The sequence below is a fragment of the Pseudogulbenkiania subflava DSM 22618 genome (genome assembly GCF_900177275.1).
Classification (GTDB): domain Bacteria; phylum Pseudomonadota; class Gammaproteobacteria; order Burkholderiales; family Chromobacteriaceae; genus Pseudogulbenkiania; species Pseudogulbenkiania subflava.
The window spans coordinates 1-56,038 of the sequence record NZ_FXAG01000025.1 but is presented as its reverse complement, the minus strand read 5'-3'; the positions used below and the strand labels follow the sequence as shown (position 1 = coordinate 56,038).

General features: G+C 66.4%; 50 protein-coding genes and 1 tRNA gene (1 of these 51 cut by a window edge). 27 read left to right on the top strand and 24 right to left on the bottom strand.

Translation table 11 applies throughout. The features are described from left to right. The 6 genes from B9N72_RS18135 to B9N72_RS21500 form a co-directional block, all read left to right on the top strand. Nucleotides 1-171, top strand: the 3' end of a protein-coding gene (locus B9N72_RS18135; protein ID WP_085277613.1) for a formate dehydrogenase subunit gamma. It extends 468 nt beyond the left edge of the window; 171 of the gene's 639 nt are visible here — the last part of the coding sequence; its start codon lies off the left edge, out of view; its stop codon occupies nucleotides 169-171. Next, nucleotides 168-1,091, top strand: a complete 924-nt coding sequence (fdhE, locus tag B9N72_RS18130; protein ID WP_085277612.1) for a formate dehydrogenase accessory protein FdhE — start codon at nucleotides 168-170, stop codon at nucleotides 1,089-1,091. The genes B9N72_RS18135 and fdhE overlap by 4 nt, the downstream gene beginning before the upstream one ends. Nucleotides 1,092-1,186: 95 nt before the next feature. Beyond that, nucleotides 1,187-2,611, top strand: coding sequence for an L-seryl-tRNA(Sec) selenium transferase (gene selA / locus B9N72_RS18125; RefSeq protein ID WP_085277611.1), 1,425 nt, complete (start codon nucleotides 1,187-1,189; stop codon nucleotides 2,609-2,611). Beyond that, the gene (selB, locus tag B9N72_RS18120; RefSeq protein ID WP_085277610.1) at nucleotides 2,608-4,503 is read left to right on the top strand and encodes a selenocysteine-specific translation elongation factor; all 1,896 of its coding nucleotides are present in this window, start codon (nucleotides 2,608-2,610) and stop codon (nucleotides 4,501-4,503) included. The genes selA and selB overlap by 4 nt, the downstream gene beginning before the upstream one ends. A 95-nt stretch (nucleotides 4,504-4,598) precedes the next feature. Continuing rightward, nucleotides 4,599-4,693, top strand: a tRNA-Sec gene (locus tag B9N72_RS21130). 157 nt (nucleotides 4,694-4,850) lie between these two features. Next, nucleotides 4,851-5,000: a hypothetical protein gene (locus B9N72_RS21500; RefSeq protein WP_234986040.1), complete on the top strand. Its 150-nt coding sequence runs from the start codon at nucleotides 4,851-4,853 to the stop codon at nucleotides 4,998-5,000. Nucleotides 5,001-5,012: 12 nt separating this feature from the next. On the opposite strand, the gene B9N72_RS18110 is transcribed toward B9N72_RS21500, so the two are convergent. The 5 genes from B9N72_RS18110 to B9N72_RS18090 form a co-directional block, all read right to left on the bottom strand. Further along, nucleotides 5,013-6,443 carry an efflux transporter outer membrane subunit gene (locus B9N72_RS18110; RefSeq protein ID WP_085277609.1) on the bottom strand — a complete coding sequence of 477 codons (1,431 nt, stop codon included), beginning with the start codon at nucleotides 6,441-6,443 and terminating at the stop codon, nucleotides 5,013-5,015. Next, nucleotides 6,440-7,351, bottom strand: a complete 912-nt coding sequence (locus tag B9N72_RS18105) for an efflux RND transporter periplasmic adaptor subunit (protein ID WP_085277608.1) — start codon at nucleotides 7,349-7,351, stop codon at nucleotides 6,440-6,442. Before B9N72_RS18105 ends, B9N72_RS18110 begins: the two co-directional genes overlap by 4 nt. After that, nucleotides 7,348-7,557 carry a DUF1656 domain-containing protein gene (locus B9N72_RS18100; RefSeq protein ID WP_085277607.1) on the bottom strand — a complete coding sequence of 70 codons (210 nt, stop codon included), beginning with the start codon at nucleotides 7,555-7,557 and terminating at the stop codon, nucleotides 7,348-7,350. Before B9N72_RS18100 ends, B9N72_RS18105 begins: the two co-directional genes overlap by 4 nt. Continuing rightward, nucleotides 7,554-9,614 (bottom strand): FUSC family protein, encoded by a 2,061-nt coding sequence (locus tag B9N72_RS18095; protein ID WP_085277606.1) that lies wholly within the window; start codon nucleotides 9,612-9,614, stop codon nucleotides 7,554-7,556. The genes B9N72_RS18100 and B9N72_RS18095 overlap by 4 nt, the downstream gene beginning before the upstream one ends. A 296-nt stretch (nucleotides 9,615-9,910) precedes the next feature. Then, nucleotides 9,911-10,384: a hypothetical protein gene (locus B9N72_RS18090; RefSeq protein WP_085277605.1), complete on the bottom strand. Its 474-nt coding sequence runs from the start codon at nucleotides 10,382-10,384 to the stop codon at nucleotides 9,911-9,913. 166 nt (nucleotides 10,385-10,550) lie between these two features. Here B9N72_RS18090 and B9N72_RS18085 point away from each other — a divergent pair, with 166 nt between their 5' ends. Then, nucleotides 10,551-11,492, top strand: a complete 942-nt coding sequence (locus tag B9N72_RS18085) for a LysR family transcriptional regulator (RefSeq protein WP_085277604.1) — start codon at nucleotides 10,551-10,553, stop codon at nucleotides 11,490-11,492. Between the two features lie 163 nt (nucleotides 11,493-11,655). Here B9N72_RS18085 and B9N72_RS18080 read toward each other — a convergent pair whose 3' ends face one another. Continuing rightward, nucleotides 11,656-11,979, bottom strand: a complete 324-nt coding sequence (locus tag B9N72_RS18080; protein WP_085277603.1) for an antibiotic biosynthesis monooxygenase family protein — start codon at nucleotides 11,977-11,979, stop codon at nucleotides 11,656-11,658. A 138-nt stretch (nucleotides 11,980-12,117) separates the two neighbouring features. On the opposite strand from B9N72_RS18080, the gene B9N72_RS18075 reads away from it, so the two are divergent. From B9N72_RS18075 to B9N72_RS18025, 11 genes are all read left to right on the top strand, one after another. Then, complete coding sequence (locus B9N72_RS18075) at nucleotides 12,118-12,585, top strand: SUF system Fe-S cluster assembly regulator (protein WP_085277602.1); 468 nt, start codon at nucleotides 12,118-12,120, stop codon at nucleotides 12,583-12,585. Nucleotides 12,586-12,607: 22 nt separating this feature from the next. Next, nucleotides 12,608-14,056, top strand: a complete 1,449-nt coding sequence (sufB, locus tag B9N72_RS18070) for a Fe-S cluster assembly protein SufB (protein WP_085277601.1) — start codon at nucleotides 12,608-12,610, stop codon at nucleotides 14,054-14,056. A gap of 190 nt (nucleotides 14,057-14,246) precedes the next feature. Then, nucleotides 14,247-15,014, top strand: a complete 768-nt coding sequence (gene sufC, locus B9N72_RS18065; protein WP_085277600.1) for a Fe-S cluster assembly ATPase SufC — start codon at nucleotides 14,247-14,249, stop codon at nucleotides 15,012-15,014. Continuing rightward, nucleotides 15,011-16,327 carry a Fe-S cluster assembly protein SufD gene (gene sufD / locus B9N72_RS18060; protein WP_085277599.1) on the top strand — a complete coding sequence of 439 codons (1,317 nt, stop codon included), beginning with the start codon at nucleotides 15,011-15,013 and terminating at the stop codon, nucleotides 16,325-16,327. The genes sufC and sufD overlap by 4 nt, the downstream gene beginning before the upstream one ends. Further along, complete coding sequence (locus tag B9N72_RS18055; protein WP_085277598.1) at nucleotides 16,324-17,586, top strand: cysteine desulfurase; 1,263 nt, start codon at nucleotides 16,324-16,326, stop codon at nucleotides 17,584-17,586. The genes sufD and B9N72_RS18055 overlap by 4 nt, the downstream gene beginning before the upstream one ends. After that, the gene (gene sufU / locus B9N72_RS18050) at nucleotides 17,586-18,035 is read left to right on the top strand and encodes a Fe-S cluster assembly sulfur transfer protein SufU (RefSeq protein ID WP_085277597.1); all 450 of its coding nucleotides are present in this window, start codon (nucleotides 17,586-17,588) and stop codon (nucleotides 18,033-18,035) included. Before B9N72_RS18055 ends, sufU begins: the two co-directional genes overlap by 1 nt. 5 nt (nucleotides 18,036-18,040) lie before the next feature. Then, complete coding sequence (locus tag B9N72_RS18045; RefSeq protein WP_085277596.1) at nucleotides 18,041-18,400, top strand: SUF system Fe-S cluster assembly protein; 360 nt, start codon at nucleotides 18,041-18,043, stop codon at nucleotides 18,398-18,400. Then, a complete protein-coding gene (locus B9N72_RS18040) occupies nucleotides 18,400-18,720 on the top strand; it encodes a non-heme iron oxygenase ferredoxin subunit (protein ID WP_085277595.1) in 321 nt (106 codons plus the stop codon). Before B9N72_RS18045 ends, B9N72_RS18040 begins: the two co-directional genes overlap by 1 nt. 294 nt (nucleotides 18,721-19,014) lie before the next feature. Then, nucleotides 19,015-20,082, top strand: coding sequence for an efflux RND transporter periplasmic adaptor subunit (locus B9N72_RS18035; protein WP_085277594.1), 1,068 nt, complete (start codon nucleotides 19,015-19,017; stop codon nucleotides 20,080-20,082). After that, nucleotides 20,079-21,323, top strand: coding sequence for an ABC transporter permease (locus B9N72_RS18030; protein ID WP_085277593.1), 1,245 nt, complete (start codon nucleotides 20,079-20,081; stop codon nucleotides 21,321-21,323). The genes B9N72_RS18035 and B9N72_RS18030 overlap by 4 nt, the downstream gene beginning before the upstream one ends. Beyond that, the gene (locus B9N72_RS18025) at nucleotides 21,320-22,036 is read left to right on the top strand and encodes an ABC transporter ATP-binding protein (RefSeq protein WP_085277592.1); all 717 of its coding nucleotides are present in this window, start codon (nucleotides 21,320-21,322) and stop codon (nucleotides 22,034-22,036) included. Before B9N72_RS18030 ends, B9N72_RS18025 begins: the two co-directional genes overlap by 4 nt. Before the next feature lie 146 nt (nucleotides 22,037-22,182). Here the strand turns inward: B9N72_RS18025 and B9N72_RS18020 are convergent, their stop codons facing one another. The 8 genes from B9N72_RS18020 to B9N72_RS17985 form a co-directional block, all read right to left on the bottom strand. Beyond that, a complete protein-coding gene (locus B9N72_RS18020; protein WP_085277591.1) occupies nucleotides 22,183-22,815 on the bottom strand; it encodes an acetate uptake transporter in 633 nt (210 codons plus the stop codon). Nucleotides 22,816-22,927: 112 nt separating this feature from the next. Beyond that, complete coding sequence (locus B9N72_RS18015; RefSeq protein ID WP_085277590.1) at nucleotides 22,928-23,716, bottom strand: enoyl-CoA hydratase-related protein; 789 nt, start codon at nucleotides 23,714-23,716, stop codon at nucleotides 22,928-22,930. Between the two features lie 78 nt (nucleotides 23,717-23,794). Next, nucleotides 23,795-24,655, bottom strand: coding sequence for a 3-hydroxybutyryl-CoA dehydrogenase (locus B9N72_RS18010; RefSeq protein ID WP_085277589.1), 861 nt, complete (start codon nucleotides 24,653-24,655; stop codon nucleotides 23,795-23,797). Between the two features lie 101 nt (nucleotides 24,656-24,756). Continuing rightward, the gene (locus B9N72_RS18005) at nucleotides 24,757-26,394 is read right to left on the bottom strand and encodes an electron transfer flavoprotein-ubiquinone oxidoreductase (RefSeq protein ID WP_234986039.1); all 1,638 of its coding nucleotides are present in this window, start codon (nucleotides 26,392-26,394) and stop codon (nucleotides 24,757-24,759) included. Between the two features lie 10 nt (nucleotides 26,395-26,404). Next, nucleotides 26,405-28,189, bottom strand: a complete 1,785-nt coding sequence (locus B9N72_RS18000; protein WP_085277588.1) for an acyl-CoA dehydrogenase — start codon at nucleotides 28,187-28,189, stop codon at nucleotides 26,405-26,407. 100 nt (nucleotides 28,190-28,289) lie between these two features. Beyond that, nucleotides 28,290-29,222, bottom strand: a complete 933-nt coding sequence (locus tag B9N72_RS17995) for an electron transfer flavoprotein subunit alpha/FixB family protein (RefSeq protein ID WP_085277587.1) — start codon at nucleotides 29,220-29,222, stop codon at nucleotides 28,290-28,292. Further along, the gene (locus B9N72_RS17990; RefSeq protein ID WP_085277586.1) at nucleotides 29,223-29,972 is read right to left on the bottom strand and encodes an electron transfer flavoprotein subunit beta/FixA family protein; all 750 of its coding nucleotides are present in this window, start codon (nucleotides 29,970-29,972) and stop codon (nucleotides 29,223-29,225) included. 24 nt (nucleotides 29,973-29,996) lie between these two features. Further along, complete coding sequence (locus B9N72_RS17985) at nucleotides 29,997-31,637, bottom strand: acyl-CoA synthetase (RefSeq protein ID WP_085277585.1); 1,641 nt, start codon at nucleotides 31,635-31,637, stop codon at nucleotides 29,997-29,999. 234 nt (nucleotides 31,638-31,871) lie between these two features. Here B9N72_RS17985 and B9N72_RS17980 point away from each other — a divergent pair, with 234 nt between their 5' ends. The 5 genes from B9N72_RS17980 to B9N72_RS17960 all read left to right on the top strand — a co-directional run bounded on the left by B9N72_RS17980 (nucleotide 31,872) and on the right by B9N72_RS17960 (nucleotide 39,628). Then, a complete protein-coding gene (locus tag B9N72_RS17980) occupies nucleotides 31,872-33,920 on the top strand; it encodes a PAS-domain containing protein (protein WP_085277584.1) in 2,049 nt (682 codons plus the stop codon). Further along, entirely contained in the window at nucleotides 33,917-34,666 is a 750-nt protein-coding gene (locus B9N72_RS17975; RefSeq protein ID WP_085277583.1) for a response regulator transcription factor, read from the top strand. The genes B9N72_RS17980 and B9N72_RS17975 overlap by 4 nt, the downstream gene beginning before the upstream one ends. A gap of 139 nt (nucleotides 34,667-34,805) precedes the next feature. After that, a complete protein-coding gene (locus tag B9N72_RS17970; RefSeq protein WP_234986038.1) occupies nucleotides 34,806-35,117 on the top strand; it encodes an ArsR/SmtB family transcription factor in 312 nt (103 codons plus the stop codon). Next, entirely contained in the window at nucleotides 35,117-36,997 is a 1,881-nt protein-coding gene (locus B9N72_RS17965; protein ID WP_085277581.1) for an MFS transporter, read from the top strand. The genes B9N72_RS17970 and B9N72_RS17965 overlap by 1 nt, the downstream gene beginning before the upstream one ends. A gap of 9 nt (nucleotides 36,998-37,006) precedes the next feature. Further along, nucleotides 37,007-39,628, top strand: a complete 2,622-nt coding sequence (locus B9N72_RS17960) for a DUF2339 domain-containing protein (RefSeq protein WP_085277580.1) — start codon at nucleotides 37,007-37,009, stop codon at nucleotides 39,626-39,628. Nucleotides 39,629-39,635: 7 nt separating this feature from the next. Here B9N72_RS17960 and nhaR read toward each other — a convergent pair whose 3' ends face one another. Next, complete coding sequence (nhaR, locus tag B9N72_RS17955; protein ID WP_085277579.1) at nucleotides 39,636-40,583, bottom strand: transcriptional activator NhaR; 948 nt, start codon at nucleotides 40,581-40,583, stop codon at nucleotides 39,636-39,638. Between the two features lie 105 nt (nucleotides 40,584-40,688). Here nhaR and htpX point away from each other — a divergent pair, with 105 nt between their 5' ends. The 3 genes from htpX (at nucleotide 40,689) to B9N72_RS17940 (ending at nucleotide 43,153) form a co-directional block, all read left to right on the top strand. Continuing rightward, nucleotides 40,689-41,576: a protease HtpX gene (gene htpX / locus B9N72_RS17950; protein ID WP_085277578.1), complete on the top strand. Its 888-nt coding sequence runs from the start codon at nucleotides 40,689-40,691 to the stop codon at nucleotides 41,574-41,576. A gap of 131 nt (nucleotides 41,577-41,707) precedes the next feature. Beyond that, nucleotides 41,708-42,697 (top strand): TerC family protein, encoded by a 990-nt coding sequence (locus B9N72_RS17945; RefSeq protein ID WP_085277577.1) that lies wholly within the window; start codon nucleotides 41,708-41,710, stop codon nucleotides 42,695-42,697. A gap of 135 nt (nucleotides 42,698-42,832) precedes the next feature. Then, entirely contained in the window at nucleotides 42,833-43,153 is a 321-nt protein-coding gene (locus B9N72_RS17940; RefSeq protein WP_085277576.1) for a hypothetical protein, read from the top strand. Between the two features lie 85 nt (nucleotides 43,154-43,238). Here the strand turns inward: B9N72_RS17940 and ydiJ are convergent, their stop codons facing one another. Together ydiJ and B9N72_RS17930 are read right to left on the bottom strand one after the other, a co-directional pair. Continuing rightward, nucleotides 43,239-46,280 carry a D-2-hydroxyglutarate dehydrogenase YdiJ gene (gene ydiJ, locus B9N72_RS17935; protein WP_085277575.1) on the bottom strand — a complete coding sequence of 1,014 codons (3,042 nt, stop codon included), beginning with the start codon at nucleotides 46,278-46,280 and terminating at the stop codon, nucleotides 43,239-43,241. 248 nt (nucleotides 46,281-46,528) lie between these two features. After that, nucleotides 46,529-47,581: a DUF1338 domain-containing protein gene (locus B9N72_RS17930; RefSeq protein WP_085277574.1), complete on the bottom strand. Its 1,053-nt coding sequence runs from the start codon at nucleotides 47,579-47,581 to the stop codon at nucleotides 46,529-46,531. Nucleotides 47,582-47,732: 151 nt separating this feature from the next. On the opposite strand from B9N72_RS17930, the gene gcvA reads away from it, so the two are divergent. Further along, on the top strand, nucleotides 47,733-48,662 hold the full coding sequence (gene gcvA, locus B9N72_RS17925; RefSeq protein WP_085277573.1) for a transcriptional regulator GcvA: 930 nt from the start codon (nucleotides 47,733-47,735) through the stop codon (nucleotides 48,660-48,662). Nucleotides 48,663-48,709: 47 nt separating this feature from the next. Here gcvA and B9N72_RS17920 read toward each other — a convergent pair whose 3' ends face one another. The 7 genes from B9N72_RS17920 to B9N72_RS17890 form a co-directional block, all read right to left on the bottom strand. After that, nucleotides 48,710-49,057 (bottom strand): hypothetical protein, encoded by a 348-nt coding sequence (locus B9N72_RS17920; protein WP_085277572.1) that lies wholly within the window; start codon nucleotides 49,055-49,057, stop codon nucleotides 48,710-48,712. Between the two features lie 375 nt (nucleotides 49,058-49,432). Continuing rightward, entirely contained in the window at nucleotides 49,433-50,896 is a 1,464-nt protein-coding gene (gene astD / locus B9N72_RS17915; protein WP_085277571.1) for a succinylglutamate-semialdehyde dehydrogenase, read from the bottom strand. Nucleotides 50,897-50,953: 57 nt separating this feature from the next. Further along, complete coding sequence (astA, locus tag B9N72_RS17910) at nucleotides 50,954-51,994, bottom strand: arginine N-succinyltransferase (protein ID WP_085277570.1); 1,041 nt, start codon at nucleotides 51,992-51,994, stop codon at nucleotides 50,954-50,956. Next, the gene (locus tag B9N72_RS17905; protein WP_085277569.1) at nucleotides 51,991-53,034 is read right to left on the bottom strand and encodes an arginine N-succinyltransferase; all 1,044 of its coding nucleotides are present in this window, start codon (nucleotides 53,032-53,034) and stop codon (nucleotides 51,991-51,993) included. The genes astA and B9N72_RS17905 overlap by 4 nt, the downstream gene beginning before the upstream one ends. Nucleotides 53,035-53,156: 122 nt before the next feature. Then, nucleotides 53,157-54,398 carry an aspartate aminotransferase family protein gene (locus B9N72_RS17900; protein ID WP_085277568.1) on the bottom strand — a complete coding sequence of 414 codons (1,242 nt, stop codon included), beginning with the start codon at nucleotides 54,396-54,398 and terminating at the stop codon, nucleotides 53,157-53,159. A gap of 123 nt (nucleotides 54,399-54,521) precedes the next feature. Beyond that, a complete protein-coding gene (locus B9N72_RS17895; protein WP_085277567.1) occupies nucleotides 54,522-55,493 on the bottom strand; it encodes a GlxA family transcriptional regulator in 972 nt (323 codons plus the stop codon). 31 nt (nucleotides 55,494-55,524) lie between these two features. Continuing rightward, nucleotides 55,525-56,038 (bottom strand): ATP-binding cassette domain-containing protein (locus B9N72_RS17890; RefSeq protein WP_143477861.1); only part of this gene is annotated, 514 nt, incomplete at its 5' end.

Genomic DNA, 56,038 nt, shown 5'->3' with positions numbered 1-56,038 from the left:
GCGGTGCTGCTTATCTCCGGCATCATCATCCACATCTACGCGGCGATCTGGGTGAAGGGCACGATCCGGGCCATGGTCGAGGGGGTGGTGACCTACGGCTGGGCGAAGAAGCATCATCCGCGCTGGTTCCGCGAAATGACCGGCCAATCGGGTGCAAAGGAGCCTAGGTGAATATTCGTATCGTACCGATCGACAGGCTGGAAGCCGGTGTCGAGCCCAGCCCGGCGCCGAACTGGCTACAGCCCCACCCGGCCACGCTGTACGCGGCCAGGGCGGCAAGGCTCCGGGCGTTGTCGGCTCATCACCCGATGGCCGACTACCTGGGCTTTGCGGCCGACCTGGTGACGGCCCAGGCGCGGCGGCTGGCCGCGCGGCCGCTGACGCCGCCCGAGGAGCTGGCCGGATTGGTAAGCCGCTGCGCCGAGCACGGCATGCCGCCACTGGCCCCGGCCGGGTGGCGGGGCCGCCTGCCGTGGCAGGACGACCTTGACGCGCTGCTGTCCACCATCGCCTGCAAACCCTTGCCGGAGGCCTTGCAGGCGGCCGTGAACCGGCTCGCCCAGGCCAGTCGCAGCGAGCGCGAGGCCTGGGCGAGTGCGCTGCTGGCCGGCGACAGTGCGGCGGGCGGCGTGGCCGTTGCGCCCTTCCTGTGGGCGGCGCTGTCGCTCAACTGGAGCCAGCTTGCCGCGGCAATCGATGGCCGGCTGCAGGCCGACCCCGGCGCCGACCGCAGTGTGTGCCCGGTCTGCGCCGCGCCGCCGGTGGCGAGCGTCGTCCGTCTTGGCGCCGAACCCGGCCACCGCTATTTGCATTGCAGCTTGTGCGAGAGTGAATGGCACGTGGTGCGGGCGCAGTGCAGCTGCTGCTCGTCCAGCCGTGATCTCGGCTACTGGTCGCTCGACAGCGTGGAGGCGGCGGTGAAGGCGGAAAGCTGCGGCGACTGTCACAGCTACCTGAAGGTGCTGTATCAGGATAAGGATGTCGCCGTCGAGCCGGTGGCCGATGACCTGGCCAGCCTGGCGCTGGACTGGCATGTCGAAGAGCAGGGTTTCGCCAGCTCCGGGCAGAACCCCTTCCTGTTCGTGCAGTAACCGTCTCGAGGGGGCGGCGGGCTTGCGCCCGGCCCCCTTTTTTATGTCATCATCAATTATTCCTCTCCCTGGTCGGAAACCCTGCGAAGGCCATCATGGACAGCCAGACCCTGTACAGCCGACTCCCTTCCATCGACAAGCTGCTCCTGCAGCCCGGCCTGGCCGACGCGCTGCAGCGCCACGGCCGTGAAGCCGTGTTGCGCGCACTGCGCCAGCGACTGGACATGGCGCGCCGTCACATCCGTGAGCATGGCAGCCTGCCCGTCTGGGCAAGCGACGAGGCCCCGCTACTCAACGTGGTACGCCACGAGTTGGCCGAACGGCAGCAACTGCAGATGCGCCCCGTCTTCAACCTCACGGGCACCGTGTTGCATACCAACCTGGGGCGCGCGCAGCTGCCCGAGGCCGCCGTGGCGGCGGTCATGCAGGCGATGCGCGCGCCGGTGGCGCTCGAATACGATCTGGACGGGGCCGGCCGTGGGCATCGCGACCAGGCCGTCAGCGAACTCTTGCGCGAGCTGACCGGCGCCGAGGCGGCCTGCGTGGTCAACAACAACGCGGCGGCGGTGCTGATCATGCTGAGCACCATGGCGGCCGGGCGCGAGGTGATCGTGTCGCGGGGCGAGCTGGTGGAAATCGGCGGCGCGTTTCGCATGCCGGACGTGATGCGCCAGGCGGGATGCCGCCTGGTGGAAGTCGGCGCCACCAACCGCACCCACCTGCGCGACTACGCCGAGGCCATCGGCCCCGATACCGCGCTGCTGATGAAGGTCCATACCAGCAACTACGCCATCGAGGGCTTCACTCACAGCGTGAGCGAGGCGGAACTGGCCCGGCTCGCTGCCGCGCGCGGCGTGCCTTTGGTCACCGATCTTGGCAGCGGTGCGCTGGCCGACATGACGCGGCTGGGGTTGCCGGCCGAGCCGATGCCGCAGCAGATGATCGCCGCCGGCGTGAATCTGGTCAGTTTTTCCGGCGACAAGCTGCTCGGCGGCCCGCAGGCCGGGCTGATCATCGGCGATGCGGCGTGGATCGCCCGTATCCAGAAGCACCCGCTGAAACGGGCGCTGCGCTGTGACAAAATGACGCTGGCCGCGCTCGAGGCCACCTTGCGGCTCTATCTCGAGCCGGAAAACCTGCCCCAGGCGCTGCCGACGCTGCGCCTGTTGACGCGACCGCAGCAGGCGATGCAACAGCAGGCCGAACGCCTCTGCCCCGCGTTGCGCCCGCTTCTCGACGAGGCATTCGTGGTGGGCAGCGAGCCCTGCCTGTCGCAGATCGGCAGCGGTTCCTTGCCGGTGGACAGGCTGCCGAGCTGGGCGATCACGCTGAGCCCGCGCGATGGCCGTGGCAGCACCCTCGACAGTCTGTCCCGTGCCTTGCGCGCGCTGCCGAGGCCCGTGATCGGCCGGGTGCAGGATGGCCGGCTGTGGCTTGATCTGCGCTGCCTGGAGGATGAGGCCGGCCTGATGGCCAACCTCGCCCAGTTGCCGTTTGCCGGGCCGGAGACGCACTCATGATCATCGGCACCGCCGGCCATGTCGACCACGGCAAAACCTCCCTGATCGCCCGCCTGACCGGCACCGACGCCGACCGGCTGCCGGAAGAAAAGCGGCGTGGCATGACCATCGATCTCGGTTACGCCTACCTGGCCTTGCCGGACGGGCGGAGGCTCGGCTTCATCGACGTTCCCGGTCACGAACATTTTCTCGCCAACATGCTGGCCGGTGTGGGCGGCATCGATCACGCGCTGCTGGTGATCGCCGCCGACGACGGCATCATGCCGCAAACCGTCGAGCATCTGGCCATCCTCCACCTGCTGGACATTCCGGCGGCCAGCATCGCGCTGACCAAGTGCGACCTGGTGGCGCCGGAACGTGTCGCGTCCGTGGCCGGCGCTGTTGCCGCCCTGCTGGCGCCGACCCGGTTTGCCGGCAGCTCCGTGTGGGCGGTCTCCAGCAAGAGCGGGGCCGGGCTGGATGCGCTCGCCAGCCACTTGCAGCAACTGCCCGCCCCGCCGACCGAGGCGCGTGCCCGGCGCTTCCGTCTCGCCATCGACCGCCGTTTCACGGTGCGGGGTGCGGGTCTGGTGGTGACCGGCACGGCATTGGCCGGCCAAGTCCGGGTGGGCGACACGCTCTGGCTGACCGGGGTCAGCAAGCCCGTGCGTGTGCGCGGCATCCACGCCCAGAACCAGGCGGCCGAGCAAGGCGAGGCGCATCAGCGCCTGGCGCTCAATCTGAGCGGCGACCTCGCTTGCGATGACGTCGCGCGCGGCGACTGGCTGCTGGCGCTCGAACCACCCGAACCGAGTTCACGCGTCACGGTGCACTTGCAGGCCGACCTGGCGCTGAAGCGCCCCCTCGCGCACTGGCAAGCGGTGCATCTGCACCATGCCGCCAGCCACATCACCGGCCGCCTGGCGCTGCTCGATCCGCCGCGGCTGGACGCCGGCCAATGCGGCCTTGCCGAACTGGTATTCGATGGTGCCTTGCACCTGGCCGACAACGACCGGCTGATCGTGCGCGACGCCTCGGCGCAATCGACACTCGCCTCGGCGCGCGTGCTGGAGATCACCCCACCGGCACGTGGCAAACGTGCGCCGGCACGGCTCGCTTATCTCGCCGAGCTGGCCCGTTTTATCGCTGACGATCGGGCGGTGCTCGACCTTGCCAGCCGTTGGCAGCCGGTCTCGCGGCCCGCCTTCGCCTGGGCGCGCCAACTGGGTGATGGCCAACTGGGCGGACTGCTCGACGCGCATCCCCTGAAGCGGGTCGGCGGCAACGAAGGTTGGCTCTATACCCCCGCGCGCTGGGAAAGCCTGCAGACCACCCTGCTGGCCACGTTGGCCGAACGCCACGCCAGCCATCCCGACGAGATCGGCGTGGCGCGCAGTGCCCTGCGCCGCATTTCGCTACCGAAAGAGCCGACCGATGCCGCCGACCAGGCTATTGGCGAACTGATCGGCAGCGGCGGCATTCTCAATGCGCGTGGCTGGCTGCACCTGCCGGAGCACCGCGTCAGCTTCAACGCCGAGGAGGAAGAACTGTGGACGCGCGCGGTCGTGCTGCTGCAGCGGGACGAGGGTGGCTGGGTGCGCGACGTGGCCCAGGAACTGGGCGAGGACGAGAGCGTGGTGCGTGCCCTGCTGAAAAAAGCCGCGCGCCAAGGGCTGACGGTCGCTGTTGTCAGCGACCGCTATTTCGCCCAGGAACGCATGCGCCAGATCGCCGCCACGGTGCGCCGGCTGGCCGGGGAGCATGGCTTCGTCGAGGCGTCCGGCCTGCGCGACGCGCTGGGACTGGGGCGCAAGCTCGCCATCCAGATTCTCGAGTTTTTCGACCGCTGCGGCTTCACCCGGCGGTTAGGCAACCGCCACTGGCTGCGCGACGCGACCCTGTTCGAGTCATGAGCCGAGCCATCGCGCACTTTATCGACCGCTAGCGGGTGCATATAATGACGCACGGTTGCAGTGGGCTGCCCGCGCCACCTGTTTGTCACCATATTGGAAGAGTCTCGCTCCCGGTGGGGCGGCTGGACTTCAAATCCGGATGGGGCCGCCAGCGGTCCCGGGAGGGTTCGACTCCCTTACTCTTCCGCCAAGCGCCCTGCCGCCGAGAGCACCGGCTGACGGCGTGGTGCAACCTTTTCCCCGATCCTCCGTCGATAACGTCGAGGCGCAGGCCATCCTGATCCTGTCCGGCGCCTACGTGGGTTTTTCCGGTCCATTACGTCGCCCGCCGGGTCGAGAGCGGCGAGATGCGCCAGATCGATCCCGCCCGCTTCAGCTCGCAGTGGCCATCTGCCGCCATCGCGTGGCGCGGCGCAGCACTGCCGGCCGTGCTGCGGGTGTTCATCGACGAACTGCTGGCCAGTTCCCCGACGGCCGTCGTCGGCAAGGAGAAATAGCCACGGCCAGTGTCATTGCTTCGCCTCGCTCTCCCAGCCGCCGCCCAGTGCCAGGAACAGGTTGACCTGGTCGACGGCAAGCTGGCTCTCCGCGCTGGCCAGCGAGGCTTCGGTGTTGGCGAGGGTGCGCTCGGCGTCGAGGCTCGACAGGTAGGGCACGCGCCCGGCTTGGTAGAGGCGGCGGTTCTGCTCGGCGGCTTCGCGGGCTTCGTCGCGTGCCGCCTGCAGGTCGGCATGGCGCTGCAGGTTGCGCGAGTAGAAGCTCAGCGCGGTTTCGGTCTCGCGCAGGGCGTTGAGCACGACACCATCGAAGCGCGCCAGAGCGGCTTCGGCGTCGGTCTTGGCGATCTTGACCCGGGCGCGCGCGCCGCTGTCGGGTATCGTCCAGCTGATCAGCGGGCCGAGGCCGAAGCGTTCGGTGCGCCCTTCCCCGAGGTGCTCAAGAATGCCGCTATACCCTGCCGAGGCGCCGATGATGATGCTGGGGTAGAGCGCGGCGGTGGCCACCCCGATGCGGGCGGTGGCGGCGGCGAGCTGGCGCTCGGCCTCGCGTACGTCGGGGCGGCGCTTGAGCAGCGCGGCGCCGTCGCCGACCGGGATGCTCTGCTGGATGCGCGGTTCGGTCTGGCAGTCGATCCGGGTGTCCTGCAGCTGTTGCGGGGGTTTGCCGACCATCACCGCCAGCCGGTAACGAGCGGCGTCTTTTTCGGCCTGGAAACGGGGCAGCGTGGCGCGCAGCGTATCGGCCTGGGAGCGCGCGCGCAGCACGTCGGTGATGCGCCCGCGCCCGGCGTCGGCGAGGCGGCGGGCGACGTCGACGCTGCGGTTCTGCAGGTCCAGCACATGCTGCGCGGCCGCCAGTTCGTGCCCCGCCGAGCACATCTGCACATAGGAACGCACGGTTTCCGCCGCCACCGAGACGCGCGCCAGGTCGAACGCCGCTTCGCTGGCCTCGGCGCTGGCGTGGGCGGACTCTTCGGCGCGCGCCAGCTTGCCGAACAGGTCGATCTGGTAGGCGATCTGGATGCCCGCATCGCCCTCGTTCAACACCGGTAGCTTTTCTTCCAGCAGGAAGGTTTCACCCGACTCGCGCGCACGTTTGGCGGCCAGCGTCACACCGGCGTGCGGGCCACGCTCGGCGTCGACCTCGGTCACCACCGCCATGGCCCGGCGCAGGTTGGCCGAAGCGATACGGATGCTGGTGTTGGCTTCGAGCGCCTGGCTCACCAACTGGTCCAGCACCGGATCGCGGTAGAGCCGCCACCAGCCGGCGGGGACCGGGTCGAGTGACACCCCAGCACCGTTGCCGCCGATGAAGGCGCCGTTGGCCGAAGGCGCGCGCACCAGGGCGTTATCCGGCACGCGATAATCCGGGCCGACCGTGGTGCAGGCCGTTAGCCCGCCCAGCAGGGCGAGAGACACGAGAGCGGAAAGGCGTTTCACGAGCGGGCCTCCCCCTGTTTCGCGGCGGGCTTGGCCAGCGCCGTGACCGTCTGTACCGATACCGTGGCGGTGCGCCCGGCGATCAGGCGGAAGTCGTCGGGCACCTCATCCAGCGCGATGCGCACCGGCACCCGCTGCGCCAGGCGCACCCAGTTGAAGGTAGGGTTCACGTTGGGCAGCAAGGTGGCGCCATTGCTGCGGTCGCGGTCCTCGATGCCGGCGGCGATGCTTTGCACGTGGCCGCGCAGGGTATGCGAATCGCCCATGATCTGGATGTCGACCGGCTGGCCGATGTGCACGTTGTTGAGCTTGGTTTCTTCGAAGTAACCGTCGACGTGGAAGGAGCGGGCATCGACGATGGAGAGCACCGGGCGCCCGGTGGTGACGTAATCACCCAGGCGCGGTGTGCGATCGTTCAGGTAGCCGTCCACAGGGCTTTTCACCTCGGTGCGTTCCAGGTTGATGCGGGCGACGTCGAGCGCGGCTTCGGCGGCGGCCAGGGTGGCTTCGCCCTGCTGCACCTTGGCCTCGCTTTCCTCCAGATTTTCCTTGGCCACCAGGTCGGCCAGAGCGCGGCTGCGGACGGTCTCGCGACGGGCTTGGGCCAGCGTGGCGCGCTGCGCCGCCACCGCCGCCATAGCCTGCTTCAGCGCCAGCTCGTAGCGGGCGCGGTCGATCACGAACAGCACCTGGCCGCGCTTCACGAGCTGGTTGTCGCGCACCGATACGGTGGTGATCAGCCCGGAGACGTCCGGGGCGATCTGGACCACGTCGGCACGGATATGGCCATCCCGGGTCCACGGCGCGTTGCTGTAGTAGTCCCACAGGTGCCAGCCGACCACGGCGGCGATGACGACGACAGTCAGTGTCAGGATCACCGATCCTGCGTTTCGAATGATTTTTTTCATGGGTGCAATCCGCGAGTCAAGGCGACCGTGCCGCCGAGCACGATCACGTAAAGGGCAAAATTGAACAGCGAGCGGTGCCAGACGAGCTTGTAGACGCCCAGTCGCAGAAGGACAAAGCGCAGGCAGCCGGTGACGGCCAGGGCGATGAGCATCAGCACCAGCAGGCTGGGGATGAACACGCCGTAGAGATCGACTTCGCCAATCATGGGGTTTCTCCTGCAGTGGGGGCAGCGACGACGGCCCCGGTCAACGCGACAAAGCGGGCGGCATCGGGAAACAGCGTGATGCGCAATTCCACCAGGGCGTTCTGGGCTTCCCGCGCCGCCCTGCCCAGCTCCGCCTTGGTGAGGCTCAGGGCTCGGTCGATTTCCTCGCGCAGCGAAGCGGGAGGCTGGCGCTGTCCATGGTGGTCGACGCACTCCCGGTAGTGCCCGGCGACCGACTGGAGCACGCGGTCGATCGCCACGTGCGCTGTCTCCGGCAGGCGGTGTTCATCCCGCTGCAGGTCCAGGGTGCTGAACCCTACCCGCAGCTCGCCGAAGCCGGCATCGCCGTGGTCGTCGTCGCTGGCGGCCAGGCGCGGCACCAGCAGGCCCAGGCGGTCCAGCATGTGCGACGTGAGGTGGGCGTAATCGCCGCGGTGGCTGCCCGCCGCGGTCTCAGCCAGGTCTTTCCAGCTCGCGCGCAATAGGCGGCGCATCGCCAGCTCGGCGCCAAACGGCCGCGTGAGCAGGGTCCAGCACAAGGCGAACAGCACCCCGCACACCCCGGCCACGCTGCTGTTGAAGAAGGCGGTGAAGTCGGCGTCGTAAGCCCCCTGCAGGCCGAGGAACGAAGCGGTGTTGACCGTCAGCAGCATGGCGGCCATGGTGAAACGGGGGTGCGACGCCAGGGTGCCGATGGCGAGAAACGGGATGGCCAGCATCAGCGCCAGGGTTTCGAACTCGTGCGCGGCCGGGATGATCAGGAACAGCAGCACGGCGGTGAGCGGGATGCTGACCGCGGCCCAGGTGAAGAAGGTGCGGATCAGCGGCGCCGGCTCGTCCTGTGCGGCAAAGAAGCAGCTCGCGACGGCGCCCAGGATCACCGCGCTGGCGCCGTCGTTCCAGCCCATGCCGATCCACAGCAGGCAGGCGAGGAAGATCGCCAGCGAGGCCGATGCCGCCGCGAACAGAATCATGCCATGGTCGTAATGCCGCGCCTTGCCGCCGAGCTCCCAGCGCCGGTACGCCGGTTTCCACGCGGTATCGGCTTCGCCCCGCGCAATCATGTCGCGCAGGTCGAGGCAGTCTTGCCACAGCCGAATCAGCGATTGCAGGCGCGCGACGGCGTGCGCGATCAGCAGATCGTTCCATTCCGCGTCCGGGCCGCTGCGGCGCGCATCGGCCAGTTGGCGCTGAAAACGCGCTGCCTCGTCGCGCCCCTTGCTGCCCTGCGAGGCGATGATCCAGCGGGCGATGGCCTCCATCAGCCCGGTCAACGGGGCGGGCACGCCCTGCTCCAGCTTGCGCGCGGCGTCGAGCGTCGCCGTGAGCGAGGACAGGATGGGCAGCAGCATGCTCATGCGGCTTTGCAATTCGCGCGTGGTGTGCACCATGTCCGCATTGGCGGCATCGTAGGCCAGGTGGGAGATGTACTGGTCCAGGGACAGGATGTCGGCGGCCAGGCGATGGCGGGTTGCCGGATGGCTGCGGGCGAACGCGGGCGACAGGGCTTCCGCGGCCCAGTTGCCGGCATCCTTGAACCAGGCGCCGATGCGGGCTTCGAGCACCGGCGCCACCTTGCTGGGAAAGACGATGGCGGCAACCACGCTGGCACAGACGATGCCGAGCACGATTTCCTCGCTGCGGGACAGGGCAATGTCGAACACCGCCTCGGGCTGGGACACGGCGGGCAGCGCGATCATCGGCAAGGTGTACGCCGAGAGCATGAAGAGGTAGTTGCGAGGCGTGCGGTCGCGCATCGACAGGCACAGCAGCGTGCCGGTCCAGAGTGAAATGACCAGGCTCAGCAGGATCGGCTCGTTGACGAACCGGGGCACGAAGAGCACGGCAGCGGCGCCGCCAATCAGGGTGCCGATGACCCGGTAAAGCCCTTTCGAGCGGGTGGCGCCAATCAGCGGGTGCGACACGATGTACACCGTGGACATGGCCCAGTAAGGGCGTGGCAGTCCAAGGGCCATGCCGATGTACAGGGCCAGTATCGCGGCGAAAAAGGTCTTGGCCGAAAACAGCCAATCGCGCCAGCTGGGGAGAGTCATCATGTGGTGTCGTTGTTAGCAGCCCCATCCGACGCAGGCGATGGGTTGTGGGAGGAAGAAATGACGCGTACCCCTCGCCACGCAGGGGGCTTCAAACCTGCGGGGCTCCCGGCCATGCCTGGGTCTTGGCTTTGGTTATAGCAAAGCGACAGGGCCGGAAGTCCAAGAGCCTGCTCAAGGTTTTTTCCGGCTGCGCTGGCCGTTTGCTGGGCCAGGACACTGCCGGCGCAAATAGGCCTTGAACAGGCTCTAAAAAGCCCCGGGGTTCCGGGGCTTGGGCGGACGGGTCTGGGGGGCGGTCAGTTGGTGCTGCGCGGGTTGAGCACATACAGTTTCACGGCGGACTGGCCGACCTTGAGCGCGCGCGGCACGGCTTTGAAGCTGTCGAAGCGCCAGGCGAAGTTGGCTTCCTTGTGCGCGCCGACCTGACCGATGGTCACCGGGGCCGCCCCTTCGCCTTCGATCACCACGTTCACCGGTTGGGCGCTGGTATTGGAAACGTGAAACGCCATGCTGTCGTCACGCGGCACGCCGACCGAGCCGGGCTGTACACTGCCGTCTTGCGCCACCGTCAGGCGGAGATGGGTGTCGGCATCGATCACCGCGGTGCGGGTGCCGAAGGACGCTTGCGGTGCCGTGGCGGCGGTTTTCACCATGGCGCCGCCCAGGTTGTCGGCGTAATAGTTGTCGTTGCCGGCGTAAGCCGAACCGGCAAACGCGAGGGCGATCAAGGCGGTACAGGGCAAGGCGGCGGCGAAGCTGATTTTTTTCATGCTGCAGATCTCCATGTTGGGTCGGTGTCCGAGGGTCCGAAACGATCCCGGTTACCGGAAAAGCGGCGCCGCGTTGTCGTGCGGGGCGTCATGGAGGTATTTCAACAGTTGCTTGGTTGGGAATAAACCAGTGAAAATGAAATGGGTAATTAACTAAAAAGAAACTATGGATACCTTGACCGCCATGCGCGTCTTCCAGGCCGTGACCGAAGCCGGCAGTTTTGCCGCCGCCGCCGAGCGCATGGACCTGTCCCGCGCCATGGTCACCAAATACGTGGCGGCACTCGAACAACAGCTGGGCGTGCGCTTGTTGCATCGCTCGACCCGGCGCCTGTCCCTGACGGAAGTCGGGGCCGATTACCTCCAGCGCGTGGGGTCCATCCTGGCGCAGGTGGATGAGGCCGCGGCGCTGGCCAGCCGCCAGAGCCAGACCCCGGCGGGCACGCTGCGCATCACCGCCAGCGTCGCCTTCGGCCAACGTCGGTTGGGCACGCTGCTGACCGAATTCCACCGCCGCTATCCGGAGATCAGCGTCGATCTGATGCTCACCAACCGCCACATCGACCTGGTCGAGGAAGGTTACGACCTCGCGCTGCGCACCTCGCTGCACGCCAGCGAGGAAAACCTCATCGCCCGGCTGCTGCTGGGTCCGATCTACAGCACCTTGCTGGCGGCGCCGAGCTACCTGGAAAAGCACGGCACGCCGCAGACGCCGGCTGACCTCGTTCATCACAACTGCCTGCGCTACAGCCGCCCGCTGGAGTCGAACGCCTGGAGCTTCGGCCCGCCCGACTCTCCCGTGACCGTGCGCGTATCCGGCTCGCTCAGCACCAACGACGGCGCGGTGCTGATCGACGCGGCCCGCGCCGGGCTCGGCATCGCGCTGCAGCCCAGTGTGCTGGTCAGCGAAGACCTGGCCTCGGGGCGGCTGGTGGAACTGCTGCCGGACTGGGAGAAACCGAGCACGGCGCTGTATGCGCTCTACCCGGCGCGCCGCTTCCTGCCGCAAAAGGTGCGCACGCTGATCGACTTCCTGTCCGAGCAATTGGGGCAGTTGTCCCGCTCGCCCGAATACGCCGCCAACCGGACTCCATCGGGCGGCAAATAAATCCCCTCCCCGGCGCGTTTGGCGCTGGGCCATGCCCAGTCAAGGCACGACCGTGGCGGGCGCCATCGCCATCACCGGCGCCCTCGCCTCGCCCGACCGCTTCTGCGGCAGCAAGGCAGAGAAGAACCAACGGCTGACACGCCCTCCTCCCGTATCCGGCGGATCATTTAGCGTCCTGCGCAGGCGGCAGCACGGACCATTCCGGTTCGTCGAATTCGCCGATGACGGTGATGTCGCAATTGGCCGCATGTTTTTCGAGAATGGCGCGGACCGTTTCGTCGCGCCGGTCGTCCTTGGCATCGCGGTGCGCCTTCGACTCCCAGGTGGCGATGGCCAGCAAGGTATTGGGCTCGCCGATCTTGCGATGCAGATAGGTGCCACGGGCGCCGGGCGTGCGCTGGATGATCTCGCTGGCGCGAATCCAGGCCTCGGCGTATTCCTCGACCGTGTAACCGGGTCTCATGCGAACTTCGAAAATGAATTTCATGCCGTTGCCTCCTGCCCTGGTGGAGTGAGTCGGGCCGGGCGTCCAATAGCCGTTTTCCCTTTACTCGACGCCGGTAGACCTGGCCCTTCGGAACATATAGGACTAAATTGATTCTATATAAACAACAAGGGCTTGAAGATGTTTCGGCTGAGCAGACTGACCGACTACGGCACCGTGATCATGGCCCACATGGCGCGTGAGCCTGGCCGTGTCTACAGCGCCGCCGAGCTTGCTGGCGCGGTGGGGGTAGCCGCACCTACCGCGAGCAAAATCCTCAAGACCCTGGCACGCAAGGCCTTGCTGCATTCGTTGCGGGGCGCCCACGGCGGCTACCTGCTGGCGCGACCGCCCCGGGAGATTTCCATCGCCCAGGTCATCGACGCGCTGGAGGGCCCGCTCGGCGTCACGGAATGCAGCGTCGCGGCCGGCCTGTGTCCGCAGGAGAACGCGTGCGCCGTGCGCAGCCACTGGCAGCGCATCGACTGGGCCCTGCGTCAGACCCTCGCTGGCCTGACGCTGGAAGACATGATGCAGCCGGGATCAGCGGGGATGCCGGACCGGCGGCGGCCGGGGCATGACCGGCCCCGTTCGGACGGTCCTGGTTGAGCGAAACCGACAGGAGAGGCAGATGGCCAGTTCGACAGTCAAACTCGACGAGCTGATCAGCCAGGAATACAAGCACGGCTTTTTCACCAGCGTCGAGACCGACACCGTGCCGCGTGGCTTGTCCGAAGACGTGATCCGGCTGATTTCGGCCAAGAAGGGCGAGCCGGACTTTCTGCTGGAATGGCGCCTGAAGGCGTACCGGCACTGGCTCACCATGGCCGAGCCCCACTGGGCCACGGTGCACCACCCTGCCATCGACTACCAGGACATCACCTATTACTCCGCGCCGAAGTCGCGCCAGGACGGGCCGAAGAGCCTGGACGAGGTCGACCCGGAGCTGCTGCGCACCTACGAGAAACTGGGCGTGCCGCTGGAGGAACGCGCCCTGCTTGCCGGCGTGGCGGTGGACGCGGTGTTCGACAGCGTGTCGGTGGCGACCACCTTCAAGGACAAGCTGGCCGGGCTCGGCATCATCTTCTGCTCGTTCTCCGAGGCGGTGCGCGAGCACCCCGAGCTGGTGCGGCAGTACCTGGGTTCGGTGGTGCCCTATACCGACAACTTCTTCGCCTCGCTCAACTCGGCGGTGTTCAGCGACGGCTCGTTCTGCTACATCCCGCCCGGCGTGCGCTGCCCGATGGAGCTGTCGACCTACTTCCGCATCAACGCCCGCAACACCGGCCAGTTCGAACGCACGCTGATCATTGCCGACAAGGGCGCCTACGTCAGCTACCTGGAAGGCTGTACCGCGCCGATGCGCGACGAGAACCAGCTGCACGCCGCCGTGGTCGAGCTGATCGCGCTGGAAGACGCCCAGATCAAGTACGCGACGGTGCAGAACTGGTACCCCGGCGACAAGGAGGGGCACGGCGGCATCTACAACTTCGTCACCAAACGTGGCGATTGCCGTGGCGCCAACTCGAAGATTTCCTGGACCCAGGTGGAAACCGGGTCCGCCATCACCTGGAAGTACCCCAGCGTGATCCTGCAGGGCGACAACGCCGTCGGCGAGTTTTATTCGGTGGCGCTGACCAACCATTACCAGCAGGCCGACACCGGCACCAAGATGATCCACCTGGGCAAGAACACCCGCAGCACCATCCTCTCCAAGGGCATTTCGGCCGGACACGGCAGCAACGCCTATCGCGGCCTGGTGAAGGTGGCCAAGAGTGCTGTCGGGGCGCGCAATTACACGCAATGCGACTCGCTGCTGCTGGGCGACCGCTGCGCCGCCCACACCTTCCCCTACATCGAGGTGAAGAACCCCACTGCCCGCGTCGAGCATGAGGCCTCGACCTCGCGCATCGGCGAAGACCAGCTGTTCTACTGCCAGAGCCGAGGCATCGCGCCGGAAGACGCGGTGTCGATGATCGTCAGCGGCTTTTGCAAGGAAGTGTTCAAGGAGCTGCCGATGGAGTTCGCGGTGGAGGCCCAGAAGCTGTTGGGGGTTAGCCTGGAGGGCAGCATCGGCTGAAAATCTGTTTACGATCTTGCTGCGCGATCCCTGATCGGGGCTCATGTGCACTGCGTGCGAATCTATTGATTCGCTCAGCGATCAGGAATCCTCATGGACTTCATGTCCATTCCGGTTCCTGCGCTGCTTTTCACCCCGCTGAGGGCCGCTCACGACAGATCGTAAAGCAGATTCTAGCGAGGACCAAACCATGCTCGACATCCGCAACCTGCACGTCTCGATCAACGACAAGCCCATCCTGCGCGGCATCGATCTGACCGTGCGCGCCGGTGAGGTGCACGCCATCATGGGACCTAACGGCTCGGGCAAGAGCACGCTGGCGCATGTGCTGGCCGGGCACGAGGGCTATACGGTGACGGCCGGCGAAGTGCGCTACCTGGGGCGCAACCTGCTCGAACTATCCCCCGAGCTGCGGGCTCGCGAGGGGATTTTCCTGGCGTTTCAGTACCCGGTGGAAATTCCCGGCGTCGCCAACATCTATCTCTTGAAGGCGGCGGTGAACGCGCTGCGCCAGCACCGTGGCGAGCCAGAGCTGGACGCGGTGGACTTCCTCGCGCTGGTGAAGGACAAGCTCAAGCTGATGGGCATGGACACCGACCTGCTGTACCGCTCGGTGAACGAAGGCTTTTCCGGCGGCGAGAAGAAGCGCAACGAGATTTTGCAGATGGCGGTGCTCGAGCCCCGGCTCGCACTGCTCGACGAGACCGACTCGGGCCTGGACATCGACGCGCTCAAGGTCGTCGCCGGCGGGGTCAACGCCATGCGCAGCCCGGAACGCGCCATGGTGCTGGTGACGCACTACCAGCGCCTGCTCAATTACATCGTGCCGGACCAGGTGCACGTGCTGGCACAGGGCCGCATCGCCTTGTCCGGCGGACGTGAGCTGGCGCTGGAGCTGGAAAACCGCGGCTACGGCTGGGTCGAGGCAGCGGCGGGACCGGCGGGAGGCGGCGCATGAATTCTGCCGCCGACTTCTACCGCGACGAATTCGCCCGCATCGCCACGACCTTGCCGGGTAGCGCGCTGCCATGGCTGCGGCACGGGCGCGAGGCGGGCCTGGCGTGCTTCGCCGAGACAGGTTTCCCGACTCTGCGCCAGGAAGACTGGAAGTACACCAGTGTCGCCGCCATCGAGAAAAGCCGCTTTCTGTCGCCCCCTCCGACGGCGAACGGCGTCGCGCCCGGGCAGATCGACGCCTGGGGGCTGGCGGGAACGCAGCGCCTGGTGTTCGTGAATGGCCGTTACCAGCCGCGCTGCTCGAACATCGGGGCACTGCCGGCCGGGGTCACGCTGGCGAGCCTCGCCGAAGTGCTGGGGCGCGAATCGGAACGGCTGGAGGGCGTGCTAGGGCCGCGGTCGGACCCCTACCCGTCCGGCTTCGCCGCGCTCAACCAGGCCTTCTTCAGCGACGGTGTCTATCTCCATCTGGCCGCCGGGGTGGCGCTCGAGACGCCGGTCCACCTGCTGTTCGTCACCACCGAACCGGGGCTGGCGCTGCATACGCGCAACGTGGTCCGGGCCGAGGCCGGCAGCCGCGCCTGCCTGATCGAGCACCATGTGGCGCTGGGCGACGGCGCCTACCTGAGCAACACCGCCACCGACCTGGTGGTCGGGCGCGATGCCGAGGTTGAACACCTCAAGCTGCAACAGGAGTCCCTCAAGGCCTTCCACGTGGCCGCGCTGGACGTCGACCAACAGCAAGGCAGCCGCTTCGTTTCGCGCTCGTTCGCGTTGGGCGGCGGCCTGGGGCGCGTCGACATCCGCGTCGGACTCAACGCCGAGCACGCCAGCTGCACGCTCGACGGGCTCTACATGACCGACGGCCGGCAGCACATCGACCACCACACCCGCATCGACCATGCCCAGCCCTACGGCACCAGCCGCGAGTTCTACAAGGGCGTGCTGGCCGGCGCGTCGCGGGCGGTGTTCAACGGCCGGGTCATCGTGCATGCCGACGCCCAGCACAGCGACGCCTATCAGGCCAACCGCAACTTGCTGCTGTCGGACAACGCCGAGATCGACACCAAGCCGCAGCTGGAAATCTACGCCGACGACGTGAAGTGCCGCCACGGTGCCACCGTCGGCCAGCTCGACCCGGAGCAGGTGTTTTACCTACGCTCGCGCGGGGTGGACGAGGCCGACGCGCGCGCCCTGCTCACCTTCGCCTTCGCGGCGGAGATGACCGGCCGGATCGACATGGCGCCGTTGCGCGCGCGGCTGGAGAAACTGCTGCTGGGGCGTTTGCCCGAGCGGGTGAAGGAGCTGGTATGAACGCCGTGGTGAAGCAAGAAGCCGTCCGCCCGGACACGCTGTCCGCGCCGGAGGTGGCGCGCTGGCGGCAGGATTTCCCCATCCTGCAGCAGACCGTGCACGGCAAGCCGTTGGTCTACCTGGACAACGCCGCCACCACGCAAAAACCGCTCGCCGTGATCGAGGCCGAGGCCCGTTATTACCGTGAGTACAACGCTAACGTCCACCGTGGCGTGCACACCCTGAGCCAGCGTGCCACCGACGCCTTCGAGGCGGCGCGCGACACGGTGCGACGCTTTATCAACGCGGCGCGGCGCGAGGAAATCGTGTTCGTGCGCGGCACCACCGAGGCGATCAACCTGGTGGCGACGAGCTTCGGCCAACGTTTGCGGCGCGGCGACGAAATCCTGATCACCGAAATGGAGCACCACTCCAACATCGTGCCGTGGCAACTGCTGTGCGAGCGCAGCGGTGCCACTCTGCGCGTCGCTCCGATCGATGATGCGGGCGAGCTGCGGCTCGACGAATTTGCGCGCCTGCTGGGCCCGGCCACCCGCCTGGTCGCGGTGACACAGCTGTCCAACGCACTGGGCACCGTCAACCCGGTGCGCCAGCTGATCGAGCTAGCCCACGCCGCCGGGGCGGTGGTGCTGGTCGACGGCGCCCAGGCCGTCGCCCATCTGCCGGTCGACGTGCAGGCGCTCGGCAGCGATTTCTACGCCTTTTCCGGCCACAAGCTTTATGGCCCGACCGGCATCGGTGTGCTCTACGGCAAGGCGGCGCTGCTGGAGTCGATGCCGCCTTACCAGGGCGGCGGCGACATGATCCGCCAGGTCACTTTCACCAGGACCACTTACAACGACTTGCCCTACAAGTTCGAGGCCGGCACCCCGAATATCGCCGGCGTCATCGGCCTGGGAGCGGCCATCGACTATGTGAACACGGTGGGCTTGCCCGCCATCGCCGCCCACGAGCAGGCGCTGCTGGATTACGCCACCGCCGAAGCTGCGCAGATACCCGGCCTGCGCCTGATCGGCACGGCGCGCGACAAGGCGAGCATCCTGGCATTTACCCTGGAGGGTGTGCACCCGCACGACGTCGGAACGATCCTGGATTTGGAAGGGGTGGCGGTGCGCGCCGGGCACCATTGCGCGATGCCGGTGATGGCGCATTTCGGCGTGCCCGCCACGGCGCGCGCCTCGTTCGCCCTCTACAACACGGCCGAAGACGTGGCGACGCTGCTACGCGCCATCCGCAAGGCCCGGGAGGTGTTTGGCTGATGTCCGATTTACGCGATCTCTACCAGGAACTCATCGTCGACCACTATCGCCGGCCGCACAATTTCGGTCCGCTGGCGGGGGCTAACCGCCACGCCGAGGGGTTCAATCCGCTGTGCGGCGACCATCTTTCGTTGTCGCTCAAGGTGGTCGACGGCGTGATCGAGGAGGCCCGTTTCGAAGGCGCGGGCTGTGCCATTTCCACCGCCTCGGCTTCGCTGATGACCGATGCGCTCAAGGGCAGGACCGAGGCCGAGGCCGAAGCGCTGTTTGCCGTCTTCCACGCCTTGGTGACGTCCGAGGACGGCCTTCCCGCTGACGCGCCGCTCGGCAAGCTTGCCGTACTGGCCGGGGTGCGCGAGTTTCCGACCCGGGTGAAGTGCGCCACCCTGGCTTGGCATACCCTGTTGGCCGCGCTGCACCAGGACGGCCAGCCGGTATCGACGGAGTGAAGACGATGGACCTGTTTCACTGGCATCACCGAAACGACAAAACCGCCCCTCCCCCGGTTTCCGAATTGCAGCAGCGCGTGATCGAGGCGCTGCGCACCGTGTACGACCCGGAAATTCCGGTCAACATCTACGACCTGGGGCTCATCTACGCGCTCGACGTGGATGACGCCGAGGGCAAGGTCCATATCGACCTGACGCTGACCGCGCCGGGCTGCCCGGTGGCGCAGACCTTTCCCGCGCAGGTGGCCGAGGCGGTGGAACGCGTCGACGGCGTGCACGAGGCCGAGGTCGAACTGGTGTGGGAGCCGCCCTGGTCGCAGGACATGATGAGCGAGGCGGCACGCCTGGAACTGGGCCTGCTGTGATGAGCGACTGGTTCGACGTGGCCCCGGCCGACGGCTTCCCGCCCGGGACGTTCCACACCGTGGACGCCGACGGCGTGGCGATTGCCGTGTTCAACGTCGAGGGCCGCTATTACGCCATCGAGGACATGTGCAGCCACGAAGCCGAGACCCTGTCCGGTGGCGAGGTGCTGGGTGAGTGCATCGTCTGCCCACGCCACGGCGCGTCGTTCTCGCTGCGTACCGGCGAGGCACTCGGCCCGCCCGCCTACGAACCGGTCGCTACCTTCCCGGTGCGCGTCGAGCAGGGCATGGTGCAAGTGCGCGACGACCGCTTCGATTGAATCCGTCCCCACGAGGCACCGTGTTGTCGCATGTCCTTTGCCGGAACGGGTAGATCACCGTCTGTTCCGGCCCCGCCCCATCCGTTCTGGATAAATCTTGACCCCACGCATGGCACTCGCCGGCGGCGCGATCTATCGTCAACATAGTTCCTTGCAACGTTCTCGACGGCCTGGCGGGGCCGGTCGAACCATCGAGAGCAATGCAGATGAAGGGCTGGCGCCGCGCCACCTCACGCAGGTGAAATCGTATTCCGCTGGCCGTAGCGCCTGTTATGAAGCGACCAATGACACGATATGGCATCGAACGATAGCCGTTCCCACCGAAAATCCGCCCTCTATCGGGCCGGCAAAGGGGCCTTCTTCCTGCTGCTCGCCGCCGGGCTATCCGTCCTGCTCTGGCACTGGCTGGCACCCCCCATGGTCAAAGTGGGCCACCCCACACGCGGGCCGGCCATCCAGGCGGTGTACGCCACCGGCAACGTCGAGGCAAGCGTGACAGTCACCATCGCTCCGCAGGTCGGCGGGCGGCTGGTCGAGCTGCGCGCCGATGAAGGTGCCGAGGTGACGCCGGGGCAAATCCTGGGCCGGCTCGACGACAGCGATCTGCGCGCCAGCCTGGGCGACGAACAGGCCCGGCTGCGTTACGCCGAGCAGCGCTGGCAACGCGTGCAGGCGCTGTTCAGCTCCGGCTTCGCCACCATCGATCAGCTCGATCAGGCCCGCTCCACATTCGATTCCGCCCGCGCCACCACGCGCCGCATCGAAGAGCAGATCAAATTCATGACGCTGCGCGCGCCCGGCGCCGGGCACATCATCCGCCGCGACGGCGAGGTGGGGGACTTCATACCGCTCAACCAGCCGGTGTTCTATCTGGCCCAGTCCGGCGCACCGCCGCGCATCACCACCGTGGTCGATGAGGAAGACATCGCCGGTGTCAAAGTGGGACAGCCTGCCCAGATCACCGCCGACGGTTTCCCCGGGCGGGTGTTCGAAGGCAAGGTGGCCGAGATCACCGCCAAGGGCGACCCGCTGGCGCGCAACTACCGCGTGCGCATCGCCCTGCTTCCCGGCACCCCGTTGATGATCGGCATGACCACCGAGGTCAACATCATCCTGGCCCGGCGTGAGCACGCGCTGCTGGTGCCGAGCACGGCGCTCAACGGCAGCGCGATCTGGCTGGTGCGCGACGGCCGTGCGCACAAACAGAGCCTCTCGCTCGGTGCCAGGGGGGCGGACCGCAGCGAGGTGCTGGTCGGCCTGAACGATGGCGATACCTTCATCGCCGAACCGCCGGCCGAACTGAAGGACGGGCAGAAGGTGCGCGCCCAGCCCGATGCCGCGCCGGCAGGAACGCCCCGATGAAGCTGGCGGCCTCGATCGCGCTGAGCCACCTGCTGTCGCGCCGGCGCCAGACGCTGGTTTCGCTCGCCGGCATCGGTCTCGGCGTGGCGTTCTTTCTTGCTGTGTCAGCCCTGATGCGCGGCTCGGAGCAGGACTTCATGCACCGCCTGGTGGACAACTCGGCCCACATCACCGTGTACGACGAATTCCGCCAGGCCAAGCCGCAGGCGGCCGAACTGGCAGCGGCGCACGGCGCGGTGGAAATCCACGGCGTCAAGCCGGAAACCGAGGTGCGCGGCATCCGCCAGTACAAGCAGAAGCTGGATTTCGTCAGCCGCCTGCCGGGCCTGCGCGTGGCGCCGGTGCTGCTCGGGCAGGCTATCTTCACCTTCGCCGGCAAGGACCTGGGCGCCGCCATCAACGGTATCGAGCCGGACCTGATGAAGAACGTCAGCACCATCGACCAGTATTTCGTGTCCGGCTCGCTCGCCTCGCTGCACTCCGACCCGGACGGCATCATCATCGGCACCGGTCTCGCCGACAAATTCCGCGCCAAGCTCGGCGACAAGATCTCGGTCACCTCCCCCACCGGCCTGGTGCGCGTGATGAAGATCGTCGCCCTGTTCCGTACCGGTACTGCCTCCTACGACGATGGGCAGACCTTTATCATCCTCAAGCGCGCGCAGACGTTGCTGGGCCGCCCCAACGTGGCTAACCGTTTCATCCTCAAGCTGGACGACCCGGCGCGCGCACCGGTCGTCGCGGGCCAGATCGAACGCGCGCTCGGCTACAAGACGCAATCGTGGCAGGAAGCCAGCGAAGACATCATGAACCTGGTGAAAATCCGCAACATCATCATGTACAGCGTGGTGGCCGCCACCCTGATCGTGGCCGCCTTCGGCATCTACAACGTGATTTCCACCGTGGTGCTGGAAAAAACCCGCGATATCGCCATCCTCAAGTCGATCGGCTTTCACGCGCGCGACATCCGCCGGATCTTCCTGATCGAAGGCGCCCTGCTCGGCCTGGTCGGCAGCGTGCTCGGCACCGGCCTTGGGCTGGCACTGATGGCCGGCCTCGCGCGGGTCGAAGTGAAAAGCCCGTTCATCACCACGCAAGCCTTTCTGCCGATCTACTGGGGCTGGGACCAAATGGCGCTGGCCGCGGCGTTCGCCATGGGCTCGGCGCTGGTGGCCGCCTATCTGCCGGCGCGCAAGGGCGGACGCGTGCGCCCGGTGGACATCCTGCGGGGGGCGGCATGAGCACGGTGCTGCGCACGGAATCGCTCACGCGCGTGCTGCCGGGCGACGTGCCCACCACGCTGGTGGAGAACATCGACCTGGAGATCGCGCGCGGCGAGTTCGTCGCCATCATGGGACCGTCCGGCTCGGGCAAGTCGTCGCTGCTCTATCTCTTGGGGCTGCTCGACATGCCCACCGCCGGTCAGGTGTGGTTGGACGACACCCTGACCACCGGCCTGAGCGAAGATCACCTCGCCCATATCCGGCTGGAACGCATCGGCTTTGTGTTCCAGTTCCACTTTCTGCTGGAAGAATTCTCGGCGCTCGACAACGTGATGCTGCCGATGCGTAAGCTGGCGCGTTTAACAGAGGAAGAAGCGCACGACAAGGCGAGCGAGCTGCTGCACACCTTCGGACTGGCCGAGCAGATGCACAAGCGTCCGAGCCAGATGTCCGGAGGGCAGCGCCAGCGCGTGGCCGTGGCGCGGGCGCTGGCGAACGACCCGCAGCTGATCCTGGCGGACGAACCGAGCGGCTCGCTCGACACCCACGCCAGCGCCAACGTGCGCGACATCCTGCACGACCTGGCGCGCAACCAGAACCGTGCCGTGGTCGCCGTCACGCACGACCCGACCTTCGCCCAGGCTGCCGACCGCCGCATCTTTCTGGTGGATGGGCAGCTGCAACCGCCCGAGCGTGCCGCCGCGCTGTTCGAAGTGAGCGTGCGGCACTAGCGGCGCCTGGCATTGCCGATCGACTGTGGTTCTTTATGGGAGGGGGAAATCGCTACCGCCCCGGCAGGAGAACCGTCGTTTCGACCAGGGTTGTGGGCGGAAGTCATGGAACGGGCGCGCCCGCAGGGCACGCCCGGATCAGGGCATCAGCTACGTTTGATCAGACCCAGCGGGGCGCCCAAGGGCAGAATTTCCCGGCCGAAGAAATTCCGGAAGAAGATGGCGCCGCAGGCGTAGAAGCCCAAGAGCGAGATCAACAGTTCGGACCAGGCCGCCGCCGTGCTGAACTGGGCCTTGGCCACGCCCAGCGCGGCAAAACCCAGCGAAAACAGCAGGACGTTGATCAGCACCACAATGGTGGCGAACACCTTGTTGGTCTCGAACGCCACCACCATGATGAACAGCGAGAAGATGCCGTAGCCGAAGAAGGCGAAGGCGATCTGGTGCGGGTCGAACTGCGCCGGGTCAACGGCACCGAACCAGCCCAGGCTGATCGCCCAGTGCATGGACACCGCCATCCAGAACAGACCGTACACCCCCAGCACAATGGCGCCGAAGTAGTTGTTTTTCTTGAAGTCGAGCGACGAGGCCCAAATCTGCGCGATCGACCCCAGGAACATCGTCCACGGGATCAGATAGCCCACCCCTTCGGTCCAGTGCATCTTGGCCGAGGCCGCCACGAACGTGACCAGCGACAGGCCGAACACGCCCAGGGCGGTGGGGTCGGCAATGGTGGTACGGGTTTCGACGATCTGAAGACCCTGCTGAGGTGCAGTCATGATAGTTTTCCTCCATGGAAGTTTTGATTGTTATGGTGGGTGGTTCGGTACTGCGGGGGTGCAACGCCGGAGAGGCGGCGCAGGTGCGCCCTCTCTCCGGTAAAACGGGACGCTAGCGGTTGCTGAAGGTGGGGGTGCGCTTGTCGAGGAAGGCGGCCACGCCCTCGCGCTTGTCCTCGGTGGAAAACGCCAGGCCGAATACCTGAGCCTCGAACTGGCAGGCGTTGTCGAGGTCGAGATCCTGGCCGCGTTGCACCGCTTCCTTGCTGAGCCGCACCGCGATCGGCGCCTTGCTGGCGATCTGCCGCGCCATCGTGAGCGCTTCGTCCATCAGCTGTCCGGCGGGGAAGACATGGTTGACCAGGCCCCAGCGCAGCGCCTCGTCCGCCTTGACCTGGCGCCCGGTGGTGATGAGTTCCAGTGCGCGCGCGCGCCCCACCAGCCGGGTCAGGCGCTGTGTGCCGCCGAAGCCGGGCGTGAGGCCCAGATTGACCTCGGGTTGGCCGAAGACGGCGTTCTCGCCCGCCAGAATCCAGTCACAGCTCATGGCCAGTTCGCAGCCGCCGCCCAGCGCGTAGCCGTTGACCACGGCGATCACCGGGATCGCCAGGGTTTCCAGCTGGCGGAACACCGCCATGGTGTCGCGGGCGAAGCGCTGCCCTTCGATCGGGCTCATGTCCTGCATGGCGCGGATATCGGCGCCGGCCACAAAAGCCTTGTCCCCGGCGCCGGTCACCAGCAGCACGCGCGCGTAGCGATCGGCGGCGACGGTTGCCAGCGCCGCGCCCAGCTCGGCGATAGTGGCGCGGTTCAGGGCGTTCAGGGCCTTGGGACGATTGATGGTCAGACGGTAGATGGAAGGCTCGACGATCTCGAGCAGCACATTGGGTTCGCTGGACATGGCGGATGCCTCCTGTTGTCAGGGTGATCGGCGAAGCCGGCGCCGTGCGCCAGCTCCGTGACGGCCATCGGGTTTGGCTTAGGTGTTGTAGCGGAAAAAGCCCTGGCCGGTTTTGCGCCCGAGCAGGCCGGCATCGACCATCTGCTTGAGCAAGGGACATGGGCGGTATTTCGAATCGTCGAAGCCCTCGTGCAGCACCGCCATGATGGCGAGGCAGGTGTCGAGCCCGATCAGGTCGGCCAGCGCCAAGGGGCCGATGGGATGGTTGGCGCCGAGCTTCATCACGGTGTCGATGTCCTCCGCGCTGGCCAGCCCCTCGTACAGGCAGAAGATCGCTTCGTTGATCATCGGAATCAGCAGACGGTTGGCGACGAAGCCGAAGCCGTCCTTCACCTCCACCGGCACCTTGCCGATCTGCTTGGCCAGCAGCGTTACCGCCTGGCACACCGCATCCGAGGTATGCAGGCCGCGGATGACCTCGATCAGCGGCATCACCGGCACCGGGTTCATGAAGTGCATGCCGATGACCTTGTCGGGGCGCTGGGTCGCCGCCGCGATGCGGGTGATCGAGATCGACGAGGTATTGCTGGCGAGCACGGCGTTCGGCTGCACGATGGCGTCGAGGCGGCGGAAGATGTCGAGCTTGAGCGTTTCGTTCTCGGTGGCGGCCTCGATCACGCAATCGCACTGGGCCAGTTGCTCCAGGCTGGCGGCAGGCTTCAGGTGGCGCAGTGCCTCGTCGCGGGCGCTGGCGCTCAGCTTGTCCTTGGTCACCAGCCGATCGAGCTGTCCGGCGATGGTGTCGATGCCGCGCGCGACGGCCTGTTCGGAAACGTCGTTCAGCAGCACCGTCATGCCGGCCATGGCGCAGACCTGGGCGATGCCGCTCCCCATTTGCCCTGCTCCAACCACGCCGATGGTCAAGTTGTTTTCTGTCATCGCTGTTCTCTCTCTTGTGTGAAGGTGTGCTTGTTATCAGGCGCAGGCCGGCGCTTGCCGGAGGGTGAAGCGCTCCGGGCAAGACCAGGCCGCACGGCCGTTTACATGTTCGGGTAGTTGGGCCCGCCGCCGCCTTCCGGCGTCACCCAGCCGATGTTCTGGGTCGGGTCCTTGATGTCGCAGGTCTTGCAGTGCACGCAGTTCTGCGCGTTGATCTGCAGGCGCGGTTCGCCCTCCTCACGGCCGACGATCTCGTACACCCCGGCCGGGCAGTAGCGCTGCTCGGGGGCGTCGTACTTTTCCAGGTTGACGCGGATCGGTACCGTCGGGTCCTTCAGCTTCAGGTGTGGCGGCTGGTCTTCGCTGTGGTTGGTGTTGGAGATGAACACCGACGACAGGCGGTCGAAGGTCAGCACACCGTCCGGCTTCGGGTAGGCGATCGGCGTGCACTCGTCCTTGGGCTTGAGGCACTCGTGGTCGGCGTGCTGGTGATGCAGCGTCCACGGGGCCTTGCCGCGAAACAGGTAGGTGTCGAGCGCCGAGTAGAGCATTGCCGGCCACAGCCCCCAGCGGAACGACGGGCGGATGTTGCGCACGCGGTAGAGTTCGTCGTAGAGCCAGCTCTGCTTGAACTTGTCGGTGTAGGCGGCGGCCTCGATGGGCTGGCCTTCCTGTGCCGTGGCCAGCGCCTCGGCAATGGCTTCGGCCGCCAGCATGGCGGACTTCATCGCGGTGTGGGTGCCCTTGATCTTGGGCACGTTGAGGAAGCCGGCGGTGTCGCCGATCAGCACCCCGCCCGGGAAGGTGAGCTTGGGGATGCTCTGCAGCCCGCCTTCGGAGATGGCGCGCGCGCCGTAGGACAGGCGCCGGCCGCCTTCGAACACGCCCTTGATGGCCGGGTGGGTCTTGAAGCGCTGGAATTCCTCGTACGGCGACAGGTAGGGGTTCTGGTAGTCCAGCCCCACCACGAAGCCGACCACGACTTGGTTGTTCTCCAGGTGGTAGAGGAAGGAACCGCCGTAGGTGGCGGTGTCCATCGGCCAGCCGGCGGTGTGGGTGATCTTGCCCGGCTGGTGCAGTTCGGGCTTCACTTCCCACAGTTCCTTGATGCCGATGCCGTAGGTTTGCGGGTCGGCGCCGTTGCGCAGCTTGAAGCGTTCGAACAGGGTCTTGGTGAGGGAGCCGCGGCAGCCTTCGGCGAACACGGTCTGTTTGGCCCACAGTTCGATGCCGGGTTCGCCTTCCTGGTCGCCGTTCTTGCCGGTGCCGACGTTGCCGGTGGCCACGCCCTTGACCGAGCCGTCCGGGTGGTAGAGCACTTCGGCGGCGGCGAAGCCGGGGTAGATTTCGACGCCGAGTTCTTCGGCCTGCTGGCCGAGCCAGCGGCAGAAGTTGCCCAGGCTGATGATGTAGTTGCCCTCGTTGTGCATCTGCGGCGGGGTAGGCAGCTGGATCGACTCGGTTTCGGTCAGCAGCAGGAACTGGTCCTTCTGGGCCGGGGTGTTGAGCGGCGCGCCCTTGTCTTTCCAGTCCGGGATCAGTTCGTTCAGCGTGCGCGGTTCAAGCACCGCGCCGGACAGGATGTGGGCGCCGATCTCGGAGCCCTTCTCCAAGAGACACACGCTGATGTCCTGGCCCTTGTCGGCCGCCAGCTGCTTGAGGCGAATCGCCGCGCTCAGGCCGGAAGGGCCGCCGCCGACGATCACCACGTCGTATTCCATGCTTTCGCGCGCGTTCATCCGCCTCTCCTCAGAACGCGGACTCGTCGAGCGCCAGCGTGGAACGGGCGCCGTGCTGGACCACGTAGGCGTGGGTCATGGCACGCGGCAGGATGTGCTCGGCGTAGAACAGCGCGGTGTCGATCTTGGCACGGTAGAACGCGGCCGTTTCGCCGGCGGCGATGCGGGCCTGGGCGGCGCCTGCCGCCCGCGTCATCTGCCAGCCGCCGCACACGGTGCCCAGCAGCATCAGGTAAGGCACGGCCCCGGCAAACGCCAAGCGCGGGTCGACGGTGGCCGCCTCGATCAGGTGGCGGGTGGCGCCTTCCAGTTCCTTGATGGCCACATCCTGCGCCGCGGCCAACTGGCGGAACGCCTCGCCGTCCAGAGCGCCAACGCGCGCGGTGTCGGTACGCATCTCCTCGATCAGCGCCAGCAGCGTCTTGCCCTGTTCACGCAGCGTCTTGCGACCCAGCAGATCGTTGGCCTGGATGCCGGTGGTGCCTTCGTAGATGGTGATGATGCGCGCGTCGCGCATGTGCTGGGCGGCGCCGGTTTCCTCGATGAAGCCCATGCCGCCATGCACCTGCACGCCGAGCGAGGTGACTTCCTGAGCGGTCTCGGTGCACCAGCCCTTCACCACCGGGGTGAGCAGTTCGACGCGGGACTGGTAGCGTGCGCGCTCCGCCGGGTCGGGGTGGCGCGCGGCCTGGTCCATGTAGGCCGCCGTGACGTAGGCCAGCGCCCGCATCGCCTCGGTCTGCGATTTCATGGTCAGCAGCATGCGCCGCACGTCGGGGTGGCGGATGATGGCGCCGGCCGACTCGTGGCCCAGCGCCCGGCCCTGCACCCGCTCGCGGGCGTAGTCGCGCGCCTGCTGGTAGGCGCGTTCGGAAATCGCCACGCCTTCCAGGCCGACCGCCAGCCGCGCGTGGTTCATCATGGTGAACATGTACTCGAGGCCGCGGTTGGGCTCGCCCACCAGGTAGCCGATGGCGCCGGCGCTCTCGCCGTAGGCCAGCACGGCGGTCGGGCTGCCGTGGATGCCCATCTTGTGCTCCAGCGACACGCACTGCACGTCGTTGCGCTCGCCCAGCGAGCCGTCGGCGTTGAGCAGGTACTTCGGCACCACGAACAGCGAGATGCCCTTCACCCCGGCCGGGGCGTCCGGCAGACGCGCCAGCACCAGGTGCACGATGTTCTCGGTGACATCATGCTCGCCCCAGGTGATGAAGATCTTGTTGCCGAAGAGGCGGTAGTGATCGCCCTCCGGCATGGCGCGGCTGCGTACCGCCGAAAGGTCGGAACCGGCCTGCGGCTCGGTCAGGTTCATGGTGCCGGTCCATTCGCCCGACACCAGTTTGGCGAGGTAGGCGTTCTGCTGTTCCGGGGTGCCATGGTGCAGCAGCGCCTCAAGCGCGCCCTGGGTCAGCATCGGGCACAGCGAGAACGCCAGGCAGGCGGATTTCCACATCTCGGTCACCGGCTTGGCCAAGAGCTGCGGCAAGCCCTGCCCGCCGAATGCCTCCGGCGACGAGATGCCGCCCCAGCCCGCCTCGACGAACTGGTGATAGGCCTCGGCAAAGCCGGCGGGCACCACCACCTTGCCGTCGACGAGACGGCTGCCTTCGCGGTCGCCGACCACGTTGAGCGGCGCGATCACCTCGCCGGCGAAGCGGCCCGCTTCCTCCAGCACCGCCTCGGCCAGTTCGGCGCCCGCCTCTTCCCATCCCGGCAGCGCGCCCACGTCGGCCAAGCCGGCCAGCTCCTGCATCACGAACAACATGTCCCGCACCGGGGCAACGTACTGACTCATTATCTCTATCCTCTTGCGAACCCGGGTCCACACGTTGGCCGAAGACGTCGGACAAGGCCGTGCCCAGGCTGGCCTGCGTGTGGGGCCGGGTGGTGAACGGTCACTGGCCAAGCGCGGAGATCAACTCCGGTACGGCCTGGAAAAGGTCGGCGGTCAGGCCGTAATCAGCGACCTGGAAAATCGGCGCCTCCGGGTCCTTGTTGATCGCCACGATCACCTTGGAACCCTTCATGCCGGCCAGATGCTGGATGGCACCGGAAATGCCGACCGCGATGTAGAGTTGCGGCGCGACGATCTTGCCGGTCTGCCCTACCTGGTAGTCGTTGGGCACGAAGCCCGAATCGACCGCCGCGCGCGAAGCGCCGATCGCGGCGCCCAGCCGGTCGGCCAGGGTTTCCAGCAGCTTGAAGTTCTCGCCGCTTTGCAAGCCGCGTCCGCCGGATACCACGATCTTGGCTTCGGTGAGTTCCGGGCGGGAGGAATGGGTCAACTCCCGCTCCAGCAGGCGCGACATGCCCAGGTCGGGGCCGGGGGCGATGGTGTCGATCGGTGCGGTGCCGCCCTGGCCGGTGGCCTCGAACGCGGTGGCGCGCACCGTGATCACCTTGATCGGGTCGTCGGAGCGCACCTTGGCGAGCACATTGCCGGCATAAATCGGCCGCACGAAGGTGTCCGGCGCCAGCACCTCGACGATGTCCGACACCTGGCCGACGTCGAGCTGCGCGGCCACGCGCGGCAGCACGTTCTTGCCGAAGGTGGTCGCCGGGGCCAGCACGTGGCTGTAGGACGGGGCCAGCGAGACGATCAGCGCCGCCAGGTTTTCGGCCAACCCTCCCTCGTAGTGCCGCGCATCCGCCATCAGTACCTTGCCGACGCCGCGCAGACGGGCAGCCTGTTCCGCGGCGGCGGAGCAGGCGCTGCCGGCCACCAGCACGTGAATCTCGACGCCGAGCTGACGTGCCGCAGCGATGGTGTTGGCGGTCGCGCTCTTGAGCGAGCCGTTGTCGTGTTCAGCGATAATCAGGGCCGTCATTCAGATCACCTTTGCCTCGTTCTTCAATTTCGCCAACAGCTCGGCCACGTCGGCCACCCTCACCCCGGCGCTGCGCGCGGCCGGCTCGGCCAGGCCCAGCGTGGTCAGGCGCGGCCGGGTGTCGACGCCGAATTCGTCCAGCGCGACGACGTCGAGCGGCTTCTTCTTGGCTTTCATGATGTTGGGCAGCGTGGTGTAGCGCGGGCTGTTGAGGCGCAGGTCGGTGGTGACCACCGCCGGCAGCGTGACGGCGATGATTTCCAGGCCACCGTCGATTTCCCGCGTCACGGTGGCGCCGTCGGTACCGAGGTCGAGCTTGGAAGCGAAGGTCGCCTGCGGCCAGCCCAACAGGCCCGCCAGCATCTGCCCGGCCTGGTTGGCGTCGCCGTCGGTCGACTGCTTGCCGCAGATCACCAGCCGCGGCTGCTCGCGCGCCACCACCTCGCGCAGCAGCTTGGCCACTGCCAGCGGCTCCAGCACTGCCTCGGTACGGATCAGCAGGGCACGGTCGGCGCCCATCGCCAGCGCCGCGCGCAGCACGTCCTGGCAGGCGTCCGATCCGATCGAGACCGCGACGATCTCGCCGGCCGCGCCGGCCTCTTTCAGACGGATCGCTTCTTCCACCGCGATCTCGTCGAACGGGTTCATCGACATCTTCGCGTTGTCGCTGTCGACGGCGCTGCCGTCGGCCTTGAGGCGGACCTTGACGTTGGCGTCGATGACCCGCTTCACGGGTACCACAATCTTCATTTCCTCACTCCGCAACGTGGGCCGTCATTCGATGGCCGAGGACGATTTCATTTCCTGGCGCAGCAGGAATTTCTGGATTTTGCCGGTGGACGTTTTCGGGATCGGCCCGAACACCACCTGCTTGGGGGCCTTGAAGTGCGCCAGATGGGCGCGGCAGTAGTCGATGATCTCGCGCTCGGTGACGGTGACGCCGTCCTTCAGCTCGACGAAGGCGCAGGTCACCTCGCCCCACTTGCTGTCCGGCTTGGCCACCACGGCGGCGCTCATCACCGCCGGGTGGCGGTACAGCACGTCTTCCACCTCGAGCGAGGAAATGTTCTCGCCGCCCGAGATGATGATGTCCTTGGAGCGGTCCTTGATCTTGACGTAGCCGTCCGGCTGCAGCACGGCCAGGTCACCGGTGTGGAACCAGCCGCCGGCAAAGGCTTCGGCGCTGGCGTCCGGGTTTTTCAGGTAGCCCTTCATCACCAGGTTGCCGCGGAACATGATCTCGCCCATGGTTTCGCCGTCGGCCGGCACCGGCTGCATGGTTTCCGGGTTCATCACCGTCATGCCTTCCTGCATCGAGTAGCGCACCCCCTGGCGGCCGTTGCGCTCGGTGCGCTCCGCCAGGGTCATGCCCTCCCACTCCGGCTGCTTGGCGCAGACCCCGGCCGGGCCGTAGGTTTCGGTGAGGCCGTAGACGTGGGTGATGTTGAAGCCCAGGCGCTGCATGCCTTCGATCACCGCGGCCGGCGGCGCCGCACCGGCGACGAGGCAGCTCACCTCGTGCTCGATGTCCTTGCCGCACTCGTCGGCCACGTTGATCATCATGTTGTGGACGATCGGCGCCGCGCAGTAATGCGTCACGCGATGCTGCTTGATCTGGGCGAAGATCTGACGCGGGTCGACGCGGCGCAGGAACACGTTGGTGCCGGCGTTGGCCGCCATCGCCCAGGGGAAGCACCAGCCGTTGCAATGGAACATCGGCAAGGTCCACAGGTACACCGCGTGGCGCGGCACGCCCCATTCGAACAGGTTGCACACGGCGTTGAGGTAGGCGCCGCGGTGGTGATAGACCACGCCCTTGGGGTTGCCGGTGGTGCCCGAGGTGTAGTTGAGGCTGATGGCGTCCCACTCGTCGCCGGGCAGCGACCAGGCGAATTCCGGGTCGCCCTCCCGGAGCAAGGCCTCGTAGTCGGTCTCGCCCAGCAGATCGCCGCCGGTGAAGAGATGATCGTCCACGTCGATCACCAGCGGCTTGGTGTCCAGCATGGCCAGTGCCTTGGCGACCGGCTCGCAGAATTCGCGATCGGTGATCAGCACCTTGGCTTCGCCGTGGCGCAGCATGAAAGCGATCGATTCGGCGTCGAGACGGGTATTGAGCGTATTGAGCACGGCGCCGCACATCGGCACCCCGAAATGGCATTCGAACATCGCCGGGATGTTGGGCAGCATGACCGCCACGGTATCGCCGGCGCCGACGCCGCGACGCTGCAGCGCCGAGGCCAGACGGCGGCAGCGCTGGTAGACCTCGCGCCAGGTCATGCGCCAGTCGCCGTGAATCGAGGCGATGCGTTCGGGATAGACCGTGGCGCTGCGCTCCAGGAAGGTCAGCGGGGACAGCGGGACATAGTTGGCCGGACCCTTGTCGAGGCCAATGCCGTACGGATTGGTAGAGTTCACTGCAACCTCCTCCTCTAATGCACATGTTGTAAGGTGCCGCGGCAGTGCTCCCTGTGCGGGACGAACTGCCGTTCGCCTTGTTGCGGCAGGCGTTATCCCTATGGTGCAAGAGAAGGTTTAATGAACTTTTCGCGAAATGTACTGAATTGTAACGAGCATCGGTGACGGGTCTGTCCTGCCCCGGGTCATGGCACAATAGGCCTACTGCCATTGTTGGAATGGGATGGAATCGCCATGGATTCGGGGAAGCCGACACCTGTCTCGGACGAAGAAGGATTCAGCGCCGCACTGGAGCGGCACGAGCTGCTGTACGCCGGGCTCGACCTGATCGACCAGGGTCTGACCGTGTTCGACGCCAATCTGCGCCTGGTGGCGTGGAACCAGGCCTTTCTCGACCTGCTCGAGTTCCCGGACGAGCTCGCCCGCCTCGGCACCCCGTTCGAGGCCTTCATCCGCCATAACGCCGAACGTGGCGAATACGGCCCGGGCGATATCGAGCAGCAGGTCACCGAGCGGGTCGAGGTGGCGCGCCAGTTCCTGCCGCACACCATGGAACGGGTGCGGCCGGATGGACAGGTTCTGAAGGTCCACGGCGTGCCGCTGCCCGGCAAGGGCTTCATCACGATCTACACCGACATCACCACCCAGCGCAATTACGAGCGCCTGATCGAAAACGAGAACGCCGAGCTCGACCGCCGCGTGCGCGAACGCACCGCCGAACTCGAAGGCGCCAACGCCGGCTTGCGCAAGGCCAAGGCCAACCTCGACCTGGTCGCCGCCGACCTGCGCCTGAGCGAGGCGCGGCTGCGCCTGATCACCGACACCGTGCCGGCGTTCATCGCCTACATCGACCGCCATCTGGTGTACCGCTTCGCCAACAAGGGCTACGCCGACTGGACCGGGCGCACCAAGGAAACGGTGATCGGCCAGACCGTGGAAACCGTCATGGGGGCCGAACTGTTCCAGACCTTGCAGCCCCATCTGCGCAAGGCCCAGGCCGGACAGCAGGTCGGCTACGAATACTCGCGGGTGCGAGCCGACGGCCGCACCGTCTACGCCCGCAGCACCCTGGTGCCCGAGATCGGTGCCGACGGTCAGGTGATGGGCTTCTTCTCCCTGTCGCTCGACATCACCGAGCAGGTGCTGGCGCAAAACGCCCTGCTGCGCGCGCAGAAGATGGAAGCGGTGGGCGAGCTGGCGGGCGGGCTGGCGCATGATTTCAACAACCTGCTCACGGTGGTGCTGGGCAACCTGGCGGCGTTGCAGGAAAAACATGCGCACGCCACCGCGCTGATGGAGTACGTCGATCCGGCGATCCAGGCGGCGCGGCGTGGCGTCGAAGTGATCCGGCAGTTGCTCACTTTCTCGCGCCAGCAGCCGCTCGAGCCGCAGAGCATCGAAGTGGGCCGGCTGGTGCTCAACCTGACCCGGCTGCTGAGGAGCTCGCTGCCCTCCACCATCAGCATCACCACCCAACTGCCGGAAGAGCCGCTCTTTGCGTTTGCCGACCCGCACCAGCTGGAAAACGCCCTGCTCAATCTGGCCCTCAACGCGCGCGATGCCATGCCGGACGGCGGGCGGCTGCGTATCGAGATCGCCCCGGAATCGATTCTGGCCATCGGCGTTGGCGAGCGCCCGCTGGCGCCGGGCGACTACGTGCGGATCACGGTGCGCGACAACGGCTGCGGTATGGACGGCGCCACCCTGGCGCGGGCCTTCGAGCCGTTCTTCACCACCAAGCGCTTTGACGGCGGCAGTGGCCTGGGGCTCAGCATGGTGTATGGTTTCGTCGAGCAGTCGCACGGCATGGTGCACATCGAAAGCACCATTGGCGCCGGCACCGCGGTGATCCTCTACCTGCCGGCAGGAAGCCCGGCGCCGGCTGGCGAGCACTCGCTGGCCTGTCCCGCGATCTGCAGCGCCAGCGGCGAACTGGTGCTGCTGGTGGAGGATGAGGCGGAGGTGCGCAAGATCATCCGCATGCAACTGGTCGATCTGGGCTATGCCGTGCTGGAAGCCGACAACGGCGTCGAAGCGCTCGCCATGATCGAACAGGTAGAGGAGATCGCCTGCGTGGTCTCCGACGTGGTGATGCCGGGCGGCGTCAGCGGCTGGCAGCTCGCCGAACGGGCGCGCCGCCTGCGCCCCGGGCTGCACGTGGTGCTGATCAGCGGCAATGCCCAGGACAGCGCGGCCGGGCTGTCCGCCGAGCTCGGCATCGACCCCTTGTACAAGCCGTTTTCCAAAGAACAACTCGCTTTGGCGATCCATCCAGGCCCATGATGAACCCAGTCAATACGCCTAACGAAGCGATGGCGGAGGCCCGCCACGAACTCATTTTCGTCGTCGAGGACGAGCCGGAGATTTCCCGGCTGATCTGCCGCACCCTGCAGGACTACGGCTTCGACGCCCGCCACTTCGCCACCGGGCAAGACCTGCTCGGGGCTCTCCGGTCCACCCGCCCGAGCCTGTGCCTGGTCGACCTGGGCCTGCCGGACATCGACGGCATGGAGCTGGTCAGCCGTCTCTGGAAAACCCACGACTGCCCGGTGCTGATCCTGACCGGACGCAGCCACGTGGCCGACCGCGTGGTGGGGCTGGAGACCGGCGCCGACGACTACATCGTGAAACCGTTCGAGCCGCGCGAGCTGATCGCCCGCATTCGCGTCATCCTGCGCCGCTACGCCCGACAGGCCGAGGCGGAGCCGGGCGCGGCGGCGCGCCGGGCGTGGTTTGTCGGCTGGTGCTTCGATCTGGACTGCAACCAGCTCACCTCGCCGGCCGGGCAATCGGTCGAGCTGAGCGTCTCCGAGGCCCGACTGCTGACGGCGCTGCTGCAGCGGCCCAACCGCATCCTGACGCGAGAACAGCTTGCCGGACGCTCTGATCTCGACCCGCTCGACCGCAGCATCGACGTGAGGGTGTCGCGGTTGCGCCAGAAGCTGGAACAAACCCCAGCGAGCCCCGCCCTGATCAAAACCATTTACGGCGCGGGCTATCTGTTTTCGGCCAACGTCGCCTGGGAGTAACCCGCCCCCGGCTGGGATGACGGCCCGAGCCCGCTGTCTGACGCCAGATGCCGCGCCGACGAAGGCCGGCCTGGCCGCTCTGCTCTGGCCGTCGTTTCCGTTCTTGACTCTTCCTGTTGATATGTCTAAATCTATCGACATGAAGCCAAACTATAGCCAGGCGATTCCCCCCCAGTGGAACGCCATGTCCAAGGTGTTTGTCGCCCTGGGCGATGAGCACCGGCAACGCATCCTGCTGCTGTTCGAGCCGGGCGAGCGTTTGACCGTGGGTCAGATCGCCGACGCCTCCACCTTGTCGCGGCCGACCGTGTCCCACCATCTCAAAATCCTGCGCGAGGCGGGCGTGCTCCAGTCCGAAAAGCAGGGCAAGGAAGTGTATTGCTGGATCAACAAGGCTTTCCTCGAGGAGAGCCTGTCTGCCGTCCTCACCTACCTGCGCGAGGCCACTTGATGTCGTCACAGTTCGGTCTGCTCAAAGCGCGTCGTTTTGCGCCCTTCTTCGCCACGCAGTTTCTCGGGGCCTTCAACGACAACCTGTTCAAGAATGCCCTGGTCGTGCTGCTGACCTTTCAGACCAGCCAGTGGACCACGCTCAAGGCCGAGGTGCTGGCCAATCTGGCAGCCGGCATCTTCATCCTGCCCTTCTTCCTGTTTTCGGCAACCGCGGGACAACTGGCCGACAAATACGACAAGGCGCGGCTGGCACGGCTCGTCAAGGTGCTGGAGATGGTCATCATGGCGGTGGCGGCCGCCGGGTTCTGGCTACATAGTCTCGTAGTGCTGCTGTCGGCGCTGTTCCTGCTGGGCCTGCACTCGACGTTGTTCGGCCCGGTGAAATACGCCATCCTGCCGCAGCATCTGGGCGAGGCCGAACTGGTCGGCGGCAATGCGCTGGTCGAGGCCGGCACCTTCGTCGCCATCCTCATCGGCACCCTGGCCGGCGGCTTGCTGGCCGGGTCCGTCGCGCAGCCGGCCTGGATTGCACTCGGCGGATGGCTGGTGGCGCTGCTGGGGTTGCTCACCAGCTGGCGTATCCCGACGGCGCCGGCACCCGCCCCCGAACTGAAGGTCAACCCCAATCCCTTGACCGAAACCTGGCGCAACATCGGCTTTGCCCGGCAGAACCGCACCGTGTTTCTGTCCATCCTGGGTATCTCGTGGTTCTGGCTGTACGGCGCGCTCTACCTCGCCCAGTTCCCGGCCTACGCCAAGAATGTGCTGGGTGGCAACGAGTCGGTCGTCACGCTGCTCCTGGCCACCTTCACCGTCGGCATCGGTACGGGCTCCCTGCTGTGCGAACGCCTGTCTGGCAAACGTGTCGAGATTGGCCTGGTGCCTTTCGGTTCGGTCGGCCTGACCCTGTTCGGGGTCGATCTCGCCTTCGCTTCGCCTTCCTCGCTCGCCGGCGCCGCACCGCTCGGCATCGGGGCGCTGCTGGGCCAGCCGTGGGCGTGGCGGGTGCTGTTCGATCTCGTGATGCTGGGGATGTTCGGTGGCTTTTTCATCGTGCCGCTCTACGCCCTGGTGCAAATGCGCAGCTCGCCGGAGCACCGGGCACGCATCATCGCCGCCAACAACATCCTCAATGCCCTGTTCATGGTGGCGGGTGCCCTGGCTGCCGCCGGTCTGCTGGGCGCCGGGCTGCCCATCCCTGCCCTGTTCGGTATTGCGGCGCTTTGCAATGCGGCGGTGGCGATCTATATCTACGGGCTGGTGCCCGAATTCATGCTGCGCTTCCTGGCGTGGCTGCTCATCCACGCCGCCTACCGGCTCGAGAAGAAGGGGCTGGAGCACATTCCCGACGAGGGCCCCGCGCTGCTGGTCTGCAACCATGTCAGCTTCATCGATCCGGTCATCATCATGGGGGCCTCGCCGCGGCCGATCCGCTTCGTCATGGACCACCGCATCTTCAAGACGCCACTGCTGAACTACATCTTCCGCCACTCGCGTGCCATCCCCATCGCGCCGGCCAAGGAAGATCCGGTCATGATGGAGCGGGCCTTTGCCGAGGTCGCCAAGGCGCTGGAGGCCGGCGACTTGGTGGGCATCTTCCCGGAAGGCCGCATTACCGATACCGGCGACCTCTACCCCTTCCGCCCCGGCATCACCCGCATTCTGGAGGCCACCCCGGTGCCGGTGGTGCCGCTGGCCCTGCAAGGCTTGTGGGGAAGCTTCTTCTCGCGCATCGACGGCCAGGCGATGAAAACGCCGTTCCGCCGGGGCTTCTTCTCGAAGATCGCCCTGGTGGGGGCGCCGCCGGTTGCGCCGGAAGACGCCGCGCCCGATCGCCTGCAAACCTTGGTTGGCGAATTACGCGGCGAACGCCGCTAGGGGGCGAACATGGGTTTGTTCGGGTTTCTGCTGTTTCTTGCCGCGCTCATCTTCTTGTCTCGACTCGGCAGGCGTAGCGGCGTCGAGCAACGCCTGCGATCACTCGAAACGCAAGTGCTCTGGCTGCAGCGCGAGGCCGAGCAGATGCGGCATGAGCTGGCGGCACTGAAAGGCCAAGGCGTCGACGCCGAGCCACCCCCGGCATCCACCCCGCTGCTGGAGGCGGTAGAGGAAACCACTCCATCGCCCGATGATGGAGAGGCTGCGACACCTCCGGTGCCAGTGGTCGAACCCACGGCGGCAATGCAAGCCGCCGCGCCCACCGAAACCGAGGCGACGGCGGAAATGGCCGTGCCGCTCTGGCAGCGTCTGCTAGCCGGCAATTTGCTGGCCAAGATCGGCGTCGTGTTGCTGTTTTTCGGCGTCGCCTCGGCCTTGCGGCTGGCCGCTGATTACGGGCTGCTGCCGGTGCCGTTGCGCCTCGTGCTGGGCACCGTCGTCGGTGGCGCGATGGTCGCCTTTGGCTGGAACCGGGTGCACCAGGGCGTGCGCGCCAACTTCGGCATCGCCTTGCAGGGTGGCGGCTTTGCCATCCTCTACCTGATCGTCTATTTCATGCATGTGCGCTACGCCCTGTTCGGCGCCACGCCCGCCTTCCTGCTGTTCGCCATGCTGGGCGTCGTCTGCGTGCTGCTGGCGGTGGCCGAGGATGGCGTCGTGCTGGCGGCGTTCGGGCTGGCGGGTGCCTTTGCCGCGCCGGTTCTGGCTGCCACCGACAGCAGCGATCCGACGCCGCTGTTTGCCTATTTCGTTTTGCTCAACACCTTCATCGTCGGCGTCTCATGGTTCAAGAACTGGCGGCTGCTCAATGTCACCGGTTTTTTGATGACGATCGGCGTCGGTATGGCCTGGGCTGTCGAGCATTACCGCGCCGACTATCATGGCGTGAGCCAGGCCTTCCTGCTGTTTTTCTGGGGGCTTTATTCGGCCACCCCCGTGCTGATGGCGCTGTTTCGCGCCCCAGGCTGGGCCGGATGGAGCGACAGCACGCTGGTCTTCGGCACGCCGCTGGTCGGCTTCGCGCTGCAGTCGGAACTGGCTGGCGACCGCTACGAGCTAGCCTGGGCCGCGCTGGCAGCGGCGCTGTATTACCTGGCGCTGTGGGTGCTGCTCTTTCGCCGCCGCGACGCGGCCCTGCGCGTGCTGGAGCGCTGCCAACTGGGGCTGGGCATCGCCTTCGGCACCCTGGTGGCGCCGCTGGCCTTTGGCGCCCAGGTGACGGCGGCCTTCTGGGCAGTGGAAGGCGTGGCGGTGCTGTGGTTCGGCGTCGTGCAGCGGCGCAAGCTGGCGATGGCCTGCGGCGCCGCGCTGCAAGCGGCCGCCGCCGGGTATTTCCTGTATGGATTGCCGCAGATGCAGACGGGCCTGCCGGTGATCAACGATATCTTCCTCGGCATGGCCTTGCTGGCCGGGGCCGCTTTCGCCAGCGCCCGTCTGCTGCGGCGCTTCGACGAGCGCGTAGCGATACCGGCGCTGCTCTGGGCCTTTGCCTGGTGGGGTCTCGCCGGCTGGAGCGAGAGCGAGCGGCACTTGCCACTGGTGCAAAGCACCCCGGTGACCCTGACCTATATCGCCTTGTCACTGATCGCGTTGGAAGTCTTGGGGCGACGCTTGGCCTGGAACGCGCTCCGCCATCTCTCGCTGCTGTTGCTGCCGGTGCTGTGGCTGGCGGCGGGGGCGGCCTGGCTGCACAGCCAGCACATGCTGGCCGGCCTGATGGTGCTGGCCTTGCCGTTGTCGCTGGCCGGGCATTACTGGCTGCTGGCCAGACAGCAGGCGGACGGGGTGGCGATGTGGCCGGCCATGCGCCACGTCGGCGGCTTCTGGCTGGCCATGCTGCTGGTATCCGGCGAGCTGGCCTGGCTGGGCTTCCGCCTCGCTCCCGGTGTCACCCTCTGGCCGGTGCTGGCCCTGGCGGTCGGGCCGCTGGGCGGGGTGTGGCTGGCGATTGAGGGTTCCCGTCGCGCTTTGCCGCCGATATCGGCCGCACCGCTCACCTATCGCGGCCCCGGCTCCCTGCTGCCCGCGGCATGGCTGGCGGCGTGGCTGCTGTGGGCGGGATTGGCGCATGACGGCGGCGGTTCCGGCCTGCCCTACGTACCTCTCCTCAATCCCTTCGACCTGGTGCAACTGGCCGTGCTGGCGACGCTTTACCGCTGGCTGCGCGGCTTCGAGCTAGACCCCTGGCCAGACACGCCGTTGCCACAGGCCAACCGGGTCGGGGTGCTGGCGTTTGTCTGGATCAGCAGCCTTGCCGCGCGCATCGCCCATCATTGGGGCGGCATCCCCTTCCGGGCCGATGCCCTGTGGCATTCCACCTTGCTGCAGGCGATGTTGACCCTGCTGTGGACGCTGACCGCCATCGCGGCGATGATCCGCGCCGCCGGCATTGGCGTGCGGCGACTCTGGCAGGCGGGATTTGCCTTGCTGGCGGTGGTGGGGGCCAAGCTCCTGTTTGTCGATCTGGCGGGCGCCGGCACGCTGCTGTGGACCGGGTCGTTGATCGGCGTGGCCCTGCTGGTATTGGCGGCCAGCTACTTCGCCCCGGTTCCCCCGCCGGAAGAAGGATGAGCGGCGTCTACTGCGCGCGTGGTGGGAGGGCCGGCCCGCCGGCTGGCGCTGCGTCGCGTTCGTGTGGTTCCGTCGCCGAACGCATCAGGGTCTCGACGGCGCTGTGCTGCAGTTTGCGGCGGTTGGCGATGGCGTAGTAGTGCTCGTAGACCCCCGTCACCTCCCCCACCACCTCAACCTCGAACTGGCGCGTGATGTCGTCGACCTGGAACGAGGGGGCAGGAAACAGTCCGACCCCCTGCCGGCCGAAGGTCTTGAGCAAGGCGCCGTCCTCGAATTCGCCAACGATGTCGACCTTGATGTTTTGCTCTTCGAACCATTGTTCGAGCTGACTGCGCAGCACGTTGTCGCGCGTCGGCAGCAACATCGGCGCGCGTGACAGGCTGAGCGGGAAGCCCTCGCGGTACTGGCTGCACAGTTTGTCGGTGCCGAAGATCATCACCGGGCAGCGTGCCATCAGGGTGGAAACGAAGGGCTGCTGGCCGCCGGCGGGGACCGGCCGGTCGGCCAGCACCACATCCAGCCGATGCAGCGCCAGCTCGGCCAAGAGTTCGTCGAAGGCGCCTTCGGTACAGATCAGCCGCACGCGCTGCTCGCTGCCCAGCACCGGTTCCAGCAGGCGGTAGGACACGGTTTTGGGCAGCACGTCGGTGATGCCGGCCGCCAGCCGTACCGTCGACCCCAAGGTGTCGTCCTCCAGCGTTTCCTGCAGCGCCTCCCCCAACATGAAGATCTGATCGGCGAATTGCAGCGCCACGCGCCCCGCCTCGGTCAGCACCAGGTTGCGCCCCTGCTGCGTGAACAGGGCCTTGCCGAGGGCGTGTTCCAGCTTCGATACCTGACCGCTGACGGTTTGCGCGCTCATGCCGAGCCGTTCCGCCGCCCGGTTGACCCCACCCTCGCGCGCGACGGCCCAGAAGTAATGCAGGTGCTTGTAGTTGAGGATTTCTTTCATGATTGTTCGAATAAATCGGATTATTCATGTGATTTTATTCGATTTTATCTTTGAATGTCAGGGGCTATGCTGTCAGCACATTTCAACAACCCCCGGATAACCATCATGAAACGTGTCCTGCTGCTCATTGTGACCAACCTAGCCGTGATGCTGGTACTCAGCGTCGCGGCTCAGCTTCTGGGCGTTAACCGCTTTCTTACCGCCAACGGCCTGAACCTCGGCATGCTGTTGGCGTTTTCAGCGCTGATGGGCTTTGGTGGCGCCTTCATTTCGCTCTTGATGTCGAAGACCATCGCCAAGTGGAGCACCGGCGCCCGCGTCATCGACAACCCGTCCCACCCCACCGAGCGCTGGCTGGTGAATACCGTGCAGAAGCTGGCCACGCGCGCCGGCCTGCCGATGCCGGAAGTGGCGGTGTACGAGGGCGAGCCCAATGCCTTCGCCACCGGCGCCAGCAAGTCGAACTCGCTGGTCGCGGTGTCGACCGGTCTGCTCGCCTCGATGAGGGAGGAGGAAGTCGAGGCGGTGCTGGCGCACGAAATTGCCCACATCAAGAACGGTGACATGGTCACCCTGACGCTGATCCAGGGCGTGGTGAATACCTTCGTGTTCTTCCTGGCGCGCGTGGTGGGCTACCTGGTCGACAGCTTCCTGCGCCGCAACGACGAGGAGGAAGCGTCGTCCGGCCCCGGCATCGGCTACATGGTGACGGTGATCGCCTGCGAGATCGTGTTCGGCATCCTGGCCTCGGCCATCGTTATGTACTTCTCGCGCCAGCGCGAATTCCGCGCCGACGCCGGTGCGGCCCAGCTGATGGGGTCGCGTCAGCCGATGATCGCCGCGCTGTACCGCTTGGGCGGCATGGAACCGGGCGCGCTGCCTCAGGGCATGGCCGCCTCGGGCATTTCCGGCGGCAAGGGCGGGCTGATGGCGCTGTTTGCCAGCCACCCGAGCATCGAAGAGCGTGTTAGCGCGCTGCAAACCCGCTCGTAACGACTAAGCGCCGCTAACAAAACCCTCTTGGCGTTGTTATGCGGCTTTGCCGTACTACTTGTACTGTCTGCAGCCGCACGCCTAGCCAAGACCACTGCGCTGGGTTTTGTTAGCGGCTCTAAGGAATAATGATGGATTGGATTTTTATCTCCGTCATCGGCTACCCGCTTTGGGTCTGGCTGATGTTCATGACGCTGGTGGGAGCGCTGCTGGTCTTCGACCTCGGCGTGCTGCACAAGGATCAGCACGAGATCGGCGTGAAGGAGAGCCTGAAACTGTCGGCCTTCTACATCGCCATGGGGCTGGCCTTCGGCGGCTGGCTCTGGTGGTACAAGGGCGCGGATGCCGGCATGCAGTACTTCACCGGCTATGTGATCGAGAAATCGCTGTCGATGGACAACATCTTCGTGATGTCGCTGATCTTCACCAGCCTCGCTGTGCCGCGCATCTACCAGCACCGCGTGCTGTTCTGGGGCATTCTGGGCGTGATCGTGCTGCGCGCGGTGATGATCGGGCTGGGGGCGGCGCTGGTGGCGGAGTTCCAGTGGATGCTGGTGCTGTTCGGTCTGTTCCTGGTGGTGACCGGGGTCAAGATGCTGTTCGCCGACGACGAGCATCCATCTTTGGAAAAGAACCGCATGTATCGCTGGCTGAAGGGCCATATGCGCCTGACGCCGACGCTGCACGAACAGCATTTCTGGGTGCGCGGCGAGCGCCACGGCCTGGCGCGCGGTTGGTGGGCGACGCCGCTGCTGCTGGCGCTGATCATGGTGGAATCAGCCGACGTGGTATTTGCGGTGGACAGTATTCCGGCGATCTTCGCCATCACCCAGGACCCGTTCATCGTCTATACCTCGAACATCTTTGCAGTGCTGGGTCTGCGTGCCCTGTACTTCGCGCTGGCGGCGATGGTGCATCGCTTCCACTACCTGAAGTACGCGCTGTCGCTGGTGCTGGTCTTCATCGGCAGCAAGGTGGGGCTGGTCTATCTGCACGATATCGGGCTGACCAGCCTGAAGATTCCGACCGGATTGTCGCTGCTGGTGACCTTCGGGCTGCTGCTCTCCGGCGTGCTGTTTTCGCTCTACAAGACCCGCAACGACGCGGCTCCGAGCGCCTGAGGCGGCACTCGCTGGCGGCTTCGCAAGGGCCGCCAGCGGTCAGGACGGCGGCGGCGAAGGGAACCTTGAGGTTATGCCCGGGTCACAAAAGACCCTGGCAGTGCAATGCCAGCCATTCCGAACAAGGAGGTTTGTATGAATACCAAGACTACTCTGATGTCGCTGTGCGTAGCGTTCACGCTCGCGACTGCCCAAGCAGCCTTGGCGGCAAATGGCCACTCCGGAGGTCATTCCGGTGGCCATTCCGGGGATCACTCGGGCAACAATGCTGGCGGCGTTTCCGCTGATCACATGAGTGACAGTGCCTTGAGCAATTCCAACGCCCAGTTCATGTCGACGTCCACTCGTGGCCTCGTTCGTGCCCAGCAACGCATGAGCGTCAATGGTCAGGAGAATGAGAAGACCAACCTCAAGACCGAGACGGAAACCGAAACGGAGTCGGCTACCCAGCGCTGACACCGGTCTCCCCGGTCGTTCTGAATCGATAACGGAGGGCTACCGTCAGGTGCCCTCCGTTTTTCTTTAGCTGCACGTAGCGAGATCAGGAGGCCGAGGCCAGCGCGTGCAACAGCGCGCTGGCCGGGTGCGGCAACGTCACGCCGTCGATCAGGGCGGTTTGGCAGCGGCAGGAGTAGCCGGTGGCGAGCAGGCGGCCCTCGTCTTGCCGATCGCCGACGATAGCCTTCCAGCTCAGGCCGTAGAGATGCTCCGACATGGCGCGCTTGTCGGCCTCATGACCGTAGGTGCCGGCCATGCCGCAGCAGCCTGCCGCCTCGGTGTTGAGCGTGAGGCCGAAAGCGGCGAACACCTTCTGCCAGTCGCCCGTGGCGGCCGGGGCGTTGGTTTTTTCGGTGCAGTGCGGCAGCAGCGTGTAGGCCCTCTGCTCGACCGTTTTCAGTGGCAGCAGGTGCTCCAGCTGGCCCGCCAGCCACTCCTGCAGCAATTGCACCGTGGGCACGTTTTCCTTGCCCAGCGCCTTGGCGTACTCGCTGCGGTAAGTCAACGTCATCGACGGGTCGATGCCAACCAGCGGCACGCCGCTGCTGCCCAGTGTGTTCAGCGCCACCACGTTGGCCGAAGCCACGCGCCGGAAGCGGCCGAGAAAACCGTGCACGTGCAACGGCTTGCCGTTGGGGCGGAACGGCGCGATCAGTGGAATGAAGCCGAGCCGGCGCAATAGCTCGAACACGTCGAGCACCAGCGGCGTCTCGAAATAGCTGGTGAAGGCATCCTGCACCACGATCACGGCGCGTTGCCGCTCGGCTTCGGCCAACCTTTGCAAGGTGGCGGGCGTGGCGACGGCAAAGCCGCGCCGGGCCAGCTCGCGGTGGAGGTCGATGCCGGACAGCAACGGACTCTCGACCAGGTTGAGTTGTTTCAGCAGCGCGCGGCCGACCCGGCTGCCGACCGCGGCGTTGTACAGCCACGGCGCGCGCGCGGCCAAGGGCAGCAGCTGTTCCAGCGCACCGATGAAGTGGTCCTTGAGCGGACGCAGGTAACGGCCGTAGTAGAGTTCGAGGAACTTGGCGCGGAACTCGGGCACATCGACCTTGATCGGGCACTGGCCGACGCAGGATTTGCAGGCCAGGCAGCCGCTCATCGCTTCCATCACCTCGTGCGAAAAATCGCGCTCCCCTTTCTTTCTGGCAAGCGAATTCTTGAGCTTGCCGCCGAGGCCGGCGAACGGACCGGCACTGCGCAGTCGCGCGCTTTCGGCCAGCGGGTCGACGCCGGCGGCGGCGAGCTGGCGCAGCCATTCGCGCAGCAGCGAGGCACGCCCTTTCGGCGAATGGCGCCGCTCGCGCGTGCCTTTCCACGACGGGCACATGGCGTCGTCCGGGTCGAAGTTGTAGCAGGCGCCGTTGCCGTTGCAGTGCAGCGCCTCATCGAAGCCTTGCCGTACCGTGATCGGGATGATGCGGTCGTGCTGGCCGCGCGTCGGCACCTGGTCGATCTTCAACAGCTCCGCGCCAACCGGGGAGGCGATCTTGCCGGGATTGAACTGGTTGTGCGGATCGAACGCCTCCTTGATCTGTTGCAGGCAGGGATAGAGCGGGCCAAAGAATTCCGGCGCGTACTCCGAGCGCACGCCCTTGCCGTGCTCGCCCCACAGCAGGCCGTGGTACTTGCGCGTCAGCGCCACCACGCCGTCGGTGATGGCGCGCACCAGCCGTTCCTGTTGCGGGTCCTTCATGTCGATGGCCGGGCGCACGTGCAGCACGCCAGCGTCGACATGGCCAAACATGCCGTAGCTCACGCCGTGGCTGTCGAGCAGCGTGCGGAATTCGGCGATGTAGTCGGCAAGGTGTTCCGGCGGTACCGCGGTGTCCTCGACGAAGGGAATCGGCCGGCGGCTGTCGTTGACGTTGCCGAGCAGGCCGACCGATTTCTTCCTCATGCCCCAGATGCGGTTCACCGCCGCCGCGCCGCGCGCCACGGTGTAGCCGAGGCGGCCATTGGCCTTGCCTTCGGCGCCCAGCCGGCTTTCCACGGCGGCGAGCTGGCGCTCCAGCTCCTCCTCGCTGTCGGCGAGAAACTCGACCAGGTTGATGCCCTGCGCCGGGGTGTCGTCGTCCGGGAAGAATTCGCGCACGCCGTGCCAGACGCTGTCCTGGCGCGCCAGACCAAGCACCTTCGAATCGACTGTCTCGATCGAGGCGGCGCCCAGCGTCATCAGGGCCGGCGCGTCGCGCAGCGCGGCGTCGAAGCTGGTATAGCGCACGTTGACCAGCGCGCTGGCGCGCGGGATCGGCAGCACGCCCAGCTTGGCTTCGGCGATGAAGCCCAGCGTGCCTTCCGATCCGCAGAGCACGTTGTTGAGGTTGAAGCGGCCCTGCTCGTCGCGGATATGAGCGAGGTCGTAGCCGGTCAGGCAGCGGTTGAGCCTGGGGAATTTCTCGGCGATCAGCCCGGCATGGTCTCGCCGAATGGCGTCGAGCAGCCGGTGCACCGCGCCGACCAAGTCGTCGCGCCGCGTGATGGTGTCCAGCTCGGCTTCCGTCAGCGCAGACGACGACCAGACCGTGCCGCCATGCAGCACCGTGGTCAGTTCCAGCACGTGGTCGCGCGTCTTGCCGTACAGACAGGAGCCCTGCCCGCTGGCGTCGGTGTTGATCATGCCGCCGATGGTGGCGCGGTTAGAGGTCGACAGTTCCGGGGCGAAGAACAGACCGTAGGGCTTCAGCGCGGCGTTGAGCTGGTCCTTGACCACCCCGGCTTCGACCCTCACCCAGCGTTCCCTGGCGTTGATCTCGAGGATGCGGTTCATGTGGCGCGACACGTCCATCACCAGGCCGCCGGTGAGCGACTGACCGTTGGTGCCAGTGCCACCGCCGCGCGGGCTCAGCACCAGCGTGGTGAAACGCGGCTCGGCGGCGAGACGGGCGATCAGGCTCAGGTCGTTGACGGTTTTCGGAAAGACCACCGCCTGCGGCAGCAACTGGTAGATCGAGTTGTCGGTGGCCAGTACCGTGCGGTCGGCGTAAGACGAACTCGCTTCGCCGCCGAAGCCGCGTACCTGCAGTTCGGCGATGAAGTCGAGATAGAGCGAGGCGGAAGGCTCGGCGGTCAGACGGGGGATCATGGGTGGCTCTGGGTGGTGGGTGGTCGTCTGGGCGAAAAAAGGGCCCGCACCGAAGCGCGGGCCTTACGGGGCTTCCGGTCCAGGGAAGTCGGTTTTACAAGCTTCAAACCTGTTTCAGTAGGCGAGCGAGCCAAGGCAGGTTGGGTGCCGCCAGCGCACAGGAACCGGAATGTACATGGAGTACATGAGGATTCCGAGCACTGCCGGCGCCCAAGATGCAAAGGCGTAGCCGCCTAATGGAACGGGTTTCAGCAGGCGGCGGCGGTCATCTTGAAGATACCCTGGGCGTTGGAGCTGTCGAAGCGCAGGTCGAGCTTGCTCTCACCGGTGGCTGGGTCGACGATGCGGTCACGGGTGATGAATTCGTAGAACGAGCCCGGCACCACGCGCGTGACGCACGAACCGTCGGCGGCGATGAACTCGCGCTCGACGCGGGTAGCCTTGAACGCGGTCTGGCGTACCGAACCGGCGGCCGAGACTTCGACTTTGTCCTTGATCGGCAGGCCTTGGGCGCGCAGCGCGTCGGCCACGGCAAACACGTCCTCGACATGGTCGGTGGCGTGGTTGAAGGCGTTGCCCTCGGTGGAAATCCAGGCCATCTCGGCCGACTCTTCCAGCAGGATCTGGTAGGCGGCGAGGCGCGGGGTGGCGTGCTGCACGTCGAAACAGCCGACCAGTTCCGGCAGTAGTTCGGCCGCTTCGGCAAACGGCAGCGCGCGGGCGTCGGCGAGTTTTGCCAGCAGTTCCTTGGCACGGGCGGAGAGCGGGTCGCGCGAGCTGCCCAGCACCTCGTTCACCGCAGCCTGGAACGCCGGCGAGAACTGGTCGGCGTGCAGCTCGGAGACGAAGAACTGGGCCACCACTTCCGGTGCGTCCTGGTGGCAGTAGGCGCGGCCGGTCATTTTCAGGCGCGGCAGCGGATAGACGCCGGCCACGGCGAAGCCCAGCGGCTCCAGAAAACGCTTGAACGCCTGCTCGCCCATCGGCAGCGCGCCGGTATCGGCAGCGGTGACGGTGCGCAGCGCGCCGTGGTCGAACACCACCTTGCCGCCTTCGGCCAACTTGGCGGTGACGTAGGTCTTGCCTTCCGGCACGGCTTCCAGGTTCTTGGCGAACAGCAGCATGTTCATCGCCTGTGCCAGCACCAAGCGCGGCACGGTCGCCGGGCGCACCGCAGCCGTGAGCAGGGTGTCGTCGACTTCGATCATGTTGAACAGGCTGCGCGTGCTGGCCTGGCCGGCGACGGCCTCGAGCAGCTGCCACAGTTGGCTGGTTTCTACGTTCGCGTTGACGTGTGCCATTCCGGAATGCCTCTGGTTCTGTTTCCGGCAGTTCAAGGCAGCGGGCCCACCCCGCTGTCGCTGCCGTGCGTTAAGCAAAGTCTCGATTTTTTTACGGTTTGGCTCAAGCGATGTATTCTGCTGACTTCATGCTAAAAACTCATCAACTACCATGCGCCGTACTCTCCCCTCGTTGATGGCCCTACAGTGCTTCGAAGCCGCCGTGCGCCACCTGAGCTTCACCCGTGCCGCCGAAGAGCTGAACCTGACGCAAAGCGCGGTCAGCCGTCAGATCCGCGCACTGGAAGATTTCATCGGGCGGCCGCTGTTCGAGCGCGTCAAGCAACGCCTGGTGCTGACTGTGGCCGGCGAAGCCTACGCCGCCGCGGTGCAGGACGTGCTCGACCGCGCCGAGGCCGCCACGCTGCAACTGATGGCCTACAGCGGCGAAGGCGGCATGCTCACCATCGCCATGCTGCCCACCTTCGGCTCGCGCTGGCTGGTGCCGCGGCTGGGCGATTTTGCCGCGCGCTACCCGGACATCCAGCTCAACCTGGTCACCCAGGTGCGGCCGTTCGATTTCGACAAGGTGGAAGCGGACGTGGCGATCCACTTCGGCCCAGCGCTGTGGCCGGGGGCGATCTGCCACCGCCTGATGGGCGAAGACATCGTGCCGGTGTGCGCGCCGGCCCTGCTGGGCGGGCGCCCGCACCTCGACGACGCACGCGAGATCCTCGATTACACGCTGCTGCAGCACACCACGCGGCCGCAGGCCTGGAACGACTGGCTGCACGCCGCCGGTATCGAGGGCTTGACGGGCAATGAGGCCGGATTGTTGAGCGGACCGCGCTTCGAGCACTTCTTCATGGTGATCCAGGCCGCCGTGGCGGGGCTCGGCATCGCGGTGCTGCCGCAGTTTCTGGTGGAGGAAGAGCTGCAGAGCGGACGGCTGGTGCTGGCGCTGAACATGCCCGTGCGCAGCCAGCACGCCTACTACCTGGTGCACCCGGCCACCAAGGCCGACCTCTACAAAGTGCGGGTGTTCCGCGAATGGCTGCTGGAGCAGGCGACGCGAGACGGCGTGGCGGCGGTGCCGGTGTGACAGCCGATTTCAACAGCCGGCCATGTGCCGACTGTTGAAATCAGCCATCAGTGCATGAAGGTCAGATAACCCCACAGCACCACGATGTTGGTCATCAGGGCAAAGCCGACCGAAAAGCTGATGCCGGAAAACAGCGCCCAGGCGCGAAACACCTCGTACCAGTCGGGCACCACCTCCGCCAGGGTCTTGGCCAGGTGGTGGCTGGCCAGCAGCAGCGCGCACAGGACCGCCCACTTGATCAGATAGCCCGGCAGGTATTTGCGTTGCTGGCGGTTGAAGCGATAGTTCTGCTCGCGCAGCATGTGGTCGCCCTGCGAGACGTCACGGAACAGCCAGTAGGGAATGAAGTAGAGATACAGCAGGTGGAGCAATCCGGGTTCCGTCGCGTTGGGCATGACAGTCCCTCCCCCTTGTCGAAAAACAGCGGCACGCCGCCTTGAACCCCGGCCTGCATGTCCCTGCGGCCGCCCTCATCCACTATAGACACTGCCAGCGCATGCCATGGGGCGACCCGCATGCAGAATGGCACGGCAAAAAAAAGCAGCCCGGTAGACACCGGACTGCCCAACACTGACGACACTTCCACAGACAAAATCAGGAGCCCCTCCCGGAAGACGGGCGGGCCATGGCAGACTAAGCGGCATCGCAGGCGCAGGAAGGGTGGAGCAATGCGAAACCCCTCATCCACTATCGATGGGTTCCGGCCTGTGTGCCTTCACCCAGCCTGCGAGCACTCGCGATGCCGAAGCGCAGCTGCCTGCTCGAGGGCCTTAGAACGACATCCCTGGCGCGAGCTGGCTCGGCAGCGCCAGTGCCGATGCCTCGACCGAGGCCATCGGGTAGGCGCAGTAGTCGGCGGCGTAGTAGGCGCCCGGGCGATGGTTGCCCGAGTTGCCGACGCCGCCGAACGGTGCGGCGGACGAGGCACCGTTGGTCGGCTTGTTCCAGTTCACCACGCCGGCGCGGATATCCTGGCTGAAGCGTTCCCACAGTGCCGCATCGTCGGCCAGCAGCGCCGCCGACAGGCCGTACTCGGTGTTGTTGGCGATTTCCAGCGCCAGCTCGAAGTCGCGGTAGCGGATGATCTGCGTGAGCGGGCCGAAGTATTCCTCGTCCGGCAGATCGGTCACGGCGGTGACGTCGATAATGCCCGGCGTGACGAAGGCCTTGCCCTCTTCCAGCTGGCGCATGGCGAGAATCGGCTGGGCACCGAGCCCGATCAGGCGTTCTTGCGCCGCAAGCATGCCCTGCGCTGCCTTGAGCGACACCATCGTGCCCATGAACGGCTGCGGCTCGGCGTCGAAGGCGCCGATGGTGAGCTTGCCGGCCACTTCGGCCAAGCGCGCCACGAAGCGGTCGCCGAATTCGCCGACCGGCACCAGCATGCGGCGCGCGCAGGTGCAGCGCTGGCCGGCCGACAGGAAGGCGGACTGGATGGCGTGGTGCACGGCGGCGTCGAGGTCGGCGCACTCGGCCACCAGCAACGGGTTGTTGCCGCCCATCTCCAGCGCCAGCATGAAGCCGGGGCGGCCGGCGAACTGGCGGTGCAGCGCCACCCCGGTGGCGGAACTGCCGGTGAACAACAGGCCGTCGAGGTCGGCGTGCTGCGCCAGCGCGATGCCGGTGTCGCGCTCGCCTTGCAGCAGGTTGATCACGCCGGCCGGCAGGCCGGCCTTCTCCCACAGTTTGACGGTCAGCTCGGCCACCAGCGGGGTCAGCTCGGACGGCTTGAACAGCACGGTGTTGCCGGCGATCAGTGCCGGCACGATGTGGCCGTTGGGTAGGTGGCCGGGGAAGTTGTACGGGCCGTACACCGCCACCACGCCGTGCGGACGATGGCGCAGCACGGAGCTGTCGCCAGCGAGGTCGGCGCGGTGCTCGCCGGTGCGCTCGTTGTAGGAGCGGATCGAGATCTCGATCTTGCCGATCATCGCCGCCACTTCCTGGCGCGATTCCCACAGCGGCTTGCCGGTTTCCAGGCCAATGGTGCGCGCCAGCTCTTCCTTGTGCTCGCCCAGCACTTCGGCAAAACGGCGTACCAGCGCCAGGCGTTCGGTCAGCGCGGTGCGGCGCCAGCCGTGGAAGGCGCGGCGTGCGGCGATGAAGGCGGCGTCGATATCGTCCGTTGCCGCGGCGCGGCCTTCCCATACCGGCAGGCCGGTAGCGGGGTTGAGCGAAACGAAGACCGGGCCGTGGCCGGCGGTCCAGGTACCGTCGATGAACAGTTGGCTCATGTCGTGTCTTTCCATGTGGTGGGCCGGCAGCGGCGTGCTGCCGGCGGCGGTCAGTTTTCAGCTAGCTGCCTTGGCAGCGGGATAGAGCGTCATGGCGCGTACGGTGTCGCCGCTCTTCACGTGCAAGGCCTGGGCGTGCTCGGCACTCAGGGCGATGACGCCGTCCGCAGGGTTGGCCGAAGCCAGGATCACGCGGAAGTCGGCCAGTTCGCCGTTGGCCACCAGGTAGCGCAGGTCGCCGGCGGCGGCATGCTCGGGCACGATCTCGACGTGGCACAGCTGGCTGTCACGCATCACGCGCAGGCTGTCGATGCGCGCTTCCAGCACCGGGCCACCCTCGAAGATGTCGACGTGGTGCTCCAGGCGCAGGCCCTCGGCTTCCAGCAGGCGCCGCGCCGGCTCGGTGTCCTTGTGCACCTTGCCGATGCACGCCTGCGCCTCGGGCGGCAGGAAGTCGATGTATACCGGGTAGCGCGGCATCAGCTCGGCGAGGAAGGATTTCTTCCCCAGCGCCACCAGGTGATCGGCTTCGTGGAAGTCGATGCGGTAGAAGTGCGCACCGAGCGCCTTCCAGAACGGCGATTCGCCGTTCTCGTCGAAGTGGCCGCGCATTTCGGCGCAGATATGTTCGGCGAAGCGCTGTGGGAACTGCGCCAGAAACATGAAGCGCGCCTTGGACAGCAGCGCACCGTTGCCGTTGACGCGGTAGTCCGGGTCGAGGAACAGCGTGCACAGCTCGGAGTAGCCGGTCAGGCCGTGCGACATGTGCAGCTTGTCCATCTTGGTCCACAGACCCAGCTCGCGGCTGGCGTGCACGAAGCTGTCCATGCGATAGGTGTAGAACGGCTGATCGAGGCCGACCGCGACCTCGAGGCCGCATACGCCGACCACCTTGCCGCTGTCACTGTCTTCCAGCACGAACAAATAGCCCTGCTCCGCCAGCGGCGCGGTGCCGTCGACGGTGCGCTGGACGCGCTCCAGGCGCGCCGCTTGCACGGCGTGGTCTGGCTTCAAGGTGGTCATGCCGGGGCCGGCCTTGTGCGCCAGTTCCACCAGGGCGTCGACATCGTCCAGGCGGCACAGTCTCATCACGATCATGGACGGGCTCCTTCAACGTGCAGCGGCACGCAACGCACTTCGTCGCCGTCGGCGATCTCCAGCACGTCGGCCACTTCTTGCGGCAGGACGATTTCGCTCTCCAGCCGTGCCGGCAGTTCGGCCACGGTGCAGCGGAAATCGCCGGTCAGGGTATTGCTCACCAGGTAGGGTACGGTCGGACCACTCACTTCGCCGCGCAGCGCGCTGTGCACCTGGCTGTGGCGCACCGACTGGCACACCTCCAGCGGCGCAGTCAGCACCGGGCCAGCGTCGAACAGGTCGACGAACTTGTCCGGCTCCAGCCCTTCGGCCAGGTGGCAGCGGTAGTTGAGGCGCGCGCCGGCGTGCGGCTCGCCCATCACGCGCTGCGCTTCTTCCGACAGCAGCGGCACGTAGAGCGGATCGACCTGCATCATCTCGGCGATGAAGGTGCGGCTGCGGCCGCCGGAAGCCAGTTCCATCTGGGTGAAGTCGCGGCGGAAGAACTTGTAGCCGACGCCGTCCCAGAACGGCGAGCGACCCTCTTCGTCGGCCACGCCGGGCAGCACCGAGAAGATCTCGCTGCTGAAGCGTTCGCGGTGCTCGGCGACGAACAGCATGCGCGAGCGCGACAACAGCTGCGGCGCCAGCAGCGCGTTGCCGAGCGCGGCCTCGTCGAAATAGAAGCCGGTGAGCCGGGTGCGGCCGGTCAGCTCGTGCGACATCATCAGCGCGTGCACGCGGTGGTTCACCTTGAGCTCGCGCGAGGCGTGCACCAGCACTTCGTTGCGGAAGGCATAGAACGGCTCGGAAAAACCGGCCATCGCCATGATGCCGGCAGTGCCGTAGAGCCGGCCGCTGGCGGAGTCTTCCAGTACGAACAGGTAGCTCTCTTCGCCGGGGCACTCGACCTCGCTGCGCAGCGAATTGAGCGAGTCGTTCACGCGCTGCTGCAGGCGCGAGCGGTCGGGCGGCAGCGAGTGCAGCACCGGTCCGCCCGATCGCGCCATGCGCTCGATCTGGTCCAGATCGGAAAGCTTGCTCGGTCGAACAAACAGCATGTCGGTTCCTTCCAATAATTTCATTTCGTAGGATGGGTGGAGGCGCCGCCTGGGCGCCGCACCCCATCAGAAAGCACGATGGGGTGCGCTGTGCTCCACCCATCCTACGTTGGGCGCCGATATCAGGCCGGCTGCGCCTCTTTGGCCGCTTTAGCCTTCTCCAGCAGTTCGGCGGTGACGGCTTCCAGGCGCTTGAGGCCTTCCTGCAGGTCGGTTTCCGGGATTACCAGCGACGGCGCCAGGCGCACGATGTTGGTGCCGGCCACCAGCACCACCAGGCCGTGGCGGGCCCCGGCGTTGACGAAGTCCTTGGCCTTGCCCTGCAACTCGCCCTGCAGCTCGGCGCCCATCAGCAGGCCCATGCCGCGCACATCCTTGAACACGCCGTATTTGGCGTTGATGCGTTCCAGGCCTTCCTTCAGCCACTGGTGACGCTTGTGCACGCCCTGCAGCACCTCGGGGGTGTTGATGATTTCGATCACCTTGTCGGCCACGGTGCAAGCCAGCGGGTTGCCGCCGTAGGTGGAGCCGTGGGTGCCGACCACGAAGGAGGCGGCAATCTTGCTGGTGGTCAGCATGGCGCCGATCGGCATGCCGTTGCCCAGCGCCTTGGCGCTGGTGAGGATGTCCGGAGTCACGCCGTAGTGCATGTAGGCGAACAGCGAACCGGAGCGGCCGACGCCGATCTGCACTTCGTCGAAGATCAACAGCGCGTTGTGCTTGTCGCACAGCTCGCGCAGCTTCTTCAGGTATTCCGGGGTGGCCGGCAGCACACCGCCCTCGCCTTGCACCGGCTCGACGATCACGGCGCAGGTGCCGTCGTTGATCGCGGCTTCGGCGGCGGCCAGGTTGTTGAATTCGATGTGGTTCAGGTTGCCCGGCAGCGGGGCGAAGCCCTCGGTGTACTTGGGCTGGCCGCCGACCGACACGGTGAACAGGGTGCGGCCGTGGAAGGCCTGCTTGCACGACACGATGCCGGTCTTGTCGCCGCCGAAGTGGTCGAAGGCGTAACGGCGCGCCAGTTTCAGCGCGGCCTCGTTGGCTTCGGCGCCGGAGTTGCTGAAGAACACCTTCTCGGCAAAGGTGGATTCGGTCAGGCGGCGTGCCAGGCGCAGTGCCGGCTCGTTGGTGAAGGTATTGGAGAGGTGCCACAGACGGTCGACCTGCTCGTGCAGCACGGCAGTGAGTTCCGGGTGCAGGTGGCCGAGGCTGGTCACGGCGATGCCGCTGGCAAAGTCGATGTATTCGTTACCGCCCTGATCCCACAGGCGCGATCCCTTGCCGGATACCGGGATGAAGGCGGCCGGGGCGTAGTTGGGAACCATGACTTCATCGAAGGTGTGGCGGTTGACTTGAGCGGTCATTCTGTTCTCCTTGGCAGGCGTTGAGATGGGATTCATTCTAATGACGCTTTTTTTATTTACCTTCCAGAAAAACGACAGGTCCATTCCGGTTTCCACCAGCCCAGGCCACCGTACCCGGGCGGCTCACTCGGCGTCGGCCGGTTTTGTCTCGTTGGCGAAACGCTCTTCGCGCGGGGCGATGCCGAAATGCGAGCGATACACGGTGGAAAAATGCGGACCGGACGAAAAACCGCACAACAGGCCGATTTGCACCACCGACTTGCCGGTGTTGCGCAGCATGGCGCGCGCGCGCTCCAGGCGCAGTTGCAGGTAATAGCGCGACGGCGGCACGTCGAGGTGCTGCTTGAACATCCGTTCGAGCTGGCGGCGCGATTGCCCGGTGAACTGGGCGATCTCGTCGGTGGTGAGCGGCTCTTCAATATTGGCTTCCATCAGCATTACCGCCTCGGTGAGCTTGGGCTGGCGCTCGCCGACCCGCGCCAGCAGCGGCACGCGCTGCTTCTCCTCGCTGCCGCGCACCCGTTCGGCGCACAGCGCCGCGGCGACGGATTCCACCAGTTCGGCTCCGTGATCGCGCCCGATCAGCGCCAGGGCGCCATCCAGCACAGCCAGCGCCCCGCCGCAGCTGAAGCGGTCGCGATCGAGTTCGAACACGCGCTGGCTCGCCACCACATTGGGGAAACGATCGGCGAAGCGTGGGTAGTCCTGCCAGTGGATGGCGGCGCGGTATCCATCCAGCACGCCGGCGCGGGCCAGCCACCAGGCGCCGGCGTGCACGCCGCCCAGTAGCGTCACGCGCGGGGCCAGACGCACCAGTTCGCTGGTAAAGAGGCCCGAGTCGGCGAACGAGGCGACGCCCTCGCTCAGCACGAACAACTGCTCGAACGATGTCGCCTCGCGCAGCGCGCCCGACACCGGGAAAGCCATGCCGCCCGAGAGCGGCAAGGGCTCGCCGTCCCAGGTGTAGAAACTGAGCTGGTAGAGCTTCTTGCCCGACAGGCGGTTGGCCTGGGCAAACGGCTCGGTCAGGCAGCCGATGCCGAACATCGAACAGGGCGGCAGCAGCAGCACCGCCAGCTGGCGTGGCGTATCCATCAGCAGGCTTGCCGGAACAGGGACGGTACGGTCACTTCAGGCTGCCGGCGAGGAACTGCTGGAGGCGCTCGCTCTTGGGCTGGTTGAGCACCTCGCGCGGGTGCCCTTCCTCCTCCACCCGGCCCTGGTGCAGGAACATCACGTGGTTGGATACCTCGCGCGCGAAGCCCATCTCGTGCGTCACCACCAGCATGGTGCGGCCTTCTTCGGCCAACGTCTGCATCACCTTCAGTACCTCGCCCACCAGTTCCGGGTCGAGCGCCGAGGTCGGCTCGTCGAACAGCATCACCTCCGGCTCCATCGCCAGCGCGCGCGCGATCGCCACGCGCTGCTGCTGCCCGCCCGACATGTGCGACGGGTACTTGCCCTCGACGCTCTCGGGCAGCCCGACCTTGGCCAGGTACTTGCGGGCGCGCGCCTCGGCCTCGGCGCGGCTCACCCCGAGCACGTGCATCGGCGCCTCGATGATGTTCTCCAGCACCGTCATGTGGCCCCACAGGTTGAAGTGCTGGAACACCATGGCGAGCTTGGTGCGCATCTGTTGC

Excerpts from the sequence above, each read along its gene's own strand:
- selA (WP_085277611.1), top strand. The coding sequence starts at position 1,187 with ATGGACAGCCAGACCCTGTACAGCCGACTCCCTTCCATCGACAAGCTG.
- selB (WP_085277610.1), top strand. The coding sequence starts at position 2,608 with ATGATCATCGGCACCGCCGGCCATGTCGACCACGGCAAAACCTCCCTG.
- B9N72_RS21500 (WP_234986040.1), top strand. The coding sequence starts at position 4,851 with ATGCGCCAGATCGATCCCGCCCGCTTCAGCTCGCAGTGGCCATCTGCC.
- B9N72_RS18105 (WP_085277608.1), bottom strand. The coding sequence starts at position 7,351 with ATGAAAAAAATCATTCGAAACGCAGGATCGGTGATCCTGACACTGACT.
- B9N72_RS18100 (WP_085277607.1), bottom strand. The coding sequence starts at position 7,557 with ATGATTGGCGAAGTCGATCTCTACGGCGTGTTCATCCCCAGCCTGCTG.
- B9N72_RS18095 (WP_085277606.1), bottom strand. The coding sequence starts at position 9,614 with ATGATGACTCTCCCCAGCTGGCGCGATTGGCTGTTTTCGGCCAAGACC.
- B9N72_RS18090 (WP_085277605.1), bottom strand. The coding sequence starts at position 10,384 with ATGAAAAAAATCAGCTTCGCCGCCGCCTTGCCCTGTACCGCCTTGATC.
- B9N72_RS18085 (WP_085277604.1), top strand. The coding sequence starts at position 10,551 with ATGGATACCTTGACCGCCATGCGCGTCTTCCAGGCCGTGACCGAAGCC.
- B9N72_RS18080 (WP_085277603.1), bottom strand. The coding sequence starts at position 11,979 with ATGAAATTCATTTTCGAAGTTCGCATGAGACCCGGTTACACGGTCGAG.
- B9N72_RS18075 (WP_085277602.1), top strand. The coding sequence starts at position 12,118 with ATGTTTCGGCTGAGCAGACTGACCGACTACGGCACCGTGATCATGGCC.
- sufB (WP_085277601.1), top strand. The coding sequence starts at position 12,608 with ATGGCCAGTTCGACAGTCAAACTCGACGAGCTGATCAGCCAGGAATAC.
- sufC (WP_085277600.1), top strand. The coding sequence starts at position 14,247 with ATGCTCGACATCCGCAACCTGCACGTCTCGATCAACGACAAGCCCATC.
- sufD (WP_085277599.1), top strand. The coding sequence starts at position 15,011 with ATGAATTCTGCCGCCGACTTCTACCGCGACGAATTCGCCCGCATCGCC.
- B9N72_RS18055 (WP_085277598.1), top strand. The coding sequence starts at position 16,324 with ATGAACGCCGTGGTGAAGCAAGAAGCCGTCCGCCCGGACACGCTGTCC.
- sufU (WP_085277597.1), top strand. The coding sequence starts at position 17,586 with ATGTCCGATTTACGCGATCTCTACCAGGAACTCATCGTCGACCACTAT.
- B9N72_RS18045 (WP_085277596.1), top strand. The coding sequence starts at position 18,041 with ATGGACCTGTTTCACTGGCATCACCGAAACGACAAAACCGCCCCTCCC.
- B9N72_RS18040 (WP_085277595.1), top strand. The coding sequence starts at position 18,400 with ATGAGCGACTGGTTCGACGTGGCCCCGGCCGACGGCTTCCCGCCCGGG.
- B9N72_RS18035 (WP_085277594.1), top strand. The coding sequence starts at position 19,015 with ATGGCATCGAACGATAGCCGTTCCCACCGAAAATCCGCCCTCTATCGG.
- B9N72_RS18030 (WP_085277593.1), top strand. The coding sequence starts at position 20,079 with ATGAAGCTGGCGGCCTCGATCGCGCTGAGCCACCTGCTGTCGCGCCGG.
- B9N72_RS18025 (WP_085277592.1), top strand. The coding sequence starts at position 21,320 with ATGAGCACGGTGCTGCGCACGGAATCGCTCACGCGCGTGCTGCCGGGC.
- B9N72_RS18020 (WP_085277591.1), bottom strand. The coding sequence starts at position 22,815 with ATGACTGCACCTCAGCAGGGTCTTCAGATCGTCGAAACCCGTACCACC.
- B9N72_RS18015 (WP_085277590.1), bottom strand. The coding sequence starts at position 23,716 with ATGTCCAGCGAACCCAATGTGCTGCTCGAGATCGTCGAGCCTTCCATC.
- B9N72_RS18010 (WP_085277589.1), bottom strand. The coding sequence starts at position 24,655 with ATGACAGAAAACAACTTGACCATCGGCGTGGTTGGAGCAGGGCAAATG.
- B9N72_RS18005 (WP_234986039.1), bottom strand. The coding sequence starts at position 26,394 with ATGAACGCGCGCGAAAGCATGGAATACGACGTGGTGATCGTCGGCGGC.
- B9N72_RS18000 (WP_085277588.1), bottom strand. The coding sequence starts at position 28,189 with ATGAGTCAGTACGTTGCCCCGGTGCGGGACATGTTGTTCGTGATGCAG.
- B9N72_RS17995 (WP_085277587.1), bottom strand. The coding sequence starts at position 29,222 with ATGACGGCCCTGATTATCGCTGAACACGACAACGGCTCGCTCAAGAGC.
- B9N72_RS17990 (WP_085277586.1), bottom strand. The coding sequence starts at position 29,972 with ATGAAGATTGTGGTACCCGTGAAGCGGGTCATCGACGCCAACGTCAAG.
- B9N72_RS17980 (WP_085277584.1), top strand. The coding sequence starts at position 31,872 with ATGGATTCGGGGAAGCCGACACCTGTCTCGGACGAAGAAGGATTCAGC.
- B9N72_RS17975 (WP_085277583.1), top strand. The coding sequence starts at position 33,917 with ATGATGAACCCAGTCAATACGCCTAACGAAGCGATGGCGGAGGCCCGC.
- B9N72_RS17970 (WP_234986038.1), top strand. The coding sequence starts at position 34,806 with ATGAAGCCAAACTATAGCCAGGCGATTCCCCCCCAGTGGAACGCCATG.
- B9N72_RS17965 (WP_085277581.1), top strand. The coding sequence starts at position 35,117 with ATGTCGTCACAGTTCGGTCTGCTCAAAGCGCGTCGTTTTGCGCCCTTC.
- B9N72_RS17960 (WP_085277580.1), top strand. The coding sequence starts at position 37,007 with ATGGGTTTGTTCGGGTTTCTGCTGTTTCTTGCCGCGCTCATCTTCTTG.
- nhaR (WP_085277579.1), bottom strand. The coding sequence starts at position 40,583 with ATGAAAGAAATCCTCAACTACAAGCACCTGCATTACTTCTGGGCCGTC.
- htpX (WP_085277578.1), top strand. The coding sequence starts at position 40,689 with ATGAAACGTGTCCTGCTGCTCATTGTGACCAACCTAGCCGTGATGCTG.
- B9N72_RS17945 (WP_085277577.1), top strand. The coding sequence starts at position 41,708 with ATGGATTGGATTTTTATCTCCGTCATCGGCTACCCGCTTTGGGTCTGG.
- B9N72_RS17940 (WP_085277576.1), top strand. The coding sequence starts at position 42,833 with ATGAATACCAAGACTACTCTGATGTCGCTGTGCGTAGCGTTCACGCTC.
- ydiJ (WP_085277575.1), bottom strand. The coding sequence starts at position 46,280 with ATGATCCCCCGTCTGACCGCCGAGCCTTCCGCCTCGCTCTATCTCGAC.
- B9N72_RS17930 (WP_085277574.1), bottom strand. The coding sequence starts at position 47,581 with ATGGCACACGTCAACGCGAACGTAGAAACCAGCCAACTGTGGCAGCTG.
- gcvA (WP_085277573.1), top strand. The coding sequence starts at position 47,733 with ATGCGCCGTACTCTCCCCTCGTTGATGGCCCTACAGTGCTTCGAAGCC.
- B9N72_RS17920 (WP_085277572.1), bottom strand. The coding sequence starts at position 49,057 with ATGCCCAACGCGACGGAACCCGGATTGCTCCACCTGCTGTATCTCTAC.
- astD (WP_085277571.1), bottom strand. The coding sequence starts at position 50,896 with ATGAGCCAACTGTTCATCGACGGTACCTGGACCGCCGGCCACGGCCCG.
- astA (WP_085277570.1), bottom strand. The coding sequence starts at position 51,994 with ATGATCGTGATGAGACTGTGCCGCCTGGACGATGTCGACGCCCTGGTG.
- B9N72_RS17905 (WP_085277569.1), bottom strand. The coding sequence starts at position 53,034 with ATGCTGTTTGTTCGACCGAGCAAGCTTTCCGATCTGGACCAGATCGAG.
- B9N72_RS17900 (WP_085277568.1), bottom strand. The coding sequence starts at position 54,398 with ATGACCGCTCAAGTCAACCGCCACACCTTCGATGAAGTCATGGTTCCC.
- B9N72_RS17895 (WP_085277567.1), bottom strand. The coding sequence starts at position 55,493 with ATGGATACGCCACGCCAGCTGGCGGTGCTGCTGCTGCCGCCCTGTTCG.